Origin of the sequence: Paenibacillus rhizoplanae (assembly GCF_042684125.1) — a bacterium.
Lineage (GTDB): Bacteria > Bacillota > Bacilli > Paenibacillales > Paenibacillaceae > Paenibacillus_AQ > Paenibacillus_AQ rhizoplanae.
Window position 1 is genome coordinate 57,672 of sequence record NZ_JBHUKY010000064.1, and the last position, 57,671, is coordinate 115,342.

The following is a 57,671-nucleotide window of genomic DNA, read 5'->3' on the forward strand; positions in this document are numbered from 1 at the left end:
CAATCACCAGGCCGTTCAAGGAATCGGTAACCATCTCCCAGGACCCGCCCAGATTCTTCTGCACGAACCGTCTGGACAGGTTTCCTTCCTTGCCGACCACTCTCGCCACCGTCTGGACCTCGTTTACCAGGCTCTCCTGAATGTCCATAATCTCGTTGAACGTATCCGCTACCTTACCGGCGATCCCCGTCCGGTCATAAGGCATTCTGTGGGAGAAATTGCCCTTCTTCATCGCCATCAAGGCGCTCAGCAGTTCACCGGCGTCTATTCCATCGCCATGGTTTTCTTTGATTTGGTTGTCATCGCTCATAGTATCAACCCTGCCCCTTATTCAGCACGTATTTTTGCTCTCCAATCCAAGATGCTCACAAACGACAATTGTAAAAACAAACGTAGCCCCAGGTTCATTCGACGGCTCTACCCGGATGCTTCCGCCCATCAGCTCCACCAGAGCTTTGCTGATCGATAAGCCAAGCCCCGTGCCTTCGAATCTGCGTGTGGTAGAGGCGTCAAGCTGGGAGAAGGGCTGGAACAGCTCGCCGATTTTATCCGGGGGAATTCCGATTCCTGTGTCTCTGATTGTGAATTCAAGCGTAAGCTTATCCGCCGCTTCCCCCAGCTTGTTAACCATTATGTATACACTGCCTGCATGGGTGAATTTCACTGCGTTGCCTACCAGATTATTCAGCACCTGGCGGAGGCGGTTCACATCTCCCGACAGATAGGGCGGCACGGCGGGGTCAATCATCACCACCATATCAAGCTTCCGCTCACGGGTCCTAGCGGTGAACAGGGCAACCGTCTCGCTCAGGCAGTCTTGCAGCGAGAACGGCGCCTCTTCCACCTCCAGCTTGCCGGATTCAAGCTTGGAATAATCGAGGATCGGATTGATCACCGACAGAAGGGCATTGCTGCTCGTGTGGATAATTCCCGCCATCTCACAATATTCCTCCGGCAGATCCGAAGCCAGCAGCAGATCAGACATTCCGATGATCCCGTTCAGCGGCGTGCGGATTTCATGGCTCATCATGGCCAGGAATTCCGATTTCACCTTGGAGGCAATTTCTGCGGCTTCCTTCGCTTCCCTCAGCTCCTGATTCGTCTTCTCCAGCTGCCGGGCCTGCTGCTTCAGCATCTCACTCTGGAGCTGCAGCGTCTTATTCGCTTCATACATGCTGACGTAACCCTCAATCTTGGACTTGAACAGCTGTGGGACGAGGGGCTTCGTCATGTAATCCATAGCGCCGACGGAATAGCCAGCGAAGATATCCTCCATGGTAGTGCTGTTAGCGGTCATGAAAATAATCGGCACGAAATTGTTCTTCTCCCGCGTGCGGATGAGGCGGGCCGTCTCCAGCCCGTCCATTCCCGGCATTTGCACATCCATTACAATGACCGCAAATTCCTCTTCCAGCAAACAGCGCAAAGCCTCAATCCCGGAATAGGCCCGAAATAACCGGTAAGACTCTCCGCTAAGCACGGCCTCAATGGCAAGCAGGTTTTCGGGATGATCGTCTACGAGCAGGATGTTGATTGGATAATCCATGAGGACCTCACTTTCCAACCTGTGGCTTGCTTACGTTTATATTTCGAAAATATAGCTTATATACCCAAAATTTCAAATCCCGAAACCCGGTCATTCTTATAGCGAACTTCCCCTGAGCGCAGATAATCAAAAGAGCAGCGGGGTCTGGTCTGACCTCACTGCTCCGTTCGGATAACGCTTATGTATGTTGTAATTCATGAAGCAAAGGCAGCGTAATCTCAACTATTGTTCCCACCGGCTGGTTACTCTTGAACTGGAGAGTCCCCTTATGATTATGGATAATTTTCTTACTAATCATAACACCTAGTCCATTCCCTCCCGATTTGGTCGTGAAGAACGGAGCACCGATCTGGTGCAGAAGCTCTGCCGGTATGCCCGGCCCGGTGTCGATGATGCGAATAATGGCTGCATTCTCCTCAAGCTTCAGCTCCAGGGTAATTTCTGCTCCGTGCGGGCTTGCTTCTATCGCATTTTTCAGCACATTGATAAAAACCTGCTTCAGCTTGTTAACTGCGCACCGAATGAGCAGGCTGTCGAGATCCGAGTGCATTACAATCTCGTTGTCTGTCATATGCGCCTGGGCATTCAGCAGCACAACTACCTGTCCGAGCAGCCCGGCCAGATTACAGTCTGCCAGTTCGGACGGCATTTCCTTGCCCAGCAGCAACAGTTCACCAATTATTGAATTGATCCGGTCCACCTCTGACAGGATGATCTCGTGCAGCTCCCTGTTCATCTTAGAGCGGGAATACAACAGCTGGACGAACCCGCGGATGCTGGTCAGCGGATTACGAATTTCATGGGCGATGCCTGCAGACAGCTCACCGATCATAGACAGACTCTCGTTGTATCTCAGGAACTCTTCTGTTTTTTTTCGTTCAGTCATGTCGCGGGTAATCGAGATTATCATCTGGCGGCCATTCAGCCTGAACGGCTTCGCACTGATCTCCACCGGTATTTCCCTTCCGTCCTTCGTGACCTGAACCCATTCGACGAACCTTCCTTCTCCGCTGAGAATGGACCCGAACGTCTTATCCACCTCTCTCACCAGTGCTTCTGCGGTAACAGTACGGGGGGTCTTGTCCAGCAGCTCGTGACGTGTATAGCCCAGCATACGGCAGCCAGCTTCGTTCACATCCAGGAACTTCGAGGGCTTGCCCTCCTCATCCTGTTCATAAATGAAAATAGGATCATTCGCCTCATTAAATAGCTTATAATATTTCAGCTCTGAGAACTTGATCTCCGTTACATCCCTTAATGCACATACATAAGCCGTAATGCATCCTTCCAGATCTTTTACTGGGGATATCGTTATTTTGACACTGATCAACTCCCCGTCCCGCTTAATCCGGAAGGTATCGAGGACAAACAGACGCTTTCCCTGATTGATGAAGATATACATCTGATTCAGCTCGTCCCTAAGCTCCCGCGGAACATGGGGGAAATCATGGAGGTTCAATTCCTCCGTTGTCCAGCCGTACAGCTCAACGAAGCTGGAATTGGCGTAGCTCACCTTGTTGTCCATACCCAGAATGTACATCGGGTCCGGGCTGTGCTCGGCAAAAGAATACAGTGAATAATGCATCATCTGATGAACTGAGAAACAACTCATATAGCAGCTCCCGCAGCCAGTTTGTTTTTCATTCCATGGTAGCACTTTGCCCGTAACTTATCTGTGACAAAAGCGGCTCAGCTCTGCTGGTAATTCACCGCTGTAATCAGGCAATCCCCGCATAGAAAAGCATAATAGATTCCCTCGCTGTCTTCCGCCTGCTCCATATCCATCTGTGCGGTAAAGGTCATCGTCTGCGAGCAGCAGGGACATGCCGGATAATCCGTATCCTGAATCCAGGCTGGATGTCCCCCGATCTGCGATGCCGGCGCCTCAAGCGTCCAATGCGCACTTTCATAAGTGCCTGCAGGCTGTTCCGATAATTGCATCACATGCCATACGGGGGACGCTTGCCCTCCGTTATTGTCAGGCAGATATTCAGGAACAGTGTTATATGGACTCCATGAATAACCGCCTTCCAGATCAACGTTCATGAACACGGTGCCGTAGCAATTACAGTGCATACAGGCGGCAATCCTTAGACGCTTGCCGGGCAGCTTCATGAATTGAAGCAAAGGATGCTGCAAATCGTAATCGAATAAGACGGTCAATTCGCCGCCGCACCACGGACAGGACGCCGCCCCTGTCTGGAGCGCTGTCACCGCCGCAGGAGTGCGGGGAGCTTCCGCAATTTCTTCCTTATATACTTTGAATGGATAACACTCCGGGTGTATAAGCAGTCTCTTGCCGCCATCAGCATCAAGCTCCCAGCCCGCTTCACGGGCATACATCTCGGGAGATATATATAACGCCGACGTCCACACCGGCGGGGACTGCCGCCATGCCGCAAACAGCCTGACCACTTCTTCATCACCAATCCAGGCCAGTGCCAGCAGCAGGTGATTCCGGTTCACCTGATCAGTCTCCACCTGAGCAATGAGCCGATCCCGGATCACCGCGTCCGCATCCTTGTAGAGAATCGCCGGATAATAATTCTCTGTGCGGAGGAAGCTTTCGAGGCCCGGCCCGAGCCGTGTATCTGTGTAACAGACAAGGGACAACAGAATCGTCTCAGCCTGGTCAACCTCCTCTTCTTCCAATAATTGAACTGCGTAGCTCTCCATTCGCTCCCGTTCTTCCACGGTCAGCTCATGATACAGCTCCTGCTCAGTTTGGGGGTAGGGCACTTCCCGGATAAGCGGATCAGGCTTCTGCGGGCTGTGCATGATTGTCAGAATTTCAACCCGATCTTCCACACCTGCATATCTATTGATCTCTTTCCGGTTCTGCTCAATATAAGCCTGTCTCTCTTCTGCAAGCTTCCGCTGCTGGCAGGGCATACAGATACCCCCGGTCTTCAGTGCGGTTGCAGGAAGAATGCTTCCCGTGCAGCCCGGGGTCTGACAAGGCAGACGTTCGCTCATATGTTCTCTCTCCCTTCGTGATCAGTACGCAGACTATGATTTTATTAACATTATAAGATAGCGGACTTCCGGGATGCCAGCAGACGGATTCCGCCCTGGCCCTTGACTGTTCGCCCGCCATCTAAGATAATAACAACCTCTGCCGTATATCATGCAGGACAAGACTAACATTGACAGGAAAAGGGGCGGTCGTTATCAACTGGTTAAATGATCTCTACAAATTACAGAAGCAGGAGCCGGCCAAAAACGCCGAGCCTGCCCTGGTCAATGCCATCTTCCGCATGTATGACCGGTTCAAACGGCTTGGTCTCACCGAACGGCTCGGCCAGCAGGATATGTCGCTGGATATTGCCGACGCTTATGTCCATGGCCGAAATGCCATGATTGAAGCCGGAGTCGGTATCGGCAAATCCTTCGCCTACCTGATTCCCGGCCTGCTCATCAACCAGCTCTCCCGGCAGCCGGTCATTATCGCCACCTCGTCCATCCAGCTCTCTGAACAGATCCATAAGGATCTGCGGTTCATCGGCAGCCGGCTCGGCTTCTCCATGGTCCGCTCTGTAGTCGGCAAGGGCATGGGGCAATATGCATGCCGGTACCGGGCAGCGGACCTGTTCCCGTCCGGGGAGTCCGGCTCCCCGCTCACGGTAATGGCAGAACGTATCCTGAATGCAGAAATCAACGAACGGGCAGATCTGAAGGGCGGAGTCAGTGATGCCTTATGGTCTAACGTGTGTGTGACAGATTGCAAGTTCGAGCACTGCCACTACAAGCATACCTGCGCCTTCTACGACATGCGGGCCAAGATCAACGCCGGCCCGGGCGAGATGGATATCATCATCGTGAACCAGGACCTGCTGATCCGTGACCTGATCAAGAAAAAGGAAGGGACCAAGGGCCTGATCACAGAGCGGCCTGCGCTGATTATAATCGATGAAGCGCATAATCTTGAGGCCAAGGTCCGGGATGCCCAGACGATTGAATTCACCTTCCGGGGGATCTCACGGGTGCTGGAGGATGCCATGCAGCTGCTGTACAAGCAATCCGCAGACCGCAGCCTGATGAAGTCCTTCCAGTTCGTCCGGCGCTGTGCCAAAGAGCTGTTCAGACAGATAGAAGCAGACCTGCTGCACACCGCCAAGCAGGACACTGACCGGATTAAAGTATCGGAGATTACGGGCGTCCCGCTAGAGCAGGCCGTGCAAATTCTGCAAGAGTTCCGCCTCAGTCTCTCGGTCCTGACTTCCCGGCATGAGCGGGAGATCGATAATACCTTCGAAGCGGTTAACGGAATGATTGACCTCTTTCAGGTGCTTGCCGGGACGGAGGGTAACTATCTGCTCTGGGCAAGCCAGCCCCGGGGAGAAGCTACCGTCAGTATCTGCCCCAAGGGGATTAGCCAATTCCTGAAATACAGTCTTTTTAGCGGCAAGACCTCTGTCATCCTGACCTCCGCAACCCTCAGCCAGTCCGGCGACACGCTGGAGAAGCAATACGCTTATCTGTCCCGTTCGCTGGGCTACAGAGGGGAGTATATGGAGCGTCAGGCTTCACCGTTCGATTATGACAACCATACGATGATGTATATTGCCAAGGACGTCCCTTACTATAACCACAACAACCGGGAAGCTTATCTGGAAGCGGCATATAAGGAGCTGCTGCGGCTATGCAATGTAACGGACGGGCGGACGCTGGTGCTTTTTTCGGCCAAAGAGGATATGAAGTACATTCACAAAAAGCTGAGCGCAGAGAAGCTGAAGTGGGCGCTGCATATGCAGCGGGAAGGCTCGTCCCAGGACGGGGTGATCGCTGAGTTCCGGGCGAGCAAGGGCCTGCTGCTGAGTACCGGCGTGTTCTGGGAAGGCGTGAATATCGAGGGTGCAGATCTGTCGCATCTGATCGTCTTCCGGCTGCCGTTCCCGGTTCCGGCCGATCCCGTCTACGAATACAAGGCTGCGCAGGTGGCGAATCCGCTCATGGAGGTCTACGTACCGGACATGCTGCTCCGCCTGCGGCAAGGCACCGGGCGCCTGATCCGCAGCGAGACAGACCTCGGTGTACTCAGCATCCTGGATTCCCGCCTGTCGGCCGGAGCCCGCAACCCGTACCGGGAACAAGTCCTTGCCGCCCTGCCGTTCACCAAGGTGACGGAGGATTTCGGGGTGCTGGAGAAGTTTGTGCGTGCGAAGGGGATTCAGCGGGGTTGAGTCAGACGCGGGCGACGGGCGGGGAATCGGCGGGGTTGTGATGGACGCAGGCGGAATATCACCCTTAAGTATGCGCCTATTGTACTTTGTACATTAGATCGAGCTATAAAACTACCTTTCTAGCCATTCTACTGTATTATGTACAGCAGAATTTAGAGATTTTGCCCATATTGGGCCCTTCTCCAGCATTCTACTGTACTAAATACAATAGAGACTGTTTTTAGAGGTGTTTTATGAATTTCTATTGCACATAGTGCAATCACCACTGGACTACCCGCTCCATTTCTTCACTAGCCAGCCCACTTCCAGCCGATCCAAAGGGATTTCCCCTTTCATTTCAGCTCCCAGCCAGTCAGCCTGCTTTCCGTGCCAGCCAGCCCCCTACCCGCCAGCCTCAATCTGCCCGGATCACCACTTCATCAGCTTCCGGATTTCGGACGTCAGTCTGTCTGCTGCTTTGCGGTGGGTCACCCGGGAAGGGTGGAAGTCAACGGCGTAGCCGTCCTCTTCGCGCTGCACCTCGAATTTCATCACCGAGATTCTGCTGTCGCCGGTTTCCCGGGCATAGCGGTCCACCGTCTGCTCCAGGACAGGATACAGCCTGTCCCCCATGATCCCGAGCGTACATAGTATGGTCGAATCGGGATTATTACGCCTGACTTTTTGAAGAAAAGCAACATAGTTCTCTGCATAATCCGCCTGCTTGGCGGGGTCATCCTTGGTATAAGAATCGTCGTTGGTCCCCAGATTAATGACGATCAGCTCCGGCGTGAATCTGCTGAAATCCCAAGCTATCTCCTGAGGCAGCAGACTGCCGCCGAACCTCCCTTCAGACTTACCTACCTTCCCGTAGTAATCGGGCAGAAGATGCGTGGTCAGCTTCTGATCGTTTTCTGTATAGCCGGTAATAATGCCATATCCGCTGTAACACACCATACTGTACTCCGCACCAAGCTGCTCTGCGCTCAGGTAGGCATAAGCCTTCGTTACATCTTCTGTAGCCGTAGAAAAAGTATGCAGTGCCTCTTCATCATCAACGCCATACCCGCAGGTAATGGAATCGCCGATGAATTCAATCGTATGCTGCGGAGATGGAGTCGGCTTAATGCCTTCCTCAGCCTGCACCGCGATCTCTGCAATGCCAACCGTTGACATGGCTGCTTCAGACAGCTTCGTAATTCTTACAGTAATCTCTTGCTCGGTGTCGCTTTCGAACACTGTATACGTTTTGCGTAGCTGATCCACCTGATCGTCTATCACCTGCTGGCCGTTAACACTGATTCCAATCCGGGCCAGATTGTTGCAGGTTGCAGCGATATCATCGCCTTGCAGAGTGATCCGGGCCGCCCGGCCGTAGAATGAGAATTCCACCCCGCTCCCCGAAAGAGCCAGCCACAGCACCTCCCCCATCCAGTGGGTCCGTCCGATCAGTCTGACATGATTAGCTGCCGGTTGGTACGTTTGCATCTGGGACATTCCATAACCTTCCTTCTATCGTTTCTATTCGTAACAGTAGCAAAGGCGCTTTATATTTTCAATGATATGTTAAGATATTAAGTACTTGTCAAGTGGAAACATATAAATTCTATATTTTGAAAAAAGGAGGATATCCATGGACATCCCCAGAGGCACCTACGGGTTTCGTTTTGCCGAAGATAAGGAGCTGCAGCTGTGCGTGTTATTTGCGGCCGGTTATGATTCCATCTCCGATCCCGCTTACCGCTGGGACGGCCTGGAGCGCAATGACGGCCCGCTCCTGCTGTTCCAGTACACCCTCTCCGGCGAAGGCGTGTTCGAGTCGGAGAACCGGACTTACCGGGTCACGGCCGGACAGGCTATACTGGCGGAAATCCCCGGCTCCCACCGCTATTACTACCCGGCGGATGCGGCGCAGCCCTGGGAGTTCCTGTTCCTGTTGTTCCGCCCTGCCCTGATTCTGCCCCATTGGCGTAAGTTCCTGCGTGAAGCGGGGGAAGTGCCCCGGTTGCCCGCAGACTGTGCACCCGTCCGGCTGGCGCGGATGATTGTGGCGGATGCCGGGGCAGGAAGAATATCCGATCCGCTAATTGCCTCGTCCAGCGTCTATCAATTCGTGACGGAACTAACCCGAATACAGGCAGCTACCCTGCGGGACAGGGACAACTGGTCAGAGAATATCAGGCGCGCCGCCGAATTCATCGAGCAGCATTACTCACAGATGATCAGCATCGACCAGTTATCGGAGCATGTCTCTCTATCCAAATATCATCTGATCCGGCGCTTCTCGGCCAGCACGGGACTGACGCCCGGCGCTTATCTGACCCGGGTGCGGACAGAGAAGGCTATGGAGCTGCTCCGGGGGACAGGCTTAAGCATCGAAGCCATCGCTGCACAGATCGGCTACTCCAGCGGGAGTTACTTCATTAAGGCATTCCGCAGCCTGACCGGACTGACGCCGGGCGATTTCCGCAGCGGAGATGAGAGCCTAACTTACCGCCGGCTCTTTTTCGACTAAGCGCAATATAGTGCTATTCCGCTTGTAAGATTACTATAGATATCAGGATTCTCCTTGATTATGATGAACAAGACAAGAGCAATCATCATCTGTAAAGGAGAATTACAATGAATCATAAGCTGGCTGCACCTACACCGCCGCTGGGCTGGAATAGCTGGGACTGCTACGGCGCGGCCGTAACGGAAGCCGAAATCCGCGGCAATGCCGAATACATGGCCGAGCATCTCAAAGACTTCGGCTGGAGCTATATCACCGTTGACATCCAGTGGTATGAGCCTGGTGCCGTGTCCTCTCTGTACCGCCCCTTCGTCCCTCTAATCATGGATGAATACTCCCGGCTGATGCCTGCCGAGAACCGCTTCCCTTCGGCAGCGGGCGGGCAGGGATTCAAGCCGCTGGCCGACTATGTCCACAGCCTGGGGCTGAAGTTCGGTATTCATATTATGCGCGGCATTCCGCGCCAGGCGGCCCATGCAGGCACTGCTGTTCTGGGTACAGATGCAACCGCCCGCGAGATCGCGCACACGAACTCCATTTGTCCGTGGAATACAGATATGTACGGTGTCGATGCCTCCAAGGAGGGCGCTCAAGCCTACTACAATTCACTCTTTGAACTGTACGCGCAGTGGGGCGTCGATCTGGTCAAGGTGGATGACATCGCCGCTTCCAGACTATACGATACCCATCAGCCGGAGATTACCCTGATCTCCCGGGCGATCGAGAACTGCGGCCGGCCCATGGTGCTAAGCCTCTCGCCCGGCCCCGCTCCGGTAGAATATGCACAACATTTCACCGAACATGCCCACATGTGGCGCATAACGGATGATTTCTGGGACCGCTGGGAGCTGCTGCTGGACATGTTCAGCCGCTGCCGCAGCTGGCAGGGCGTCCCGCAGGCCGGCTCCTGGCCAGATTGCGACATGCTGCCGCTCGGCCACATCGGCGTCCGCTCCGTTGACGGCGGCGGGGATGACCGCTGGACCCGCTTCACCCGGGACGAGCAGCTGACGATGATGTCGCTCTGGAGTATTTTCCGTTCGCCACTGATCTTCGGCGGCGAGCTGCGGGACAATGACGACTGGACCCTGTCGCTGCTGACCAACCGCGAGGTGCTGCGCATGCAGCGCGAGAGCCATGACGCCAGGGAAGCCCTGTACCGCGATGAGCTGATCGTCTGGACCGCAGCTCATGACGACGGCACCCGGTATGCGGCCGTCTTCAACACCAGCAACAGTCCACTGCCGGTTGACCTGAGCCTCGAAGAGATCAGTCTCGGCGGCGTGGCCGCAGGCACAGAGCTGTGGAGCCAGACGCCTGCCGAGCTTACCGGCGGCGTGCTGCAGACCACCGTGCCTCCGCACGGGGTACGGTTATATAGCTTCTCGTAGGAGAAGCTAGGCAGAAATACCAACAGCCTGCGGGAATGGAGTAGTTCCATTCCCGCAGGCTGTTTTTCAAACAGTATAGATTAAGAATCTTGCTCCTCTAAATACTTATGCCTTCCCCATCGTGCTGATATCAATCACAAACCGGTAACGCACATCCGAGGCCAGCACACGCTCCCAGGCTTCGTCAATCTGGTCAGCCGAAATCACTTCGATCTCGGAAGCGATCTGATGTTCAGCGCAGAAATCAAGCATCTCCTGTGTCTCGCGGATTCCCCCGATCATCGAACCGGCAAAGGAACGGCGGTGTCCGATCAGCGAGAAGGCATTAACAGCCAAAGGATCAGCAGGTGCACCGACATTCACCAACGTCCCGTCCAGCGCCAGGAGTGACAGAAAGGCATTGATATTCACCTGCGCACTGACCGTATTAATAATCAAATCGAAGGAACCGGCCAGCTGCTTGAATGTCTCAGGATCAGTGGTGGCATAATAATGATCTGCGCCCAATTGCAGGCCGTCTTCCTTCTTCTTCAGGGATTGGGATAATACCGTAACCTCAGCCCCCATGGCATGAGCAATTTTTACTGCCATATGCCCCAGCCCGCCGAGACCCACTACAGCTACCTTTTTGCCGGGAGCAGCTCCCCAGTGGCGCAGTGGTGAGTAAGTGGTGATTCCGGCACACAACAGCGGTGCAGCAGCGTCAAGCGGAAGGCTGTCGGGAATCCGCACCACGAAGTCTTCAGTAACAACGATATGTGTGGAATAACCGCCTTGTGTATAGTGCCCGTGGCGGTCAGTCGCTCCATAGGTTCCTGTGTTCCCCTCCAGGCAATATTGCTCCTCGCCTTGCTGGCAGCTGCTGCACTCTCCGCAGGAATCGACCATACAGCCTACCCCGACACGGTCGCCAACAGCATATTTCGTCACTCCAGAACCGATCTGGCTGACAATACCTGCAATCTCATGCCCCGGAACCAGCGGATATTTCACCGGTCCCCACTCCCCGCGGACGGTATGAATATCGGAATGACAAATACCGGCGTATTTAATCTCGATCAGAACATCCTGCGGCAGCAGCTCCCGGCGTTCGATCGTAGTCAGCTTGAACGGGCCTTCCTGGCTGAATGCAGCGCGTGCGTTAACTTGTATCATAGTGAGACCTCTTTTCAATAGAATAGTAGACATCATTCCTTAAGCTTTACAAAGCCTATGATATTCCTTAAAGTTAACTCTAAGTCAAGCCCGAAATATCCAGGACAGGAGAACGATGATGAAGACCTATTCCATAAGCGAAGCCGCAGCGCATTTCAACATGACCCCGCATACCCTGCGTTATTATGACAAAGAGGGCCTGCTCCCTTCTATAGAGAGAACTCCCAGCGGCAAACGCGTATTCAAGCCCTCCGATATGGAGGCCCTGCGGATCATTGAATGCCTGAAGGCCTCCGGGATGCCCATCAAAGAGATTAAGCATTTCATTGAATGGTGCTCCGAAGGAGATTCCACCCTGCAGCGCCGATACGACATGTTCCTGGAGCGGAAGGCTTCTGTAGAAGCGCAGATGGAGGAATTAAGAAAAACGATGGAAGTCATAGACCATAAATGCCACTATTATAAGACTGCCCTGGAAAAGAGTATGGAAGTGGTCCACCAATCCTAACCAGCCGTATGGTTCATCAGCCTCCGCAGCGGTTATCGTTACATAGAACGGTTATCGCAGACACATCCTAAGACAGAACCTGCACTTAGAAGGGAGACTGACAGATGAAGGATGATAAAAAAGCTCCGCTTGACGGACGCACCGCAGGTGTCCACCCGATCCCGGAGGGCGAATCCAGTCCGGCAGACGGTCAATCGGAAACAGACAAGCTGGATGAGATCGTAGGCGCCGTGCTGGGGAATGACCCGGAGGTATCGGCTCCCGGCCTTGCACCAGATCAGGAAGAGAAGAGGAACGGAAAGAATCTGTAGCCTTTGACGATGCAGTGCACAGCCGGGCCGGACAAGAGTATCTCTTATCCGGCCCGGCTATTTGGTACGCTGATCTTGCAGCTAATCCTCCAACACCACACCACACCCGCGATTCAGCGCCTCCTGATAATATAGTGACCCGATGGCAATATCAAAGGCAGCCATGCCCATCGGATTGAACAGGATTGCTTCCTTCTTCGGATATTTCGCCAGAGCGTTGCCGCAGACCACCTCGACGATGGACGCCGTGTCTTCCTTCCGCAGCCCTCTTTGATTATGCATATGTTCAATATCCGTATTCGCGCGGCACACTTCATCCCAATCATCGACAATAATGGCAGAGGTGTAGCTTAAGATAGCCGGGGTGAAATCGCGCAGAGACACGTTCAGCAGCAGACTCTGTGCTTTGGGCTTGCGGTCAATATAACCGGAGCTAGAAATTGTACAGGTGATGAACAGATCAGCCCCTTCGTAGGCTTCCTCCCAGGAATCCACAGGCCGCACCCTTGTACCAAGCTCTTCCGGGATGGGTTGCAGTGTATCTTGATTCGGATCAAAGATCCGAACCTCCTCCAGCCGGTCCCCGAGCAGCTGATTCAGCATCGACAGATGGAGTTGACCGATCGGCCCGAACCCGACGATACCGGCAATAATTTTACCGGCAAAAGGGTGTACCTTCTCGTATTCCTGAATCATCAGCCCGCTGACCGATGCTGTGCGAATCCCGGAGATAAGCGGGCTGTTGATTATAGCCACAGGCTTCCCGCTGCCGGAATCATTCAGGATCGTAACCGAGTGGGCACGGGGAAGCTGCCTGGCATGGTTACCGGGAAAACTGGCGATCCACTTGATGCCTGCCATCCCGATCTCTCCGCCCACATAAGCGGGCATGGCAATAATCCGGCTGCTTGGATCTTTATCAAAGAGCAGATAGGGTTTAATAGGCTGGGAGAATTCGTGCGCTGCCATCACTTGGACAGCACTCCGTATCGTATCCATGCACAGTGCCCAGGGAAGATTCATCTGCTCCAGGTTTGTGGTATTCAGATATAACATGCTCAAGGCCTCCTCAGCTTATAGGTCTGGCTGCAATGTGCAAGCCGATCGTATTCTGGATTTCACTGCACTTCTGCTCCGCCTGCTCTGCATCGTCCCCTCCAACCATCACTCTGCCAATCCAGTCAAAATTAGATCTCGGAAAGGACACCTCGCGCCCGGCAGCAATGAAATGCGATCGCAGAATGTCCGCACGCCCCTCTAATTCCTTAAGCCCCGTAACCTCGATCAGCCTGCCGTCAACCGGCGAACAGAATTCCCGTGAAGCGGCACCGCGTGAGACGCTCGGCGTCAACTCCGGGGCCTCTCCCATATGCATACGAAGCACTTCGCGCGGCAGGTCAATGCCGGTTGCGTATTTAATCATCTCCGGAACAGGCCCGCCTACCATCCGCGGATTGAATTCAATAATTTTGGGACCTTCAGGAGTGAGAGCAACCTCTGTATGTGTGGGGCCAAAGTCAACCCCAAGCGCATGCAGTCCCCGGCGGACCACCTGAACGATCTCTGCCTCAATGCTTAGCCGAACCGGAAAGCTGGCGCCCGTCTCTACAAAATAGGGGAATCCAACCAGACGGCGGTCTGTAATCCCGATCAGATGATCCTGCCCTCGATAAGTGACCATCTCCACACTGACCAGAGGCCCTGCTGCATATTCCTCAATAAGCACATCCATACTTCCATAGAGATTACGCCCAAAATCCCTGTTGTTCACATAGCTGTCGTAAGCCTGGCGCAGCTCTCGCTCATTGTTAACAAAGACCACCCCAATACTCATAGCCCCGTCACACGGCTTAAGAATGCAGGGATAACCCATAGAATGGGCATGTCTGCACGCTTCCTCCACACTGCCTGCGAGCAGCGAACGGGGTACCGGAACGCCGCTCTGCACGCAGATTTCTCTGGATTTATATTTATTCCGGGCATTTTTGGCCGCTAGCGGGTGCATGGTCGGCACACCGATCGCATGCGCAGCAGCCGTTGCCTGAACCACGTAGAATTCCGCAAAAGACATCACTCCGGTCAAAGGGTTCGCTTGATGATACTCTTTTACAAAATCAACCACAGCTTCTTCATTAAAGGTGTCCACTTCATGGATGTAATCCACCAGGTGTAGCGGATGAGATTCCAACGGCTGGCCCTTCAGGTAATGCTGAATATTCTGGGTTAGCAACGTTACGGTGTACCCCATCTCCTTGCAGGCCTGGATACCTGCTATAGACTCATTGCTTTCTACTAATAACAGGTGTTTCATTGATTGTATCCTCCTTGTAAGCAGGCAGTATTTGCACTTCATGCTCCAGATACCGCAGCAATTCTGACAACCTGGCTTGCAGCGATGCCGAATTCTCGCCAACGATGATTACCGTCATCACAGCATCCACGCTGGAATGGGCAGCGTCCAATAGCTCCCCTGTCTTAACGCGGGGAACATATTCTGTCACCCAATCGAACGGCAGAGCCTCTGGGAGTTTCTTCACCGTCCCCGGACGTTTGGGCATTAGATATACTCCCGCTACACGCGGCGGACTTGACGTTGGCAGAGTCAGCGGTAGGCCACACTGCGCCCGAACCCACTCCCAGTTCAGATTAACACCATACATGGCACTGACGGATTCGCTGATTCGTCCGCCTGCGGTGCGGCTGGCAATTTCACACAACACCAGTTCATCCTCCCGGGTATGAAACAATTCACAATGAAAGGTGGATATTCCCGGTGAGGGCAAGGCTTCGATGACTCGTTGAACTTCCTGGACCAGCCGTTGAAAGATCGGGTCGGCGGGGCTTAACAGCTCCACAAAACATTCCTTCCCAAGGATCTCAAGCGGTTGGCAGGAGTATCTCCCCACAGAAGCGAAACGGATCTCCTGGCCCATCATCAGGCCGTCAATCTCATACATCTCTCCCTCCACATATGCTTCAACCATTAATCCGCTGCCAAGCCCGCGTTCCCACGCCTCGTTCAATTGCTCCGGGGTCCATATAATCTCCGTATTCATGGAGCCCATGCCGTCAACCGGTTTGACCACAACCGGCAATCCATGTTCCAGTACAAAATCATACAAGTGAAGCGGCGAATCCAGTCTGCGAAACGCCGGACATAACACAGACTGCCTTACCAGACTTTTCATCACCGCCTTATCCCTGTAAGCAGTTGCGCTGTCCAGCCGTTGTCCAGGCAGATGCAGCCGATCACGCAGCCGGGCTGCACGAATCAGATCGCTCTCATCGAGGGCTATAATCAGACGGTAAGGATGATCTTCATACAAACGTAGCGCATCAATCTCTACCCGGTCATTGGTCACCCAGTTGTCAAATACCTGTACAAGGGCATAGGGTTCCGTTGTCTCACCATATGCCGGAGAAGTATACAGGTATACCTCTTCATCCAGATCCTCCAGCCAGCTCAGATAAGGAGCGAAGGCCCGCCTCCTTTGATTCAGAATTAATATCGCCATAGTTTCCCCTCCTCCTTGTTATGAACAGGTGACCGATTTAACATTACATACAGTCCAAGGGACAGCCCCGACAGAACAGCTAATGATAACCAGAAGTAAGACAGCTCTCCGTAGATGCTCCACATATGTATGAATTGTAGCCCGGTATATACACCGATTCCTTCGCCAAGGGCTGTGGACAATCCGATGATACTGAAATACGTGATACGCAGATCCGGATGGGCAGCGTTAGAGACATACGCATCTATCGTGGGTATGAATAACATTTCTGCAAGGCTGAACAGCGCGACGAATACGTAATAACCCCAGATTGAGCCGATGATCGCATTCATAGAAAAAGAAACACTGAACAGCAGAAACGCCAGTATCAGCCGGTATCCCTCACGCTGGCCTGACAACGCGGTATTCATCCAGCGCCCGACAGGAATCTGCAGGAGCACCACAAGGATTCCGTTCAGCATCAGCAGACTTCCCAGCCTTTCCGGAGCGTTATAATAAGTGCCGATTAAATAAGGAAAGGAATTGAACAATTGGGTGAAGAAAAAGCAGCCGATCATATTGAACAGCAGCACCTTACGGAAGCTTTTATCGAGCAGAACGGTCTGATATCCTTTCCAGAAGCTTACCGGCTTCCGTTCCCGGTCCTGCAGGCTGCACCCGGGCGGGAAGATACTGAGCAGGATGGCACCCACAATATAAAACCCTCCAACGAAGGACAACGTGAAGCTCTTCAAGGAGCTTGTCAGCAGAAAGGAGCCGATTAAGGGCCCGGCAATGGCTGCACCGTTCGTATACATATTGGAATTCGCAAAATAAAACAGGGCATTGCCATCCTTACTCCCCACGAAGGATAAAGAAGCCTTGGAGGATAAGCCTCGGACAGAGTAGCCGATCCCTGCAATGATAAGCTGTATAGTAATCAACACCGGAGACTGCCAGAAATCTACCATAGCGATGGAGACCCCTGTTAGCAGGCAGCCGAACCACATGCATTTGAACGGGTCCATGTTGTCCAGCAGGGGTCCGGTAAGGAATCTCGCACTGCGGTAAGACACCGTGAAGATCATGGTAACTACAGCGGTAACCGACAGCGGCAGTCCTTTGACCTGAGACAGATAGACCGTTAATATCGCCGTCATGGCGTAGAAGCCAAGATGGGTAACCAGCGTGTTCAGACAAATGGAGAATATCGGCCGGGGCACCTTTAACTTTCGGAAAAGATTCATGTGACTGCCTTCCTTGCTATCGGCTCATCTAACTGTGTCTGTCTGTAGGCTGTCAGATCAGCGGTCATGCGGCCTATTAATTCCTCCGGCGAATGGCGCCGCTGTGATCCGCACACTTTGGCAGATTGGCTGCACAGATAACAGGGGCGAGGCGGGGCCCCGATCTCCCTCCTGCCCACTGCTATTCCCGAGGAACTGTAAATATCCATATCCCAATACGCGCTCAGCGGATGTCCCTGTTCGAATGACAAACAGAACCGTTTCAACGCTGTAGCCTCCCAGGATACCTGCGTATAGGCTACGGGACCAACATCTAAGTCGATCCGCTCCCAAGACAGCACCGTACAAGCTGCTGAAGCCAGCGCTTTCTGCAAAGCCCCGATACAGAACTCGAACAATTCATAGGTGAAATCCAGCCTTTTGCACGGTCCGGGAATATTCATCATGATCTGGATCAGCGAGCCTGCCGCCGGAACCCTCGCCTCTCTAAGCTCAGGGAGGCGCTCACGGTCACGAAGAATGGCAGACATAACGGAGTGGTTCTCCACATACTTCCCCCCCTTGATGCTCGTCCCACAAGTGCAGGGCAACTGTCATGGCCAGAAGATCGGCTGATCCCCCGGGCGACAAGGAACGAAGCTGGAAATCCTGCTCCAGCTTGCGGATATAGGCCCTGCCCTCAGAGGTGAACAGGCTCCCCCGGTCCAGAGCCTCCAGCGCACACGCTTGCGTATAACTTATCCGCGCCCTGTCAAAGTCACGGTTCAGAAGCGTTGTATCCTGAACCACGGACATCAGGGAGAACAAGCAATGAATAACCGCCGTTCGCATATCCGCCCCCTGATCAAGCGCAGAACGGAAGGAAGGCAGACCCTGCTGGAGAATGGAAGGAAATCCGTCGATCACTTCTCCCCGAATGCCTCTGATCCGCCATTCCCTGTACGCGCGTCCGCCTGTACTTGTAATCTGTGTCTCCTTCAGGATGTCCGTTAGCTGCTTACGAAGTGGACTCCCGGCGATCCCTCCGGCAAGCCGGCAGATGTCCTGTGGTTCTGCGCCGCCGGATGGCCCTTGGCTGGTTATTCCCGCAGCCGCACATAGAATCAGCCCCAGGAAGATCGTTCCCTTATGGGTATTCACTCCCCCCGTAGCCCTTAGCATGCCAGCCTCGGCACGCCGCCCGAGCTTCTGGAGCATTCTGAACAGATCTTCCCTGCCGGTTCTGTCCCCAGATTCTTCTATGCCCAAGCGGGCTGCGGCCTGGTAATACGGCTGAATGCGGAGTGCGCTTCTCAGAAAAGTGTAGATATCCATATCCCCGTGAGAACCCGTGCTGACGGCGGAGACCAATCCGGGAGAAGGCCAGCTCACCGCCTCCGCCAGAACACTGTAGGTCATCGCCTCTGCAAGCGAATAGGATGTATCCTGTTGCGAAGCTGTCATTGTGCGCTCTCCGGGATCGCCTCAGGCCAGTTGTCATGATCCAGGCCATACTGCTGGAGGAAACTCCAGACTACCCGCTCCAGTCCAAGCCCGATGCAGCCCGACCACGTTTCCGTATTGTCCCTCAGTCTAAAGTTAAAGGTTTTCGCAAAAAAATCGCCATGCGTATCATAGGAAGCAATCGAAATCGTATCGTTTTTATACGGAATATCCGCACGAACCTCGTATTTCACATGTTTGGGCACTTTGAAATTCTGCTTCACCTTACCCGGCAGGAAGAATGGATCATTGGCTAAGACGCACTCGCCTTTCAGCCCTACGGCTTCCATCCACTCGATGGTCCACCCTAATGTCAAGTCACGCATCCGGGTGACGTATTCGGGAGTACCCAGAAATACGAATTCCCGCATGGTGAAATTCAATAACCGTTCAAGCAGATATACACGTTTGCCTTCATTGCGGAAGGACTGGCCTTTGAGCACAAAAGCGGTATTGTCCTCAAACATCTGATCCTCCATTTCCATATAGACTTTATAGCAGGGGGCAGATTGCAGGATATAGGGAGGCGTCTCCAGATAAGGACCGCAGTCCTGCGGCAGCTTCCCGTTATTCACGGATACATCTGTAGCGAAGGATTTCATTGTCTCATGATCATGGCTTAAATGAGTGGCCAGCAGCAAATGCATCGGTGCGCTATGGAAGTAATTCATCTTCTCGGCGAACGCAGCAGGCAACAAGACTGAATACTGCCGTTCCTGACAATCCCCGATCCTCCGGCCGACATAATCCACATAACTCTGGTCAAAATACTCCAGCAGACGGATGATCGGGCGATGGTAGGCCAGCTCCTGATTCTTCAGCAGAGTGAGCCATCCCTGCTCCAGCAGGCCGTCCGAGATGTTCAGATCGTTGCCCGGCTTGCAGCAGGAACACAGATGCTCTAATGGAGGCTCAGGCAGTTCGACCACATTCAGTGCAGGCTCCTGTACTTCATCGGATGATAAGGAATCCTCCAGGTGCTTCGGGGCGAACCGTTCCAGAAAACCAGCGACTTCCTGTTCGATTTGCTCCCTGGGATAGGCGGATAAATAAGTGATGCTGATACGCTTGCCCTGGATGGGATCGACCTGGACTTTATGGGCGGATACCTGCTGAAGGAACATATGGGTGAAGACAGGGATCTGCAGCTTATTAAGGGTCACAGGATCTGGTAATTCTAATCGGTATGTTGTGAACATAACAGCCTCCTACGCTAATGAAGTTCCGTAAATCTCTTGGACAACGGCAACCTGGTCAGGATGGATGACTGAACGTCCGGTAAAGCCATATTCCCTGGACAGCAGACAATCCTCGCGGAACCCCTCCAGATCGCGGAAGGCCATATAAGTCGTGTCAAAACACTGAAGCTCCATACTCCGGCAGTAAGCTCCCAGCTTCTGCTTGGCGCTAAGCACCTCCCGGGCCGGGTCCAACAGCCCCTTAGCTACACAGTCATTGAAATAATCTGTTCCTCCAAAGGTAAAGGCATAAATATTGTCGCTGGCCTGGTGAATGTCGCCGATATTGGCAATAGCTTCACAGCATTCGATCATGACTTCATAGCTGGGAGTATAGTCCAGACCCAGGTCCCGCAACATCTCCTGCACCTTGCGTTCAATCTGACGCAGATCATCCGCCGTCTTGACCATTGGCAAGCGGATGCGGTCGGGGCGCTGCGGCACAACCTCCTCCAGATCCCGCTCCCAGTGCGGGGTATGAACACTGTTAATGCGGACAATGAGGGTATGCTCCGAGTCAGTGAACTCCTGAAGCGCATTCTTAACCACGTATCTGGCTTCCAGCTTCTTGTCTTCCGGCGTGCCGTCTTCCAGGCAGAGAATAATATTCATAGGATAGAAGGTCATGGCATACTCTATGTAATTCGGTTTGTATCCCGGAACATAGAAATAGACGAGTTGTTCGGCAGCTAGACTCATCCCGTTACCCCTTCCCGCTGATTCATAGGATTCAGAGAGTAGGCTAATGCTTCGCAGCGGCTGCGGACCACCCACTCATTGGCTCCATTGAACCAGATCTGAGGGGACCTGCCCGCCAGTCCATATTGCTCCAATAGAGGGACGACATAATCATAGACCTGCTGGTCCGGGAGCTCCGGCACCATATTGATGAATTGAATCGCAGGATGCCCCTCTTCGATAACGATTTTAATATCGCTAGATTCTATTGATCCGACACTGACATTCACTAAGAACCGACCTCCAATGCGTAATATAGAGCCTCCAGAAGAAAATAATCGCCCCAGATCTGGGATTCTCCTGCGGTTTGAACGATATGCAGGGGTGAACTGGCGTGCACCAGCACTCCCTCGTGGTCAGGACCCAAAGGAGCATATTCCGCAGAAGTCAAAGTATCCAGTATTCGCTCTGCGTGTTGCAGGATGGGCTGGCGCAAGGGATCTTGATTGCTTAAGGCTGCGGCGAATTGAAAAAATGCAGAGCAGGCAATGGCAGCGGCCGAAGCATCCTTCAAGGCTGTATCTTCGCCGGACAACATCAGATCCCATGCCGGAACACCATCTGTACAGACATGGGATAAGTAGAAGGCGGAGAGCTGCTGGACCTTGTGTCTCCACTCTTCTTCACGGTTCAGGACATATAGCTGTACAGCTCCATACAATGCCCATGTATGACCTCTGGCCCAGACCGATTCGGTGCCGAATCTTGCATTCTTGTTATAGGGCTGCTCTGCAGCTCCCGTAAAAGGATTCATTCGCATGTATTCGTAAGTAAAGCCGTCTTCCCTCATCATTGCTTCACTGGTAATACGAGCAGACTCCATGGCAGCGGTATGGTAGCGCTTCTCACCGGTTACCCGGCTGGCCCATAACCACAAACGGATATTCATCATACTGTCAATGCCGGCATAATGCTTCCCTTCGGGCAGCCAATTACACTCCAGATAACCGCCCGGAAGCTGAGAATCAAAGAGATGATCGGCAGCTTCAAGCGCGGTGGCCTTATAGGCTTCCTTACCGGTCAGCTCATACCCCAGCGCATAAGAATAATAGAACAGAAATCCAATATCCTGATAATCACCTTGATTCTTGTAGGGTTCGATCAGGCCGATCCAGTGGTCCGCCTCCTCCAGATAGATTGGATCGCCGGTCAGCTGGTAGAGCCGGTAGAGCAAGCCGATAAAAAATCCGGACGACCACTTATCCCCGAGAATATATTTTCCGTGATGCGTGACATAAGGAAGTCTGATCTCCTCTGAAGGCGGCAATGAGGCCAGCCTGGTAAGCTGCTGTCGGGCCTGTCTTACTGCACGGTCAACGACATTGCGGCGTAACGAAACAGAAATTGGGTCCACCCCCGGCTCAAATTTTGACAGCGTGTTTATCCAGTTCAATCGCGTTCTTCTCCAGCCATTCATCCGAGAAAATAGTATTGTAATAGCGGTCTCCCCGGTCAGGCAGAATCGCCAGCACTTTCTCAGTAGCGGGCAGGCGCTCTGCAAGCTTAAGCGCAGCGAACACCGCCGCACCTGCAGAACCGCCGACCAGCAGCCCTTCCTCCTTCACCAGTCTGCGGGTAGTAGCGAAGGCCTCCGCATCGGACACATGGGTAATCTCATCGTACAAATGTCTCCGCATATTGCCCGGTACAATGGCCGAACCAATGCCGATCTGATACCTGACACCCGGCGGCATTCCAAAGGTAACGGAGCCGACTGCATCCACAGCCATTATTTTGATCTGCGGAATATGTTCCTTAAGCCCCAAGCTGCAGCCGGTGATTAAGCCGCAGGTCCCTGCAGGAATCACCGCCCAGTGAAGCTCCATGCCGAAGGCTTCATAGATCTCCCGTGAGGTGGTTTGGATGTGCGCTTCCGGATTGCTGGGATTATTATACTGATTCGGCCAGAATGCCCCGAGCTGCTTAACGAGAGCCTGCACCTTGTCTATACGCGCCCTAAGAAAGTTTCCATACTCGTCAGCCTGCTCCACCATCACGGTCTCTGCGCCATAAGCCTGGATAATGCTGAGATTGACCGGGCTTATTTTGGGATCGACTACACAAATCAGCTTGTACCCTTTTTGCCGGGCCACAAGCGCAAGCCCGATCGCCAGATTCCCGGAGGAAGATTCAACAATCGTGCCGCCAGGTTGCAGCAGACCCGCTTCCTCCGCTTGGCTGATAATGTACAGCGCCGTGCGGTCCTTCATGCTGCCTCCGGGATTAAGTCCCTCCAGCTTAATGAATACCTGCGCCCCCAGCGGCTGCGGAAGATAATTCAATTTAACAATCGGTGTGTTCCCAATCAATTGCAGCACATTGTCGTAGATCAAATCTCTCACCTCCTAAGGCATATTCTCATATATTTTTCTAATTAAAGTAAAATAATTACATATCGAATCATACCTCTTTATCCTAATAAATGTAAATATATCAAACTTTTTTATCGTTTTGATTAAAATTTTATATATGTTGAGAGTAAGATCGACGGAGGCACTTGGGTGGACGCTCCACGAACGGACCGTTGCTCCAATCGCTGTTGTCCCCAGATTTTATTGATTCTCCTTAGCGGTGAAAATCCGGGGACAAAGGCGACCGCTGACGCTTTTACACAATCGTTCCGTCCTTTCCGCTGTTTAAGCGGGATACGAAAACACTTTTCAACATCTATAATCTATTGAATCAAGCAATCGACCAAAAACAAAAAACAGCGATTCTCCAATAATGGAAGAATCGCTGCGTTTTTAACGTTTGAAGCTTTTGAGAAATTCGAGAAAAAGACCAACCTGCTTCGTGTTCGGGCGATAGCTCTCGTTAACTTAATCAGCCCAATTATACCAATGAAGATCAAATCACAAAAGAAAAGACATGGCTGCTACAAAAAAAGCTAGAAGTGACGTTATCCCACACACAAACAACAACAGATCCAGTTTTTGTTCCCTCAGATGATTCGCAAATAGAAGTCCGGTTGCAGTCCATATTATCAGAATCGTAATGTAAAAGAATACAGAATCATAAAGAGTAACGAATAAACCGCCTACTAAAGATAATAATATCCTGATTATTAAATACCATATCCCAGCCCCCCAAGCTGCACTGCAAATAACAAAAAAAAGACTAATGACCATGAGTTACTCCTCTTATTCCTTCTCTAATCCTTCTAACAACTTATCGGTTCAATCTCCTAATTTATGTATGACCTCACTACTTAGATTTATAGAACTCATGATGAACTTGATCAGGTTATGGAAACAATATGATGTAAAAAAATAAACCAATCGCGATCGTTTCCGATTCGAATTGGTTTATTTTTACGTTTCCCCGAATCCACTCCACTGATAGTGCACCCACAAAATAAAAGAAGAGACCTTTCTACTAACAGTTCTCTCTCCTTAACGCTGCGTCCTTTCTTCCCCGCCTGTGTCTAGCCCGAAGCACCCCCACGACTTCCTTCTTTCGATCATTAAAAATATCCATATTAGGATATATATTGCTTTTATCAATCTTCAAATCCCCCTATTTAATCACACCAAACACCTCGACACTTACGAGCTGAGAATATTTCATACAAAATTAGATATTCATTTACTTTATATACCTATTTATGATATTATAAGTAAGTTAAATGGAATAATATATATAGTAAGGGAATAATAACTTTAAAGTTTTTAGACTGTTTTATTAAATTACACTGGAGGCAAATGAATGAAGAATACTATTAAAAAATCTTTATTATTGATGACCACTGCAACATTTCTAGCTGGAACAACAGGTCTTACTCAAGTAGGGGCGCAAAATTACCCTACTTCCACTTTTAATAGTCATATCTCAGATAATCAATTGACCAATTCCCAAGTTCAACAAAAATTATCAGACAATATTAATGAGATTGAAATATTTATGGAAACTCAAGGAACAACCGTTTTAAATGAGCTTGTTAAAGGCAAAGAAAGACTTGAAAAGGATTTTGAGAATGAAACTGACGAAACCGAAAAAAGTAAATTATCAGATTTAATTGCGGGTTATGATACGAATATCGCTGAATATGAAAATTATATTTCCCAACAAAATTCACTTAAAAGTGGATTTTCAACTTCTGGGGTATCTGACCCTGTGCTATCTCCTGCGGTAAGTTCAATAATTGCTTTTTTTAATGTACAAGGTTATCTATTGGCTTCTGAGTTACTAACTTATGCCAAACAATCTTCAAATGGTGGCTCATACACTCCATACTATAAAAGTCAGGCAAATGGAACTGCCGAATTAGCAAGACTTAGAACTACTCAATCCACTGTAGTAATGAATTTCTAGTCATTCTTAAATAATATGAATTTAAATTATGCCCGTATATTCCCAAATCCTACTCTCACTATTAAAATAGAGGATATGAAATGATGAAAAACACAAGAATAATTATTGGTGGATTCGTTATTTTAATAATCTTATTAGCAGTGTTGTATAAAGGTTATTTTGACAGTAGTAAAGAAATAGAATTTTTTAACGATACGTTCGGAATACAACTGCCCAAAAAAAGCGAAATTATACTGAGTAAGAAATCATATGGGGCAATGGGAGATGGGTATCGGGTGTATATCTATCAAGTCGATTCTGAGAGTATGAAAATACTAGCGGAAAAGGGCCGTGAGAATCATTGGTCCGAACTCCCGCTTCCTTCAGATTTTGCGGCTTCATTCTTCAAAAAGATCAGGGCGATAACAGATGAGACAACTTCTAAACTAATACCACTCAATGCTGACAAAGGATACTTTGTGATAAGAAATAACCAAACCAACGCTTCAATTTCAGGGACTGATGTATTTAACTCCAGCTTCGACAATGTAATGATTGGAATGATGAATCTTGATAAGAATAGAATTTACTTATTATCATATAACATGTGAGCAGGATCTTGATATTTGATACCGCCAAAATTAGCTCCAGCTTTAAGAAGAGGACCAGGAAACCTGGTCCTCTTCTTAATGTATAGTTTAAGTGGCGAAATGGGCTCGTGCAACAAAATTGCTCAATACGAGTAACACATGACATATAGTGTTATTTAACATATCTACTAATCACCATTAAAATTACATATTTTAATAAAAATAGTATTTAATCTCTATTAAAACCGCATAAATATATTAAATTTATAATATTTATTGACTGAATAGATTAACGATGTTATATTTCCTAACATACTAAATAATTTACATAAGAGAAAAGGAGATTTGCCTACATGAGTAAGCTAAAGCGTCTGCGTAAAACTAAAAAGCAGGTTATGGCCACTTCCATTGCGTTATCTGTGCTTGCGTCGGGAGTCATTCCGTTCCAAACTGCTGATGCTCTAACCCGGGTGACTTCAGCAAGCGGCACCGTATGGGAGATTCACGATGTTTTTGCCCCTAGCCTAGATACGGGAAGTTTGCGTACAGTTGGCACTACACAAGTACAAGGATTCGGCAATATCTTCGTTAAGGTATCCTCGCCTTCAGCCTCCCTGATGAATGGACAAATGATGCGCGGCTTTGACCTCAAATACGATGGCGTTAATAGATTCACTTCGACGCAATCTGTTAATCTGGGGAATGTAACCGTTACTCGTGATGTGTATATTGATACCATAAATAATAGAACGAGATTCTTTGATACTTTTACGAATAAGAATGATATGCCTGTAAAAGTTGATGTCTCTTTCGGCGGCTCTCTAGGCTATGGCACTGCGGCCAATGCTTCCGTAGTCAAGGCAACCTACTCCAATGATCTGGAGGTAACTACGGATGATTCATGGATTGTTGTAGACAGCAGCGCCAAAGACAATAAGCCGTTAGGCGTTGCAGTCGGGTCTCCACATCCATTTGCTAATGGATTAACCGGCCTGGGCAATCAGCAGCAGAATCCATTCACCACTCCCTTAGCCAAGTCGGGAAATGAGGCGAATTTCTACGGGTTCATTAATACACTGAATATGGAGCCGGGTCAGTCCAAGTCGCTTGTTCATTATGTACAAGTTGGAGAAGCTGGTGAACAAGGGCTGAACAATCTGGTTACCAAGCTAAATGGGCTGAACCATCAGCTCGATGTATCTGGACTAACCAACGCACAAATTCGTTCCATTAGTAACTGGGATATCTCTGCACTAGAGGGGCTTAATACTGGAGATAACCTGATTACTCCAGAGGCTCCAGCAGCGAAGGCATTCGTAACTTCTTCCCCATATGATGTTGTGAATAAATCCATTGCCGAGATGCAGCAGGATTTGATTAGTGGTACAACGACTTCTGTCCAAATTACGCAAGCATATCTGGACCGAATCAAGGTGTACGATGAAGGTCAACTCGGATTCCATGCCTTCCTGCATGTATCCGAAACCGCGCTGGCTCAAGCCAAAGCTGCGGACGATGCCCGTGCACAAGGCGCCTCAGGCGATCTGCTGGGGATTCCAATTGCGATCAAAGATATCTATGACACCAAGGATATGCCGACTACAGGCGGCAGTAAAGCACTTGAAGGCTGGCGGCCTGAATCGGATGCCTTCCAGGTGAATAAGCTGCGGGAAGCAGGCGCTATCATTATTGGTAAAGTAAATACTTCTGAGTTTGCAAATAGCGGAAGCTTTAGTGAGAGTGGCTGGCAGCAAACATGGAATGCACTCTATCCATCCAAAACCTCTTTTGGCTCCAGCGGCGGATCGGCCGTATCGGTTGCAGCTGATTTTGCAGCAGCAGCGATGGGATCGCAGACAGGCGTCTCCCTCTATGCACCTACGACAGGCGCCAGCTTAAAAAGCTTCCGTGGTACAGACGGCATGGCGAGTACAACTGGGGTGCTGCCACTCACTTGGGGACAGGATTATGCAGGTCCCATTGCCAAAACCGTAACGGACCTGGCCATTATGCTAAATGCTACAACGGGTACTGATCCGCAGGATATTTTCACAGTAACTGCTGATGCTGATCATAAACGTCCAGCGAACTGGAAAGAAGCTCTGGATACCAATGCATTGAAAGGAAAGAAGATTGGATATATCCCGGCATCCTTCATCTCTAGCTATGCGGATGATGATACCGGACAAGTCGTAAAGGATAAGTTCTCAGAGCTTCAAGCAGCGGGTGCATCAATGGTGGAAATGTCAAAAATGCCAGCAGCCCCTGCCCGTCCGTCAGGTATTAACGGATCTACTGAAGGCTGGGCGCGTTATATCGAGCTTCATAAGGACTTCCCTTACATTGATGGAGCAAGTGTACTCGCTTCCGATAAGGTGCTTATCTATAATCAGAGAGGATATACCAAGCCTACGCGGATGACGGAACAGGCAGTACAAGATTACATCAAGTACAGAACTGATTATAAGGAGGTCATTAAAGGCTGGATGGACGAGAATGGCGTGGATGCTGTTGTGTATGCAGGATTTATCAGTGACGTTTACAACAATGACGCCTCAGCCTCTCAATTAAGTTCGGACCGCAATACAGGCGTATTAACATCTAACGTGGGTCTCCCTACGGTAGTGGTTCCTGTAGGAACGAACGACAGCGGATATTCGGTCTCGATGCAGCTTGTGGGTAGAGCGTGGGACGATGCAAAAGTTCTAGGTATGGGCTATGCGCTTGAGCAACAAAGTCATGCCAGACTGCTTACAGCCTATGCACCGGCACTTCAGTACGTTTCTAACCCTACTACTCCTGATCCGGTAGATAATGAACCAAGCAATCCAGGTCCTGGTGGAGGTACCGTGACTCCCCCTGTAACAGCAACGCCTACACCAACACCGGCTCCTACAGCAACACCAGCACCAGCAGCAACCGCAACACCAACACCTAAGCCGGAAGTGGTAAGTTTCACAGATACACTGAATCATTGGGCAAAGGCAAGCATTGACCTGCTGATTTCAAAAGGATTACTAACCGGTTATGCCGATGGCTCCTTCCGTCCGGATGCAGGCTTGACCCGTGCCGAAGCCATTAAGGTCATTACAACGCACATGGGACTTGATGGACAAGCAAGCAACTTCACAGATGTATCTGGGGCGCATTGGGCCAACAAGTATATCGGCGCAGCGGCCAGTGCCGGCCTGATGAACGGATATAGTGATGGAAGCTTCCGTCCCAATGCGAAGATCAGCCGCAGTGAATTAGCAACACTAATCACCAGAGCCTTCAAGCTTACAGGTACAGGAAATACAACATTCAAAGATGTTAAAAAAGAGGCCTGGTATTATAACTCCATTGATGCACTGGCCTCCAATAAGATCATTACAGGATACGCAGACAGCACATTTAAGCCTGAAAAAGATATTACCAGAGCAGAGTTTGCAACAGTGGTTTCCAGATTACTGGAGACTGCGAATTAAGAGGTTCAATCCATAAAAGACAAGGCCATCCCGAAAAGGATGGTTTTTCTCCTGTTTTCAAGACATCCGGGCAAGCTTGCTCTGAGCGTATCTGGCGTTGAACGTCAGGGTTGCGGTATGATGAGGTTGGGAGGTGCAAAATGTCAAAAACGATATTAGTGGTAGACGATGATCAAGAAATCGTAAAACTCATCACCAAAAGTTTAAGGTACGAGCAATTTGAAGTCATCACAGCCAGTTCCGGAGAAGAAGCCTTATCTGTAGTGAATGATAATCACATTGATTTCATCGTTCTGGATATAGTGATGCCTGATATGAATGGGCTTGATGTCTGCCGGAATATCCGGACTTCCTATAATGTTCCCATCCTTTTTTTAAGTGCGCGTGATCAGGATATTGATAAAATCGTCGGTCTCGAAATAGGAGCTGACGATTACATGACCAAACCGTTCAGTATTCAGGAGCTGGCCTCCAGGATCAAGGCCCATTTCCGGAAAGTGGACAGGCTGCATAAAGAGTGGGATGAGCTTAGCCCCGGTAAAGAAAAGGCGGATGCTCCGCTTATTTTGAATGATAAAACGTTTGAAGCCTTCCTGCATAACCGGAAGCTCGACTTATCCGCGAAAGAATTTCAAATTCTGTCTATCCTTATGCGTCATCCCAATCAGGTACTCAGCCGTGAGCAGATCTATGAGAAGGTCTGGGGGGACGAGTACGGAGAAATCAATACCGTAACGGTCCATATCAAGAATATCCGCAAGAAGCTGGGTCCTGAACATAACTTCATTAAAACCATTTGGGGTATAGGCTATAAATATACGGAAAGAGAGCAATAGGATGAAACTGAAAATAAAACTTCCCCTCTTATTCCTGCTGATGCTTCTCATTCTTATGTTTTCCATTGGACTGTACTTGAAGTTTGTCTTCGCAGTATATTCCCCTATACGCACTACATTGCTGGACTCCCGATATATAGCCTTGCTGCTGCCCATCTTTGCCATCGCGGGTTGCATATTTCTCATTCTGATCATCTATATTTATAGAAGCATAGAGAAGCCCATCCGGCTTCTGAATACCCGGCTGGGAGAAGTCAATGTGGTCCATCCCCTGCCTCCGCTGGCTTCGAGGGGTAATGACGAGATCGGAGAGCTGTATAAGCACTTCAATAAGATGGAGCATAAGCTGCAGCTCGCCCACAGAGAACAAACCGATATGATTGCAGCCATCGCCCACGATTTGAAGACACCTCTTACCTCTATTAACGGCTTCACCGAACTTCTGGCTACACATGGGGACTTACCCGACACTGAAAAGCAGGAGTATTATGAACTGATTCAAAAGAAGTCCGCCTATATGGTTGAGCTCATCAATGATCTCTCCAGCTTCACCAAACAAAAACTGGAGCTGGAATCCATGATAGCCGGGCCTGTAAGGGCAACAGAGTTATTTGAAGACATTGCTTTTGAATATGAGGTTGAGCTGGCTGGACTTGACAACGAACTGAGTTGCCGCCATTCCTTCACGGACAGTATATGGCTAAGGGTCAATGAACCGATGATCCGCCGGGTGTTCGGCAACCTCTTCAGCAATGCTGTAAGATATGGGGGGAAGAATAAGCTGAACGTGTATATGACCGGATACCTGCGGGAGCATCATGCCTATTTCCAAATCGAGGACAACGGAATTGGCGTGCCGGATAAGGATCTCTCTTCTCTGTTCCTTAAATTCTTCACGGTGGATAAATCGCGGCAAATCCAAAAGGGCGGCCTTGGGCTGGGTCTGGCAAGCTGTAAATCTATTATTGAGCATCACGGGGGAGAGATTATGGCCTTCCCTTCCGAATATGGCGGTTTGGGGATAAGATTCAGCCTCCCCCTGGCTTCACTTCACTGATTGTAGGTAAGCACTTCTTCTTCAACAACCAAAGATTACAGGCTGCTGCCGGGTGTGACACCCAGGCAACAGCCTGTTTGTTTTTTAGCAGTTTATAGTTTTTTATATTCTCTTTATAAACCTTTATTTTTCTTTTACCGAAGCTTCATCTCTACATGTGAAAATGACTTGTATATCTTAGGGATTGTCATAGGAGGAGTTAACAGCTATGCGAATTTTATCAGAGAAAAAAAGCGGCAGCACGCCCGCTATACAGATTGACGGTGTGCACAAAAAGTTTGGCGACTATACCATATTAAACAATCTTTCGCTGGAGGTGAGCCGCGGTGAGATTTTTGGATTCCTGGGACTGAATGGCGCCGGGAAGACAACGACGATCAAGATGCTCCTGGCGATGCTGAAGCCAACCTCCGGCAAGCTCTATATGTTAGGTGAAAAGGTCGATGCCGGAAACTCTACATTATGGAGTAAGGTCGGATATTTGGAGGAGGCTACTTTTTATCCCGATCTCACGGTAACTGAGAATCTTGACATCGCACGGCGTATGCAAGGGGTGGCTGACAAGGATGCCGTACATCAGGTGATCTATAAGCTGGGACTTGAGCCGCACCAAAAGAAAAAAGCAAAACATCTCTCACTCGGTAACAAGCAGCGCCTGGGACTTGCCAAAGCGATGATTCACAATCCGGAAATTCTAATCCTGGACGAGCCGATCAACGGCCTTGATCCCGCAGGCGTGGCGGAGATCCGCAATATGTTATATAATCTGGCGAACAATTTCGGCATAACTGTTTTTATATCCAGCCATCTGTTAGAGGAGCTCTCGAAGGTGTCCACACGGATTGGAATTATTCACGGCGGCCGGCTGGTGCAAGAAGTCGCAATGGATAAACTGGAGCAATCCTTACAGAAAAACCTGGTGGTGAACGGACTGAACAAACCTGCCTTAAAGAAGGTGCTGGAAGAGCATGGCTATACCTTTGAGGATACCTCGGACGGCTATATCAAACTAACCAACGAGCACGCGGCAGACCATCCTGAACGGCTGGCTGAACTGCTCGTACAACGCAATCAGCCGCCAACATCGCTCCGGGTGGTTACGGAGGATTTGGAAGGATATTTTCTCCGCACCATTGGGATGACCAGGGGGATTAAATAATGAATATTCTATCTGTGTTACATTGTGAGGTTCGCAAGATTATCCGCTCCAATGTGTTCTGGATCATGTTTCTTGTGTTAGGCTTCGGGCCCATCATGATGGGCGTCGGAAATGTATTATCCAGTGCCGCCGGCGGTGTCAGCTGGGAGCAGTATTTAACCGGATTGCTGGATACACTTGCCCCGCTGGGGCTTATCGGATATACCTTTGTTGCGGCATGGGTATTCGGACGGGAGTTTGCGGATAGAACCATCAAGGATTTGCTGGCAAAGCCCGTGTCCAGAGCGAAAATTGTATTGTCCAAATTCCTTGTCATTTTAGCATGGTGCCTGTTGCTTACCGTCTATATGTTTGCCGTAGGTTTTGCCGTAGGGGCAATCATGGGCGTCCAAGGCGGGTCCACCTCCTTCATTTCGGGCTTGTTCTTTAAGTTCCTGATCACCTCGCTAATGTACATTTTGGTGACCGCACCAACCATTCTTTTGGCCAATGTGACCAAAGGCTATCTGGCACCCCTGGGACTCATCCTGATCATCGTCATTCTGTCCAATGTGCTCGCCTCATTTGGATTTGCACCCTATTTCCCATGGACCATCCCGTCGGTATTTCAAAGCACCGGTTCCTTACAGCTCAGCAGTATATTGATACTTGCGTATACAGGGATAGTCGGAATAGCCGGAACCTTTGCCTGGTGGAGATATGCGGAGCAGCCGTAAACAGACCGGATGGAATAACGGTCCGTTCGCGGAGCGTCCATCCAAGTGCTCACGTTGATCCTGCTCAAAAGCGGTCACTCCTCATCACTCACAGTGCTCTTCATCGCCTCCTGTTCGCGGAACGCCGAAGGGGTCAGCCCGTACTTTTTCTTGAACAGGGTGGAGAAGTAAGTGATGTTGTATATCCCTACCGCTTCACTGATCCTGGCCGCAGTCTCCGAGGTAGAAGCAAGCAGATCCTTTGCCTTTTCCAGCCGGGTGTTGTTCAAGTATTCACTGAAGGATTGCCGGGTCGCCCCTTTGAACAGTTTCCCCAGATAGCTGGGCGACAGTCCGGCGATGCTCGACACCAGATCGAGGGAGATGTTAGGCTCGGCATAATGTTCATGAATGTAATTCTGTGCTTTTTCAATGAGGATATTATGCTTTTGAGCATTCAGCCAGTGATTCTTGTCTTCAATTAATGTGCAGATGGTGCTGCAATAACGGTTGAACAGGTTACGGATCTCTGTCAGATCTTCAGCCCGTTCAATATCGGTTACTGCTTGCAGATAATCATTGAAATTAGAATCCGGCACATGCTGTAAATAGTCAAAATGTTTAAGCAAAGACAACATGAGTTGAGTGCTAAAGGTGATGACCTGATGAACGGAACCGCCGGATATTTTATCTATAAATTCTTCGATTGCACTAACCATTGCTTCCGGCTTGCCGTCCTGCACAGCATCAATCAGCTTCTTCTCGTAGGCGCTGGGGTAACTGAGGGCCGTCAACACATGATGGCGTGTCGCTATAGCATCCAGAATTGCTTCCTTCCCATAGATGAGCCGGTATTTCACATACTGCTGCGCAGAAGTGTACGAGGACGGAATATTCCCCTTGCCACAGGATATATCTCCTATCCCTATAGATACTGTCATCTTGAAGTAGCGGTTCAGGAAGCTTTGAATATTGCGCAAGGCTGGCCCCAGCTCCTCCGGAAGCTGATTGTCCGTGTATTGAAGGATAGCCACGGCTTCACTTCCTCCTATAATGAGCACATCACATGGGCCGATCGGCTCCAGCATCTCTTTGGCGATATTCCCGAGTGCGAAGCGCAGCAAAGACTGCTGTTTCCCCTCCATCCTCTCCCCTAGTGGTTCAAGCTCATTGATTCTGAACACCAGCACGCCAAAGTACGGCCCCGCCACCTCCTCGCCGATATCCTTAAGAATTTCGCTCGAAACATAGTGCTCCAGGGAATGACCACGCAGCAAGGCATGCAGGTAATGCTCACGGACGGTCCGGGAGGAGTGGTTAATTACAAACTGCATCGACTTCTCACGTTCATGATAGGAATGGAACACCTCGGTCATCAGCTTGTATTCATCAATAGATGCCAACCCGGAGGCCGGATGGGCCGGGTTAGGCATGACTTTTTCGAGCAGCGCCGATAAGGGTCTATTCATGTTGGAGGTCAATAGGACAGATAGCAACAGACCTGCGAGTACAATTCCGGCGGTAACCAGCAGCGTAATCCCCCGGAGCTGGTCGATGTTAGAGATGAGCTCGGAATACGGTGAAACGCTTACAAAATACCAGTCCAGTTCCTCTGACTTCACATAAGTGACCAGATTCCTTTGGTCTGAAATCGTTGTGGTGAAGCTGCTCTCATTCTTGTTCTCGATTAATATCTTCCGCACATACTCTTCTTCGGATAAATCTTCCAGAAACAGATTGGAATCGGTATGCGACAGCACTTTCCCTTCCTTATTGATTACAAAAACATTTTTAGCGGCGTCCGCTTTGCTGATCTTGCGGATGGTCGTCAGAATGGACTGCTCCTCCACATTGATATAGATCAGCGGATTGCCTGCGGTCCGGGGTGAGAAATTAGGGTACAGCAAGAAGGTCAGGAACTGTAATGACTTCCCGTTGTTGCGGCCCGGAACCTTCAGACTGCGCGGATGGAACTCCATATACTGCTTCGCGCTGAGGGTGGTAAGCGAAGCATCAAACGGAAGCCCGGCTGTATCAATGGTAGTTCCTGTGGAAGGCCGGTGTATCCCGATACTGTGTATATATGGGTTCACATTTGTAATTTGTTCGATCTGTTGAAAAATATGATAATTGCTGACCTTGTCCTCCACCGTCTCATTGAGAAAGGACAGGATTTCCGGTTGAATCAGCAGTGTATTTCCTATAGTAACGACCTGATTATAGACTACATCTGAGGCGTAGGTGATCTGGGATAACATCGCCCGGGAATTACGTTCGATCTCCTTAATAGCACTTCTGGAGAATAGTGAGAAAAGCACACCGGATAGCAGGCTTACGGTCAGAAGAACGAGAAGGAAATATGAGATGGTGAGCTTTTGAAATGCCTTGTATCGAACAAGCCGGTTGATGGTTGTCCGCATGTTGAATTCCTCCCAACACTGCTCGTTATCATTTCTAAACTATAGTACATTTTGGGCCGAAAAGGTACTGAATCAGGCGAAAGTGAAAGCCATTCCGTTTTTTTGAAAGCCTTTTGAGCCGAATTGAAAGCGTTTTCCAGCTTTTAAAATAGACACTTTGTGATACGATGGCTAATCTGGAGTCAAGGCAATCGTCATTTATAACAAATGGGAGGAACAGGAAATTGACAAAAAAACGGCGTCCAAGACTCAGCATACTTTCTGACATCCGCAGGAATGGAACATCCTATTTGTTGGTTTTGCCGGCAATGGCCTACACTTTTATTTTCGGCTATATGACGTATCCTTATATGGTCATTGCTTTCCAGCGTTTCAATTATACCAAGGGAATCTTCCATAGCGAATGGGTGGGATTCAAGAACTTCGAGTTCTTCTTCCGGTCCAACAAAGCGCTTACGGTCACCTTCAACACCATTTACCTCAATTTACTCTTTATTATTTTCGGTACGCTGATGGCGCTGGCTATTTCACTGGTTCTAAACGAGCTGCGCAAGAAGCTATTTGTTAAGATCAGTCAATCCCTGATGTTATTCCCGAATTTCATCTCATGGATCGTCATTAGCTATGTGCTGTATGCGCTATTCTCAATGGATATGGGAATTGTGAACAAAACGCTGAACCAGCTCGGCATGTCCTCTGTGAACTGGTATACCGAGGCGCAGTCCTGGCCGGCGATTCTCACGGTTATGCATGTGTGGAAGGGAGCCGGAATGAGTGCCATTATCTACTTGGCGACCATTACCGGTATCGACGAGACGTTGTATGAAGCAGCCGAGATTGACGGGGCTAACCGCCTGCAGATGTGCTTCCGGATTACGCTTCCGCTAATGATGCCCACGGTTATTATCCTGACGATGCTCTCGGTCGGCAAAATTATGTACGGCGATTTCGGAATGATCTATGCGCTCATCGGTGACAACGGCACCCTATATTCGACCACGGATATCATTGATACGTATGTATTCCGGTCCTTGCGTCAGATTGGCGACCCCTCCGAAGCCATGGCGGTTGGACTTTTCCAGTCGGTCATCGGATTCATCCTAGTCTTTGGTACCAATGCCATTACCCGCAGGTTCTTCAAGGATGGCGCATTATATTAAATCCGGAGGAGTAACTATGAAAAAAATGTCAATCAGTAAGACGGTCATGTATACGCTGACTGCGGTGTATTCGGCGCTTTGCCTGCTTCCGATGCTGCTCGTGCTGATGATCTCTATCACGGATGAGGATGCTATTCTTAAGAACGGCTACAGCCTCTTTCCGGAGAAATTCTCTCTATATGCCTATAAGCTGATCTTCACGGGCGGCTCCCAAGTCATTCAGAGTTATGGAATTTCTATCTTTGTCACGATCGTCGGTACCACGCTGGCTATTCTGATTACTTCTATGGCAGGCTATACTCTAGCGAACAAAAATGTGAAGAACCGCAATCTGCTGGCTCTTTACTTCTTCATCACCATGATCTTCACAGCCGGGATTGTGCCCTGGTATCTGATGAACCGGTCGCTCGGATTAACCAATAATATCTTGGCTCTGATTATTCCGTCGCTCCTGTTTAGCCCGTTCAACCTCTTCCTAGTACGCAATTTCATGAACGGAATTCCCGACTCGCTGCGGGAATCAGCTACCATAGACGGAGCGAGTGATATTGTGATTGCTTTTAAGATTTACCTTCCGTTATGTAAGCCGGTACTCGCGACCATCGCCCTCTTCTATGGACTGGATTACTGGAATAACTGGTGGAATGCGATCATGCTGATTGACACCAAAGATTTGTATCCGCTGCAATTCATGCTGCTGCAGATGCAATCGGAGATCAGTATGCTGAACGATATGGCTATGCTGGCCGGAACAAGCGACGTTACGCTTCCTTCGGAGTCGGTCAAGATGGCGACAGCCATCGTGACGATCGGGCCGATCGTCCTCCTCTATCCGTATCTGCAAAAGTACTTCGTGAAAGGGCTGGTTATAGGTTCAGTTAAAGGCTGATGTCATCCCTAAGGGGTTAACATAAATAGGCATAAGCAGAGGAGGTCTATATTATTCATGAAAAAACATTACGCCATTCTATGTGCTGTGGTGCTTGCCCTGTCTACCCTGGTTGGGTGCGGCAAGGCGTCCGACAGCCCTGCCGCAAACGGGGAAAATAACGCTTCATCCCCGAAGTCGGACAATATCGTCCGGATCAAATACGTGGTTCCCGGCACCGAGCCCAAAGACTACCAAAAGGTGTATGAAAAAGTCAATGAGAAGCTGGCTGCAGATGGTGTCGGCGTTGAAGTGGAGAAAATCTTCATCCCCTGGGATGCGTGGGACCAGAAGCTGAACCTGATGCTCTCCACCGGTGAAGAGTTCGATCTGTTCCATGTCATGCAGGACCGCACTCCGTTCTCCAACTACTATACCCGGGGGGCGCTGGCAGATATCTCAGAGGAAATTGATAAATATGGAGCAAACCTGAAAAAGCATATCCCGGAGGATATCTTTAGCGGCGCAACCATCGGCGGGAAATATTATATCGTCCCCTCCTACTGGGTTGAAATGGCGAGCGAGGGGCAATTCAATATCCGCCGCGATATTCTCCGCGAGAACAATCTGAAAGAGCCGGCAACTCCGGCTGAATTGATTAGCGCCTGGGAGATTGTGATGAAGAACTGGAAGGGCAAAAACAAGCCTTATCTCGGCACCCGGGCCGATTTTGACCCGATATCCCTGCATACCTCTATCTTACACCGGAGTTATGACAGCTTCCCGTTCACCGTTAAGGATAAGTTCTTTTATGTCAATCAGAACGGTGAGGTCAAATCCTGGATTGAGACGGAAGAATTCAAGAAGGATGCCGCCTTCATGCGCGAGCTGTACACCAAGGAAATTACGAATCCTGATATCTTAGTCATGAAGCAGGAACAGGTAGATGCTCAGCTTGACAGCGGGGAGTGGTTCGTACGCCTGGGAACGGGCGGAAGCTTGAACGGGCTCCAGAAATACAATCCCAAAGCTACAGTAGACGATATCGGAGTGGTGTGGTTTAACCCGGAGAAAGAATATCTGCGTCCCCTCTCCTTCAAGAACGGAAATGCCGTACCGGCGAACAGCAAACATCCGGAGGCAGCCGTTAAATTCATGGATTGGATGCTGGCCAGTCAGGACAATTATGATCTGGTTCAATATGGCATAGAGGGTGAGCACTACACCAAAGATGGCGAAAAGGGCCTAAAGCCGATCAAAGATCCGAATAACAATAACAATCCAAGGTACAGGGGCTCCGATTCGCAGAACGGGAATGTGAACTTTATGCGCTTTGACCTGGAGAATAGTATTCCTGACAATAACAAAGTCTTATTTGAGCCCAATCCCAAAGCGGTCAATAGTATTGCAGCCAACTTTATTTTTGATCCAACGAATGTAAGAACCGAATATACCAATATTCTCTCAGAAGCTTCAGCCAGCATCACTCCGATCTATATGGGTGTGCTGGACTACGATAAGGCATTCCCGGAAGCGCTGGACAAAATGAAGAAGGCGGGTCTGGACAAGGTCGTTGCCGAATACCAAAAGCAGTTCAAGGAATATCAAGCTTCTCTTCAATAAAATGAGCTGTTACAAAAAGGAGCGGAGAAATTGTGAGCCTGCATCAGCAAAAAACAGACTTTGAAGTGACCAAAACCATTTATGAAAGCGCAACCTTATCATTTAAAAACGTGGACGGGTTTGATGTCTATAATATTTCGATTCCTTTTGAACGGGATGGCAATCGTTACTTGTTCGGCCGGGTAGAACGCCGTGAAGAATGGGCCCGCTCCTGGGTCCGCCTCTTCGAGGAGACCGGTCAGGATGAGTGGACCGTGGTAGATAATAGTATGATCTATACGCTGGAGGACCCGTTTATCAGTGAAATCGGTGATGAGCTAGTCCTGGGCGGAACGCATGTGCAATATCAAAGCGGCAAATACAGCACGTTTTTCGGATATTTTTACCGGGGGACTGACCTCCACGATTTGTACTACTTCACTACCGGTCCTAACAAAATGAAAGATATCCGCCTTGTTGCTCTGGCAGACGGCAGGATTGGCGTCTTCTCACGCCCGCGGGGCAGCGAGGTGAAGGGCCAATACGGCAGCGAATCCATGATCGGCTTCACAGTTATTGACAAGCTGGAGGATTTGACTGCAGACGTCATTGAGAATGCGCCTTACCTTCATGGTATTTTGGGTGCAGGCGAATGGGGAGGCGTTAATCAGGCTTATCTGCTGGACAGCGGCAAGATCGGGATTATCGGCCATATTTGTTATCAGGATAAGGATGTGGATGGCAAGCTTCTAAAGGTATATTTGAATATGGCCTTTATCTTCGATCCCATCACCAGGGAATCCCATGACCTGCATTTGATTGGAAGCCGTTCCTGCTACCCGCCGGGGCCCGCCAAGTTCCCATATTTGACGGACTGCGTCTTTTCTTCGGGGATCGTGATGCGGGGGGACGGCAAGGCTGATCTGTACAGCGGTGTTGGTGATTGCCAGGCCGGGCGTATTACGATCGACTATCCGTTCGCACCCTATGGAAGCATTGTCTAGCACGCAGTTCAACATTCAAGGAGGATATTCTACGATGACTAATACAAATACACCCATCATAGGAGCTTTGACATCCAGCACGCTCATCCGCCGTCACCCGGCCAATCCTGTGCTGGAAGCGGCCCGGGTCCCTTATCCCACCGCACTTGTGTTCAATGCAGGAGTGGTTAAGTTCGGCGGCGGGTATGTGATGGTATTCCGCAACGACTATGGCTCACTCGGCAAGCAGACCCTTGAACCGACTAATACAACGGATCTGGGCATCGCCTTCAGTGAAGACGGAATTCACTGGACGGCCGGGCCTAGGCCGGTGTTCAAGCTGCATGACGAAGAGGTCGTGCGCGCTTACGATCCGCGTCTGACGGTGATTGACGGCCGCTGCTACATGTGCTTCGCTGTAGATACACGGCATGGTATCCGGGGAGGGGTCGCAGTCACGGATGACTTCGAATCCTTTGAAATATTGAGCCTGTCTACGCCGGACCTGCGGAATATGGTACTGTTCCCGGAGAAGATCAACGGCAACTATGTGCGGCTGGAACGCCCGTTCACCGTATACAGCCGCGGAGGCAAGGACCGGTTCGACACCTGGATCTCGGAGTCGCCGGATCTGGTCTATTGGGGACGTTCGGATCTGCTGCTGGCGGTGGAGCAGGTACCGTTCGCCAATGATAAGATCGGTCCGGCAGCGCCGCCAGTGAAGACGGATAAGGGCTGGCTCACCACCTTCCATGCGGTGGATATCGACTCCGCCAGAGGGAAGCACGGCTGGGAGCCGTCCTGGAAGAAACGGTATACCGCAGGTATTATGCTGCTTGACCTGGACAATCCGAAGAAGATTCTCGGGATGAGTGCATCGCCGCTGCTTGCCCCTGAAGCCCCCTACGAAATAGACGGAGGCTTCCGCAATAATGTCATCTTCCCCGGCGGCATGATCCTGGAGGACGACGGCGAAGTCAAAATCTATTACGGCGCCGCCGACACCGTAGAATGTCTGGCTACCGCCCATGTAGATGATTTGATCCGGCTTTGTTTGGGACAGTGAGACTGGCCTTCTAACTAACAGAAAGCGGGTATCATCCTTGAATGAGGAGGATTCCCGCTTTTTACTTTGTAAAACTCATGATACAGCTTCAAGAGCTTGCGGTAACGTTCGTTCGTATTCCTTATGTAACACATAACGTTGGACGCCTCTCGAAGCGCTTACTGCTTCCCTCGCATGAGTGATAGCAGTTTCACTGTTACCTGCTTTGAGTTCAATTTCTGCGAGCAGAGCTGATCTCATCCATTGCTTCTTAATTGACTCAAGATGTTCCCGCGCCTGAACACTTTCCCCTTCCTCCAACAGCAGAACCATTTCGTAGTACCTCCGGTAATCAGCATGGCGGATATGCGGCACGGCTTCCCGAACAGCAGCCATGTCATTGCGGTACAGTCCGTAAGCCGCCTTGAATGTTGCCTGTACCGCTGCCTGCTTATGTTTGCTCATTAGCTTCTCCATAACCGTTCTTGATTCATCGTCAAGTCTATTCGCAAGAACATACTGAATATACAGGGCAGGATTGTTTTTCTGGCTGCGTAAAAAGGACTCCACGCGGTCTACCCGCTTCTCCAAAATAGCAGGATAATAGAATTGGGCTATTAAAGCAATGATACAAGCCACCACAGCCCCAACTACTATCAGGATTGGTGAATAGTCGTTGAATAATACGAATAAGACAAACACGAACAGCGCGAAATAAACAGCAATGCTCCAGCGAAAACGTTTCATTATAAATCTCCTTTGAATATCATTATTAACAAGCACAGCTTCCATTAAAAATATTGTATCACAAGTGGAAAGACATGATATTTAACATAGGTTGAGCATGTTTACAGTCACATCCGGGAAAGACTTAACTGTGTTACGATATGTCAATAACTTGCGAAAGAGGTGTGTAATTGAAACTTCCAACAATCCAATTCGGACAGATTACATCGAGAGTTCCTGTTATTCAAGGTGGAATGGGTGTAGGCATATCCTTAAGCGGACTAGCCGCTGCTGTAGCCAATGCAGGCGGGATCGGCACCATCTCTGGTACAGGAATCACTGCAGAAGAGCTGAGAATACATATTCGCAAAACAAGAGAACTCTCTAATGGAATTGGCTATGTCGGTGTGAATGTACTCTTCGCAGTGAAGGATTTTGCCGAGAAAATGAAGGTTGCTTTAGAAGAAAAGGTTGACTTTATTATTTCCGGAGCCGGAATTTCTAGAGATATTTATGCATGGGGCAGAGAATATGATACTCCGGTCGTAACTATTGTTTCATCCGCCAAATTAGCCCGAATCTCCCAAAAACTTGGTGCCTCCGCAATCGTTGTGGAAGGGTTCGAGGCCGGGGGACATTTAGGTACAGACAGACCCATGTTTGATATCCTTCCTGAAGTCTTAGAGGCCGTTTCGATTCCGGTTATTGCTGCGGGTGGAATTCTGACAGGGGATGATATCGCCAAAGCCCTTCGGATGGGCGCATCCGGTGTTCAAATGGGTACCCGTTTTGTAGCAAGCCATGAGTGTGATGCTCCCTTGGCCTTCAAGCAAAAGTATGTAGATGCTCAGCAAGGAGATACGGTCCTGATCAAGTCTACTGTGGGTCTGGAAGGCAGAGCGATTCGAAATGAATTTACAGACCGGATCAGTAACGATGCCAAATTAAAGATAGCCAAATGCTATGATTGTCTAAAGGTGTGTTCACATCGTTTCTGTACAATGGAGTCCCTGCTCACTTCCCTTAGAGGGGATGTTAAGAACGGCTTGGTTTTTGCCGGGTCCAGAGTCCATGAGATTACAGAGATTTTGTCCGTCCAGCAGATTATCGACAATTTAATGAGTGAGTATCAAAGGGCATTGAGAAACACAAATAGCCTGCAGGGATGAGACGTTATTCTCTCATCCCTACAGGCCATTACCCCTATTAGTTTTTCTTAAGAAATGATTTCTATAGTTACCGTGTAAACATAGACACCTTTCTTAATTTTATAGGGATCGTGAATGTTTTTAGTCCAGCCGGTATCTCCGCCAAGACCTGCATGTTTGTAATCAATATTAAGATAAACAGAATCTGAATTTCCCAGCTCGTCTTCATAGGCGGCGTTGTCATATTGCTCAATACTGTGCCCATGAACATCAAAATGGAAATGTCCCGCTGCCGATACTTTTACTGCTTGTTCTTCGGATGACAAATATAAATACCGGACATCCTCCTTACCACCGCATTCTACCGGTAAGATATAGGGAACGTGCTGCTGTTCTACAGTGCTCTCATAGACTCCAACGAATGCGGCAGATTTACGATCCGCGTAGTTTTCCCATGGCCCGCGGCCATACCATTTCATCTTCTTCCAGGCATCAGAGAACTTAAAGCTTAGTCCAATTCTCGGGAGAGTGTCGACCTTGGCATTGTTCACAACTGTATTTGTGATTTCTATCCCTTTGCCGCCGACGGTATAATTGGTTTTGGTTTCAATGCATCCATGATATATACCATGAACTTGAATGATAACAGCAGCCGGTGCTGCAAATACCCGAATATTCTTGATTTCTTTCTCATTGGAATGGAGCCCGAGAGCTTGCCATTCATCTGCATAATTGGACGATTCAAGATGAATACCTCCATCAATGCCTGTTGGAGGGCGATAGAAGTTATTGGTTCCTCCCGTGAAATAATTCTTATGATTGTATTTTACAGAAATGAACTCTGCCGTTTCTTTCGAGAAAAGAACCGTTGTATTTTCATTATAGATACGAATTTCATTTGTCGTTTCATCATACTTCAAGCTATCCTTTTCAATATCTCCGGTATGCACTTGATTAACAGAATCCTTAATCTCTATCTGGCAGGCATAAATACAGGTTCCCTTCTTAGAATAAAAGGTGTCCTCGTCCAAATAAGCATAGAAATTAAGAAAAGCTTCCCCGGAGACTTTAGACGAATCGTATGGCGCTTGAAGCTTATCAACGGAACCGGGTGCTGTGTGATATTTAGGCAAACTACCGCTTTCCATCACATTGCCATCGCAAACCAGCTCCCAAGTCATATTCAAATGGCTTAAATCCCGGTGCGTGTAATGATTATAAATTCGATAGCCATCATTCCCGGGCATGTAATCCATTTGGATAGGAGATTGTACATTTTTGATTTCATTCGCAGCCGGCTTGAGCGTGAGATCTGGGAAAACAATACCATTCAGGCACATATCAGGTGCAGGATCAGTAACTTCTTCCTGGAATGCCCCGCCATAGACATACTTTTTATTTCCGTCTTTATCATGCTTAACCAGCGCTTTATCCTGAAAATCCCAAATAAATCCTCCTTGAAACCGCGGGAATTTATGAATGAGATCCCAAAATTCCTTAAAGTTTCCGTTACTGTTACTTTTCGCGTATGCATATTCACACATAATAAAAGGACGCAAATCCTCGCTTTCAGCCATGACATCCAGGATCCAATCTTTCTGAGGATACATAGGCGCCATAATATCGGAGATGTTTGCCGGAGGATTCAGAGACTCATACTGAACGTACCTTGTTTTGTCATACTCCTTAATCCAGCCGTACATCGCAGCATGATTCGCTCCATAACCGGATTCATTACCCAGAGACCAGAGAATAATGGATGGATGATTTTTATCTCTCAGAACCATCCGTGTAGCCCGGTCCATATACGCATTTGTCCATTCGGGGGATGCGCTTAACTGGCCGCCAAGACCGTGTGTTTCAATATTGGCTTCATCCACCAAGTAAATGCCCAGTTCATCACACAAGTCATACCATTCGATTGCGTGCGGATAGTGACTTGTTCTTACCGCATTGATATTCAGCGATTTCATGACCTTGATCTGCTCGCGCATATATTCTGTTGTTACGGCTCGTCCTGTTTCAGGACAAAAGGCGTGAAGATTGGTTCCCCGTATAATGAGACGCTTCCCGTTAATTCTCAGGATCCCTTTTCGATCGATATTCACTTCACGGAAGCCGACATTCGCGCTCTCAATATCAACTACATTTCCAGACAAATCAATCAGTTCTAACACCAATTTATAGAGATAAGGGCTCTCGTCGCTCCACAAGTGAGGATTTGAAATGGTTTTCGTAACCTTTGCTACATATTTTTCCCGCAGGTAGAAATCACAATTCGCAAACTTTGGCGTTTCAAACTCAGTAACCAATTGCAGTTCGCTATCATACAGGGACAACCGCACATGAGCCTCACCATAACCATTCACTTGATTATTAGGTGCAACCGTTACTTTTAATTCGGCATTGTTGTAATTCCCTGAAAAGAGGGTTTCGATCTTATAATCATGAATGCGCATACGTGGTTTTGCATAAATGAGAACATCCCGGTAGATCCCCGAGAGATGCCAGTAATCCTGATCCTCCAGATAAGTACCAGCTCCAAACCGCATCACCTGAACCGCTATACGGTTTTGTCCCTTTTGAATGTAATCCGTGATATCAAAAGAAGCGTTAAGCTTACTGTCCTGAGAATAACCAACCATTTTACCGTTTAACCAAAGATAAAAACACGATTCTACACCTCCAAAATCGATAAATATATCCCTTTCGTTAAAATGTTCGTCCACTTCAAACGTTCGGACGTAACAACCGGTAAGGTTACTCTCTGGCACATGAGGCGGATTCAAAATGTATTCATTATTCCTGAGTTGAATTTCGTGATGTGAACCCTCCCCTTTTTGAACAAAGGGATACAACATATTGGTGTATACAGGTTTTCCATACCCCGAAAGCTCCCAATTGGAAGGGACCTGAATATTATCCCAATGGGAAACATCATATTCAGGACTATAGAATTCATCCGTTACTTCATCGGGAGACCCGAACATTTTAAACTTCCACATTCCATTCAGGCTATTTACGTATTTAGACTTTCTCCGGTCTCCGCTTAAAGCCTGTTCAACGGTTTCGTATACTCCGTAGGGCTCATGCATGGGATAACGGTTTTTTTGAGTGACATATTGATTTTCCCAATCTCTGCTTAGCTTCATTGGCTTAAATAACACTCCCATCCATTGTTCTAATTGGTTGATCTTTCAATGTAGATACCCCTATAATATAAGGAAAATCCCTTGTATTAAATGTTGAGTATGGTATTTCATTTATCCATTTTGGTAGGAGTGTGAATACATGAATTTTGCAGACATTAATGAAAATGATGTAATCTACCGCTGTATCGGCAATGATTTTAATCAGGGGATTGTATCTTGCGGCTTTATGCGAAAAAGATCAGCAGAGCGTTCTCAATATGATTTTAAGATAGGCTATTACAGCTGTTTTGTAGTATTGCAAGGCAGTGGAACGTTTATTTCGACGGACGGTACCGTTACTCCTATGCAAGCAGGTGATCTGGTTCAACGTTTACCAGAACGTTTGCACTCTACTGCAATTGAACCAGATGGGAATTGGATCGAATTTTATATCAGTGTCGGGTATCCTGTCTATTCCTACTTAAAGACACTTGGAATTATTAATTCCGATAAGGAAGTCCAATCGACACTGCATACGAATGATTTTTTCTTTGATTTTGTTTCCTTGCTGAAAGCCTTGAAAAGTGCAACAGATGAAAGTCTTCCCTCCCTGCTGATGAAGTCTCAGGATTTGATTATCCGATTACACAGTAGCATTCATAATGCTCATAGCAATGAAAATGATAGTAAAATAACAAAAGCCTGCGAGCTGATTAGTGTCTCCAATGATATTCACTTTGATATTCAGGAAGTGGCTGCTGCCGTGAATATGGGCTACGAGAACTTTCGAAAATTTTTCAAAGAGACTACGGGGATTTCCCCTAAACGATACCACACTGAGCATTTAATGAGACAGGCCAAAATGATGCTGCTCTCCGGACTTCCCATCAAACACGTAGCCGTTAGTCTTGGTTACGGGGATATATATTCATTCACCAAACAATTTACAAAGTCAGAAGGGGTATCTCCAGGACGATATATCCGTAAAACAAAACCTGTTCAAAATTAAATCTGAACAACAAAAAGCAACTCATCCGCAGACAAGTTGCTTTATAAATGCTCTATTGTTAACGGATATTACCTTGTGATTATGAGCTCACCGCTTCACCTTATAAAACTCATGATACAGCTTCATCAGCGCCCGCTTCTCAATCCGTGACACATAGCTCCGCGAGATCCCCAGGTCCTTCGCAATCTCCCGTTGCGTCCGCTCTTCCCCGCCTGTATCCAGTCCGAAGCGGCCAACGACGACTTCCTTCTCCCGCTCATCCAGAATATCAAGATTTCGATAGATTTTACTCTTCTCGATTTTAAGGTCCACTTCCTTGATCACATCATCCGCCTCAGAACCGAGGATATCAATCAGCGTGATCTCATTGCCTTCCTTATCTGTCCCGATCGGATCGTGCAGGGACACGTCTTTACGGGTCTTTTTCAACGAACGAAGGTGCATCAATATCTCATTCTCTATACAACGAGCCGCAAAAGTAGCCAGCTTCGTGCCCTTGTTCGGGCGGTAGCTCTCGATAGCCTTAATCAGCCCGATGGTGCCGATGGAGATGAGGTCCTCCATGTCTTCGCCGGTGTCGCCCGAATTTCTTGAGGTTGTGGACACGATACGATGTCGTTTTAACATTTAAAAACGTTCAAGTTAAATTGAAGTTTTCTTTGTTGCAACCCAATGCGTCAACCACTGAAATTTTGGGAGGTATGGCAATCAGCATGCATGTGATCTGGCATCATGTGTCCTTCTAAAATTTCTACTCCCTTATACTTACATAGACGTTTGACGATTTCGATTAAGTCTTTCCTCTCTTGATTATAAATCTCTTTCTGTCTATACTTCGGGGTGAATACAATGTGGTATTTGCACATCCATTTTGTGTGCGCCAAACTATAGCTCTTGTTTGCCATCTAAGACCATTCCTTTCTTTGAGCCTGAATATCTCAATTTTATGGGACTGCTCTTGGTAATCTAACCCTAGATCCTTCCACCAGCATAGCGGGTGTTTTTTTGTTTCGCGCGTTTCACTCACTCAACTGGCTAAAGCCGTAATCAAAAAATCCAACAGAAGTTGGATTTTTTGATTTGCTTATTAGGATACAGTAATGTTAACGATTCTACCCTTTTGCCGTTTGTTCTCGGCCGGATACCCCAAGGCATTATTGACGAACAGGCATCCGTTGCTCATATACGAATGATTGAGATGGACATGCCCTGAGCACCATACCTTGCCCCCAATATGGCCGAGATACCCGGAGCCGTCAAAATAATAACAGCGGCTTATTGGATCATGGGTTTGCTCATCTGAGATATGCGACCAATCCGGACTCACATGCGTGATGATTACATCACTGTCATGAATGATCCGGTCCAGCTTTTCTTTCTGCTCCCAAAAGAATTCCACCGGACGGCGCGGTGAACCGATGGTGTAATTGCGGTCATTCATTTGGTTCGCCCAGATGTCCAGCATATACGATAGACTATGACCCAGCACCTGGATGCCGTAGGCGAAATCATACCATATCCCTATTCCTCCATACCACACGCCATCCCATTCGAAGCAGTCTCCTTCCAGGAAGTGTACCCCTTCGATACTGCCGCCTAATGCCTTCATCTCCGACCAGCGGTTCATTGACGTCTGCAGCTTATAGCGTTCCTTACTGTTCACCAGATAGTAATCATGATTCCCGGCTACAACTAGGATATGGGCATAGTAGCGTTTGAAAGCAAGCAGCAACTCATAGTTCTGCTTATTCAGATGTCCCAGATCTCCGGCAATGACCAGCACCTGAGAAATCTGCAGGGGAAGCAGACTCTCCGCAAACTGCTCAATTTCCCGCAGATTATCCTCTGCCGTAGGACCCTTGCGCTTCAGCCAAAAATCAAGGTGGATGTCAGAAATGAGATCGAATTGGATCATGGTGACTCCTTTGCTAATTGACTTCATTTATTCTTCTGTGAGCTAACCCCCTACTATTCTACGGTTATCCTCGAACCACTTCACTGCCATGAGTGGAGTCAATACAATTCTATGAAGCTCAAATTCAGCTTTTTGGGAATCATCCTCATAGTTATCAAAGGAAAAAGCTTTGTAGGTACTCTTCTTAATGATTTCAATCTCACACTTGAGCATATGAGCTTTAATCCGATTAAGCTCTGCAATGCTTGTTATCCAATCCTCCATTGAAATCGTATATTCTTTCTGAGCGTCTCTAAATCTCACCTTGGAAATGCTCCAGCCTTCAGCTTCGAAATAAGCACATAAGTAGAACGTTAGGTTGTACTTCTGATACATCTTCGATTTCACTTGAAAGGCATTCAATATATTGGATTGATAATTGCAGACAGAGCAAGAGGTAGAATAACCGTACAGCCGATTATTCAAATCCTTGGCGAAGAACATTTTATTGCTGACATCAATTTTTTTCAGATATTGCCGTAGTGTTTCGATCTCATCCTGATGTACGGTCAAAATCCGCTTCAGCTTGAAGTCGAATTGATCAATCATTTTAACTATCGGAAGCTTTACCGGTTTATATAGTCTTTGGACCGTATCTCCGGTTGCAAGCAGACCGTCTACAAATTTCGAAACCTTCGCTATATTAATTTTGGCATGCTTACCATCCCTGTTCTTATGGGGAATTACAGCGATGAAATCACTGGCGACTGCAAAGTCTCTGCCTATTGCTTGGTCTAATTGAACGATTCTCATAATCCTGTTATTTTCAACAAAAGCTACTAAATCCTTATCTCCTAAATTCAATGGTGTCGAGCACATCATGATTTTATTAAATATATTAACGGTATCTGCATGGATCAAGGGATTATCGAACGCCTTCATGATTATTTCAATATCAAAATTATATTTGTCCGCTATGCTCTGCTCCAATACAAAGCTGTCAAACCACTTGTTATTCAGAAGATTATAATTCGTTAGCCCCGTAATCGCTACCAGCTCGGAATAATCAATGTCCGCTATATCTATGCTTTTTTCAATAGGAACCTTGGGATAAGTATATTTGTCCGGCAAATAGACATTCAGCGAACTGTCAGCTTCGAACTCGAACGAACAGCCAGCACTTCTATATTGTCTTATGCGATCTGGTCCCGATAATTCATCACCGTTTCTCCTCATCATTGAAGCTATGTACAAACTACGAATGTAATGAAATAACGGCCCTAATTTGTTCACTCGGTAGCAATCATACACATTTTCACGATTATTGATTTCAAATTGACCGGGAAAGTGATAAGTTCTATCTCCAACCGTCAGAACTACGCGAACAAAAAGATTCTCCCAGGCCGAAAGCTTTAACTCTTTTTGTTCACGCTTGGTGAACAATTGACGACCATAATATAACTCTAACAATTCAAGCAGAGAAATCGAGTAACCTGCTTCTATGGCCGCTTTTTCAAAGTCTGCTGCTGGAAAACGAGTTCCCTTGTATCGAACGCCAAGAAACCCCCGTAGAGTCTTTTCCTCTTCTTTGGTGTGCAGCATTTTCACGGTGCCGAATGCCCCATAGCTTTCAAACTTCTTACGATACAAATCGAAAAGGCGGCTAAATCCACCGCGACGCCGAAAAATCTCGATAAGCTTCCAATTATCCTGCATCGCGGGAGTACTCCTCGATATTTTGCTCTAGCGATAGATGATGTTTTTCTTAGCCGTCCCAATAGTAACGTGCAACAGCGAGTACAGGTGAATCTACAGAGCGAAGAATTTGAGCAATGGAGAGTTCATCTACCGTTTCGTAACAACCCCACAACACCTGGGAGTTCATAATATAATCGAATTCAAAGTCGTGTACAAGTTGGAACATCTGTGCAATATTTTCGCTGTCAATGCCAGCAAACGCCTCATTTAGAGAAATTACACGAGGGGCATCAGGTGCAGCATAAGAATATTTGGCAGCTATCGCTGCAAACAGCGGCGAGTAAATACTCATCGCCTTTTCCCCTCCGCTGAGCTCCCCGAACACCTTGTTCGTAAAGCGCTCCTCTGGAATACCCTTACGCGTGATGAACATATCAAATCGGAACCACTTGCGGTAATCTAGTGCCTTTTTCATCTCTTCAAACACGCCTGTTGATTACCCAAAATAAGGAATAAAAATTGAAAAAAGGCCGTTCTTTCGGTACAATCGATTCCACCACAGAACTCGATTCGAAAGAGGCGACCTCATGAAAAATTCTAGCACGTTAACCCGCTTAGTTCAAACCTTATTGACGGAAGAAGATGTGACTGAAATATTGCAAGCACTGGACTATAAGGACACTGCTACGAAATTCACGGCGAGCCAGCTGCTGCTTTTTTTCATGCATTCGGCTTTAGGGCAGTGGGACAGCTATCGTTCTGGCATAGGAAAAGCAGTGAAGAGTGGCTTAATGCCCGTTTATTACTCTACCTTCTCTTCCAAAGCTGGTGAGGTGCCGTATGAGTTGTTCAAGCAACTCTTTCATCGACTTCTTTCGAAATGCAATCGAGTCACCAAGCGTCATCTGGGCATTCCGAAGAACCTGTTGCTGGTAGACTCTACGACCATTACAGTGGGGAAAACCCGACTGCCCTGGGCCTTGTTTCATGGAGAACGTGCAGGGATTAAACTACATATGGCCTTGTCGGCAGGCACGGAGCAGCCGGTTCAGGTGATTGAAACCATCGGCTCTGCTCACGACGGACCTATTGGAGAACAGCTCGCGAACAAAGACTATATTTTAGTCAATGATCGTGCATACGGAAAAATCAAGCGCTTTGATCAATATGTACGAGAATAACAATGTTTCGTGACTCGGATTAAAGAAAATGTAACTCTGGTTTCCTCTCATTCCCTAAAGAGAGCAGAGAAATCCAACTCCAACGTCGTCAAGGACATCACCTGTTATTTGGGAACGCCCCAATGTCAATCGAAGCTTCGGCACCGTGTTGTCATCTTCACGGATGATTAGGGTCATGACATTCGAGTAGCCACCAATCTCAGGCATCTGGCAGCAGAACAGATCGCAGAGATGTACAAGGCTAGATGGGGAATTGAAGTGTTCTTCCGGTGGATCAAACAAAATTTGAATGTCCCTATTCTGTTTGGGACGACAGAAAATGCCGTATTCAATCAATTGTTTGCTGCACTCATGACTTATGTGATCTTGAAATGGCTCTACGTTCGGTCCACATCTCTTGTTATTGCGTGCAAATCCATTCCTCTTATTCGATTTAAAGAATGTATGCAAACGAACCAATGGCAAGTAGAATGGTTCATCGCCATCGCTAAGATTCTGGATAAGTATGTTTATTTGTCGCGCCTACAAATTCCAGAAACTAGATAATCAACAGGCATGAAAGAATGTATATCAATAATTTCAATATTCTTGACGTCAAAGGGTGTTGTAGAACAAACTGAAATAAAGTAGTTAGTATCATGCCGAAAAGTTTTGAGATACCTAAGATTCTCTTCAACACGGATGCTTGTTGCTTCCTCATTGTTGATTATCGTTGAAAAACTATCAAGTGGTATATCTAATCCCCTTCCCACCCTTTTTATATAACTTTCTTTCATTGTCCAAATTCTGAAAAATTGCTCATTCTTCTGTTCTTGTGAACTTTGTTTTGCTATATACTTATATTCTTCTTGTGCAAAAAAACGTTCAGCTATTTCTAAATTCATTGTAATAATTTGCTCTATATCAATACCTATTTCCATACTATCAATAGCAACAACAACCCAATCCCCTGAATGTGAAATGTTAAACTTTAGATTAATCGGGGGACTCAGCAAAAAAGGCTTTCCATACTCATCCCTGCTAATTTCTATTTCCTCAAGTGGAACGTAAAATAATGTGGTTATCTCTTAAGCCCCCTAATCAAAGTGGAGACCTTGACATGTAAGAGGTACACTAAGAAGAGGGAGTGGAGCCGATGAGAAGCAACAAGTTGTATGACGAACAGCGGATCAAAGTAGCCCAGGAAGCGATCAATGGAACCAAGGTTTCCTTCCTGGCCCGAAAGTACTCCGTCTCTCCCAGCACCATTGCCAATTGGGTGAAGTTCTACAAAGAACGATTTGGAGAAGAGGCCACTCCGTCCGTCCAAGAACGGATTGAAGATGCGGAGCGTGTCCAAGATCTGGAGACGAAGATGGAGACGGCCATTAAGTTATTGGGTGAAAAGGATCTGGAAATCGAACTGCTGCGTGAACTCTTAAAAAAAGCCAACCCCGCTTACAAGACAAACTCGAACTGGCCGACGAAGCGATAAAGCGGGGTTATTCGGCTACACTGGTTCTACGTATCGTGGAGGTTCAACCTTCCACCTATTATGCGCATAAAAAACATTTCCTGGGGCTTTGGAGTGCCCCGGATGCGGTAGTGACTTCGGGTCGTCCGATCCCCGCCTATTCCCTCACTACCGGCGGTCTGCGGGTCAGTGACCTACAGATCGAGGAGTGGCTGAGTGAGCTGGTAGAGGGCGAGGAGAACGGCTATGGCTACCGGAACCTGGCGTATGCCCTATCGGTCCAGCAGGGCTTAATCCTCAACCACAAGAAGGCGTACCGGCTGTGCAAGAAGCTCGGATTGCTTCAGAAAAAGCCGGTGAGGAACCTAAAATACCCTCGGCGTTTAGCGCGAAATCGAGTGGTCACCGGCCCCAACCAACTCTGGCAGATTGACATTAAATATGGATACATTCATGGCTACGACCGCTTCTTTTTTATCTTTGACATGATTGATGTGTTTGACCGCTGTATCGTCGGCTACCACGTAGGAGCGAACTGTACAGCGAAGCAAGTCTGTGCCACGTTGAGGGAGGCCCTAGGCCGACGTTTACAGCCTGGAGATCCCTCACCGGTGATCCGTTCCGATAACGGCCCGCAATTCCTAAGCGACGTCTTTGGCGAGTTGTGTGCGGAAACGCAGCGTCCACTGGAGCATGAGCGGATTCCTCCAAAAACGCCGAATATGAACGCCTACATTGAGTCGTTTCACAGCATTTTGGAGAAAGATTTGTATACGAAAAGGTACTTTGAAACGTTTGAAGAAGCCTATGAAGCGGTCGCAGTCTATATTAATTTTTACAACGAGCGCCGTTTTCATGGCAGTTTGCAGCGCATGAGCCCCAAGCAATACCACGCCGCATGGAAAGCAGGCAAGCTAAAACCGATAGAAATAAAGCTGTAAACAAGATCCTGCGAAAACACGAGTGTTTAGCAGAATGTCTCCATAATTAGGGGGCCGAACCGGTTATCATCTTTTTTATAAGTAGTTCTCCGACTAAGCTCCTTATTTTATCCTTATTAAAATGAAATTTTAATATTTTTCCTTTATTATTGATAAAATTTAGTAAGGGCTCAACCAAAGAAGGCGGAAAATCCGAAATACAAATCCCATATACGGCACATTTTGAGAAAACCATTTTCTATTAAAGGAAGTTTGAATTAGAATCATATCATTCAAATTATAACACTAAATTTCAAATGTTATACATATAAATCCTGCTTTTTTACATAATTGTTTTGAACTATGCGTTTGAATTTCAACATCAAAAACCAGCTAATGCTATGTCAGGCATCTGATGCGTCCGTTTTGACTTTACGCAAACCGGTTCTTCTTGCTCTCTTTGCCTGCTTGAATTGACGAGAATGACTTCATATCCAGCTTGTTGCAAATAGAGCACCAGGATACGGTGATAATGCCAGGCAGGTTCTAAAATAACGGCAGGCTTGCGGGTCGTCTTCTGCTCTAATTCCTACAAGAGTTATTTTAACTTTTTTAACCCTTTAGTAGTTTGCAGAATTTCTTGGACTCGCCCGAACTGTTTTTAGTACGGGGTATACATGCCCAGGGGCTGTCACGTTCTCCCGCTACCTCCATCATAAAATGGCTATTAAAAAGGCCAACCAGTAATCTCTGATTGACCTAATAATACGAAAAAGGCTGTCTAACGATAGACTGAGAATATCGGATTCCGGTAGATTTTGCTCTTCTCGACCTTAAGATACGCTTCCTTAATCACATCGCCGAAGATATCGATCATGTTGATCTCGTTACCTTCCTTATCCGTTCTGAACAACATGTTGCTGCTTGCAAATCCATCCTCCTGCTCACTTGAAGGATGAGGCCGAAGTAATAATCGGGGAGATGATGCAAGGTGGTCATAGTCGAAGTCAGTCGTTCACGTGTTCCTTGTTATCGTCGGCAAATAAATCCCCCTCACATAATGAGTAAAAAAAGCGGCTGAGCAGTGGCGGCAATGGTTGGTATGTTTTTAACGATTATAAAATTGAGAAAGCCTCGCGATGTTTTTATTGTCCGGAGTCAACGCTTCAACTTATTCAGCGCAGTATTCGTCCCGGTCATCCTTAAAAAAGCTATGCTTCATCAATATTTTGACAGTTTGAATATTGGCCTCGTAATCGTGCGAAGCCAATAAGAAAATACGGTCACTGCGGTCCATGAGCTGCGCATATTCTGGCTGAATTGATCGTTGATAATATAAGTCCGAGTGGAAGTAGGACTCTTCAGACCGAACTTTCCCCACTCCGCCGGATCATTTGAACCTCCGAGCCTTACAAGCATATTCGCCGACGCACTATTTATTTTAGCCGAAATTTGCTCGTATGCTTGGGTAATTTGCGTATGAAATTCGTCGATCGGATTGCGGCTGGCAAGGCTCTCCAAATGGATACCTTCGCGAAGGTAAGAAACGTATGCCAGATGTTCAGCCCAGAACTCATCGATATAAAAAAGCCGTACCCTCTGCTCCGAAGGGCTCATACTCTGCTCGCCTTTCAAAATTTCGAGCCGCTCCTTGTATAAAATTCGCCTCTGATCCTCCACCATATCCGAATAACGGTTCAGTTCCTGGTGGATATCGAAGTTTTGGCCCATAATAACGCGCTGAATATGCACGATTTTGCTCCGTAGCATCGGCTCTTCGAGAGCCTCATCCTGCTTATGAGCGCGAATCACTTTATTGATGCCAAGCCGAAGCAGCAACTCGTCCTCCAAACTTACGAAAAATACGGAATCTCCCGGGTCACCTTGGCGGCCAGAACGCCCGCGAAGTTGGTCGTCGATTCGCATGCTTTCGTTCACATGTGTACCAATCACGTACAACCCGCCCAGTTTAGCGACAACTTCTGCTTGCGTGGGGTTGCCGCCGCCGAGCCGAATGTCGACACCACGTCCCGCCATATTCGTGGACACCGTCACGGCGCCAACTTCTCCCGCTTTGGCAATGATCTCGGCTTCTTTTGCGTCGTTCTTCGCATTCAGAACATGGCAAGGTACGCCGGCAAACGCTATCGCCTCCGCCAGCATGTCAGACTCCTCAACGCTTGACGTACCAATGAGAATTGGACGTCCCGTGGCATGAACAGACGAGATTTCTTGCATAAGTGCCTTAAGTTTGGCTTCTTTATGAGTATAAATCCGGTGCGGATGGTCGATCCGTATGTTTGGCCGGTTGGGCGGAATTTGCACGACCTGCAGCACATAAATAGCTTCGAATTCCATTGCGGAAGCGTGCGCGGTAGCCGTCATTCCGCAAATCTGCGGATACAGGCTAATAAAGTGTTGAAGGGTAATTGTCCCGAGAATTTTCCCGCCAGCTATAGGCTGTAGCCCTTCTTTGGCCGCAAGCGCCGCTTGCAGCCCGTCCGGCAAATACCGGTTCTCGGCCACACGTCCAGTATATTCTTCGATCAGCTCGATTTCACCGTTCCGTACGATATAATCGACGTCTTCTTTTAGTAACGCTTCCACATGCAGCGCGCAATTCAATGAAGTTAACAGATGACTATTATGGCTTTCGTACAAATTGCCGCAGCCCAACAGAGCCTCCGCTTTCGCCGAGCCTGATTCATTCAAGTAAACGTTCCGCTCGAACTCGTCGAAGTCGTAATGCTCTACTGGCTGTAGCTGCCGAGCCACTTCTGCGAAACGAATACCGTCGCTCCTGGAAGTGCCGGTCTCGCCGGTGATGACTAGCGGCACCCGTGCTTCGTCGAGAAGCAGTGAATCCGCTTCATCCACGATGACGTAATGGAAAGGTCGGTGCACGGTATCGGCTTCGCTCAGTGCAATCGAGTCGCGCAAATAATCGAATCCCGCTTCTTTAGCCGTAACATAGGTTATATCCGCGGTGTATGCTTCCCGTTTCTCGAACAGGCTCATACCCGTTTGAACCGAGTTTACTGTTAATCCTAGGAAACGGTAAATCGGGCCCATCCACTCCGCATCCCGCTTGGACAAATATTCGTTAAAAGTCAGCACGTGCACGCCTTCGCCGGTTAGCGCATTTAGATAAGCAGGCATAACAGCAGAGAGCGTTTTTCCTTCACCGGTATGCTGCTCGATCAACATTCTCTCGTGCAGTGCGATAGCAGCCATGATCTGGACATCATAAGGCTGTAATCCGAGCTGCCTCTTCGCTGCCTCGCAGACTAACGCATAAGCATCCACAAGCAGTTCGTCCAAAGGTGTACCCGACCGCGCTTCTTTTTGCAGACGGAGGGATTCCGCTTGAAGCTGCCCATCGTCCCATGCTTCCAAGTTCCGTTTCTTGATGAGCTCCGTTTTGTCCTGATAGACTTTCAGCTTATTCTGGTTATCATAGTTTTTGAATTTTTGCATCAGCTTGACGACTAAATTCATCGCAATTTGATCCCTCCTCGGTAGAAATACACGATTCTATAGTGGCTAAAGTATAAT

General features: G+C 48.4%; 49 protein-coding genes and 2 pseudogenes (1 of these 51 only partly in view). 23 read left to right on the plus strand and 28 right to left on the minus strand.

The genetic code is table 11. The features are described from left to right. From ACFSX3_RS25965 to ACFSX3_RS25980, 4 genes are all read right to left on the minus strand, one after another. Positions 1–310, minus strand: partial view of a HAMP domain-containing protein gene (locus ACFSX3_RS25965; protein WP_209993627.1) — the 5' portion only. Its footprint begins 5,399 nt before the window's first position; only the first 310 of its 5,709 coding nucleotides appear in the window; its start codon is at positions 308–310; its stop codon lies beyond the left edge, outside the window. Between the two features lie 21 nt (positions 311–331). Continuing rightward, on the minus strand, positions 332–1,546 hold the full coding sequence (locus ACFSX3_RS25970; RefSeq protein WP_209993628.1) for an ATP-binding protein: 1,215 nt from the start codon (positions 1,544–1,546) through the stop codon (positions 332–334). Positions 1,547–1,724: 178 nt separating this feature from the next. Continuing rightward, positions 1,725–3,158: a PAS domain S-box protein gene (locus ACFSX3_RS25975; RefSeq protein ID WP_379257352.1), complete on the minus strand. Its 1,434-nt coding sequence runs from the start codon at positions 3,156–3,158 to the stop codon at positions 1,725–1,727. A gap of 77 nt (positions 3,159–3,235) precedes the next feature. Next, complete coding sequence (locus tag ACFSX3_RS25980) at positions 3,236–4,522, minus strand: DUF1963 domain-containing protein (protein WP_209993630.1); 1,287 nt, start codon at positions 4,520–4,522, stop codon at positions 3,236–3,238. Positions 4,523–4,692: 170 nt separating this feature from the next. Here ACFSX3_RS25980 and ACFSX3_RS25985 point away from each other — a divergent pair, with 170 nt between their 5' ends. Continuing rightward, positions 4,693–6,729 (plus strand): ATP-dependent DNA helicase, encoded by a 2,037-nt coding sequence (locus tag ACFSX3_RS25985; protein WP_379313423.1) that lies wholly within the window; start codon positions 4,693–4,695, stop codon positions 6,727–6,729. Positions 6,730–7,137: 408 nt separating this feature from the next. Here the strand turns inward: ACFSX3_RS25985 and ACFSX3_RS25990 are convergent, their stop codons facing one another. Next, positions 7,138–8,205 (minus strand): SGNH/GDSL hydrolase family protein, encoded by a 1,068-nt coding sequence (locus ACFSX3_RS25990; protein ID WP_379313425.1) that lies wholly within the window; start codon positions 8,203–8,205, stop codon positions 7,138–7,140. Between the two features lie 136 nt (positions 8,206–8,341). On the opposite strand from ACFSX3_RS25990, the gene ACFSX3_RS25995 reads away from it, so the two are divergent. Together ACFSX3_RS25995 and ACFSX3_RS26000 are read left to right on the plus strand one after the other, a co-directional pair. Continuing rightward, positions 8,342–9,223 carry a helix-turn-helix domain-containing protein gene (locus ACFSX3_RS25995; protein WP_209993631.1) on the plus strand — a complete coding sequence of 294 codons (882 nt, stop codon included), beginning with the start codon at positions 8,342–8,344 and terminating at the stop codon, positions 9,221–9,223. Between the two features lie 107 nt (positions 9,224–9,330). Beyond that, positions 9,331–10,611 carry a glycoside hydrolase family 27 protein gene (locus tag ACFSX3_RS26000; RefSeq protein WP_209993632.1) on the plus strand — a complete coding sequence of 427 codons (1,281 nt, stop codon included), beginning with the start codon at positions 9,331–9,333 and terminating at the stop codon, positions 10,609–10,611. Positions 10,612–10,716: 105 nt separating this feature from the next. Here ACFSX3_RS26000 and ACFSX3_RS26005 read toward each other — a convergent pair whose 3' ends face one another. After that, entirely contained in the window at positions 10,717–11,766 is a 1,050-nt protein-coding gene (locus ACFSX3_RS26005) for an NAD(P)-dependent alcohol dehydrogenase (RefSeq protein ID WP_209993633.1), read from the minus strand. A gap of 118 nt (positions 11,767–11,884) precedes the next feature. On the opposite strand from ACFSX3_RS26005, the gene ACFSX3_RS26010 reads away from it, so the two are divergent. Continuing rightward, positions 11,885–12,274, plus strand: coding sequence for a MerR family transcriptional regulator (locus ACFSX3_RS26010; RefSeq protein WP_036723871.1), 390 nt, complete (start codon positions 11,885–11,887; stop codon positions 12,272–12,274). A gap of 104 nt (positions 12,275–12,378) precedes the next feature. Further along, on the plus strand, positions 12,379–12,585 hold the full coding sequence (locus ACFSX3_RS26015; RefSeq protein ID WP_209993634.1) for a hypothetical protein: 207 nt from the start codon (positions 12,379–12,381) through the stop codon (positions 12,583–12,585). A gap of 81 nt (positions 12,586–12,666) precedes the next feature. Here ACFSX3_RS26015 and ACFSX3_RS26020 read toward each other — a convergent pair whose 3' ends face one another. From ACFSX3_RS26020 to sbnA, 11 genes are read right to left on the minus strand one after another with little or no spacing between them, the layout of a single operon-like run. After that, a complete protein-coding gene (locus ACFSX3_RS26020) occupies positions 12,667–13,641 on the minus strand; it encodes a 2,3-diaminopropionate biosynthesis protein SbnB (RefSeq protein WP_209993635.1) in 975 nt (324 codons plus the stop codon). A gap of 13 nt (positions 13,642–13,654) precedes the next feature. Continuing rightward, positions 13,655–14,896 (minus strand): ATP-grasp domain-containing protein, encoded by a 1,242-nt coding sequence (locus tag ACFSX3_RS26025; RefSeq protein ID WP_209993636.1) that lies wholly within the window; start codon positions 14,894–14,896, stop codon positions 13,655–13,657. Then, on the minus strand, positions 14,865–16,100 hold the full coding sequence (locus ACFSX3_RS26030; protein WP_209993637.1) for an ATP-grasp domain-containing protein: 1,236 nt from the start codon (positions 16,098–16,100) through the stop codon (positions 14,865–14,867). Before ACFSX3_RS26030 ends, ACFSX3_RS26025 begins: the two co-directional genes overlap by 32 nt. Further along, complete coding sequence (locus ACFSX3_RS26035; RefSeq protein WP_209993638.1) at positions 16,088–17,326, minus strand: MFS transporter; 1,239 nt, start codon at positions 17,324–17,326, stop codon at positions 16,088–16,090. Before ACFSX3_RS26035 ends, ACFSX3_RS26030 begins: the two co-directional genes overlap by 13 nt. Continuing rightward, positions 17,323–17,874, minus strand: a complete 552-nt coding sequence (gene citX / locus ACFSX3_RS26040) for a citrate lyase holo-[acyl-carrier protein] synthase (RefSeq protein WP_379313429.1) — start codon at positions 17,872–17,874, stop codon at positions 17,323–17,325. The genes ACFSX3_RS26035 and citX overlap by 4 nt, the downstream gene beginning before the upstream one ends. Next, the gene (locus tag ACFSX3_RS26045; protein ID WP_209993640.1) at positions 17,837–18,769 is read right to left on the minus strand and encodes a triphosphoribosyl-dephospho-CoA synthase; all 933 of its coding nucleotides are present in this window, start codon (positions 18,767–18,769) and stop codon (positions 17,837–17,839) included. The genes citX and ACFSX3_RS26045 overlap by 38 nt, the downstream gene beginning before the upstream one ends. Next, a complete protein-coding gene (locus ACFSX3_RS26050; RefSeq protein ID WP_209993641.1) occupies positions 18,766–20,007 on the minus strand; it encodes a hypothetical protein in 1,242 nt (413 codons plus the stop codon). The genes ACFSX3_RS26045 and ACFSX3_RS26050 overlap by 4 nt, the downstream gene beginning before the upstream one ends. Positions 20,008–20,016: 9 nt before the next feature. Further along, the gene (locus ACFSX3_RS26055; RefSeq protein WP_209993642.1) at positions 20,017–20,745 is read right to left on the minus strand and encodes an HpcH/HpaI aldolase/citrate lyase family protein; all 729 of its coding nucleotides are present in this window, start codon (positions 20,743–20,745) and stop codon (positions 20,017–20,019) included. Continuing rightward, positions 20,742–21,014, minus strand: coding sequence for a hypothetical protein (locus ACFSX3_RS26060; RefSeq protein ID WP_209993643.1), 273 nt, complete (start codon positions 21,012–21,014; stop codon positions 20,742–20,744). The genes ACFSX3_RS26055 and ACFSX3_RS26060 overlap by 4 nt, the downstream gene beginning before the upstream one ends. After that, positions 21,014–22,177: a glycoside hydrolase family 88 protein gene (locus ACFSX3_RS26065; protein WP_209993644.1), complete on the minus strand. Its 1,164-nt coding sequence runs from the start codon at positions 22,175–22,177 to the stop codon at positions 21,014–21,016. The genes ACFSX3_RS26060 and ACFSX3_RS26065 overlap by 1 nt, the downstream gene beginning before the upstream one ends. Beyond that, on the minus strand, positions 22,146–23,117 hold the full coding sequence (sbnA, locus tag ACFSX3_RS26070) for a 2,3-diaminopropionate biosynthesis protein SbnA (protein ID WP_209993645.1): 972 nt from the start codon (positions 23,115–23,117) through the stop codon (positions 22,146–22,148). Before sbnA ends, ACFSX3_RS26065 begins: the two co-directional genes overlap by 32 nt. Before the next feature lie 1,372 nt (positions 23,118–24,489). On the opposite strand from sbnA, the gene ACFSX3_RS26075 reads away from it, so the two are divergent. The 7 genes from ACFSX3_RS26075 (at position 24,490) to ACFSX3_RS26105 (ending at position 32,899) form a co-directional block, all read left to right on the plus strand. Next, positions 24,490–25,095, plus strand: coding sequence for a hypothetical protein (locus tag ACFSX3_RS26075; RefSeq protein ID WP_209993646.1), 606 nt, complete (start codon positions 24,490–24,492; stop codon positions 25,093–25,095). Between the two features lie 80 nt (positions 25,096–25,175). Then, a complete protein-coding gene (locus ACFSX3_RS26080; RefSeq protein WP_209993647.1) occupies positions 25,176–25,685 on the plus strand; it encodes a hypothetical protein in 510 nt (169 codons plus the stop codon). Positions 25,686–26,017: 332 nt separating this feature from the next. Then, on the plus strand, positions 26,018–29,131 hold the full coding sequence (locus ACFSX3_RS26085) for an amidase family protein (RefSeq protein WP_379313432.1): 3,114 nt from the start codon (positions 26,018–26,020) through the stop codon (positions 29,129–29,131). Between the two features lie 140 nt (positions 29,132–29,271). After that, positions 29,272–29,967: a response regulator transcription factor gene (locus ACFSX3_RS26090; protein ID WP_209993648.1), complete on the plus strand. Its 696-nt coding sequence runs from the start codon at positions 29,272–29,274 to the stop codon at positions 29,965–29,967. A 1-nt stretch (position 29,968) separates the two neighbouring features. Further along, positions 29,969–31,024, plus strand: a complete 1,056-nt coding sequence (locus tag ACFSX3_RS26095) for a HAMP domain-containing sensor histidine kinase (RefSeq protein ID WP_209993649.1) — start codon at positions 29,969–29,971, stop codon at positions 31,022–31,024. Between the two features lie 208 nt (positions 31,025–31,232). Continuing rightward, complete coding sequence (locus ACFSX3_RS26100) at positions 31,233–32,183, plus strand: ABC transporter ATP-binding protein (protein ID WP_209993650.1); 951 nt, start codon at positions 31,233–31,235, stop codon at positions 32,181–32,183. Next, positions 32,183–32,899, plus strand: a complete 717-nt coding sequence (locus ACFSX3_RS26105) for an ABC transporter permease (RefSeq protein WP_209993651.1) — start codon at positions 32,183–32,185, stop codon at positions 32,897–32,899. Before ACFSX3_RS26100 ends, ACFSX3_RS26105 begins: the two co-directional genes overlap by 1 nt. A 74-nt stretch (positions 32,900–32,973) precedes the next feature. Here ACFSX3_RS26105 and ACFSX3_RS26110 read toward each other — a convergent pair whose 3' ends face one another. Then, entirely contained in the window at positions 32,974–35,298 is a 2,325-nt protein-coding gene (locus tag ACFSX3_RS26110) for a helix-turn-helix domain-containing protein (protein ID WP_209993652.1), read from the minus strand. Between the two features lie 224 nt (positions 35,299–35,522). Between ACFSX3_RS26110 and ACFSX3_RS26115 the strand changes: the two genes are divergently transcribed. From ACFSX3_RS26115 to ACFSX3_RS26135, 5 genes are read left to right on the plus strand one after another with little or no spacing between them, the layout of a single operon-like run. Then, entirely contained in the window at positions 35,523–36,458 is a 936-nt protein-coding gene (locus ACFSX3_RS26115) for an ABC transporter permease (RefSeq protein WP_379257385.1), read from the plus strand. A gap of 16 nt (positions 36,459–36,474) precedes the next feature. Continuing rightward, entirely contained in the window at positions 36,475–37,347 is an 873-nt protein-coding gene (locus tag ACFSX3_RS26120; protein ID WP_209993654.1) for a carbohydrate ABC transporter permease, read from the plus strand. Positions 37,348–37,404: 57 nt separating this feature from the next. Beyond that, positions 37,405–38,949 (plus strand): extracellular solute-binding protein, encoded by a 1,545-nt coding sequence (locus ACFSX3_RS26125; protein WP_209993655.1) that lies wholly within the window; start codon positions 37,405–37,407, stop codon positions 38,947–38,949. 32 nt (positions 38,950–38,981) lie between these two features. Then, entirely contained in the window at positions 38,982–39,932 is a 951-nt protein-coding gene (locus ACFSX3_RS26130; protein ID WP_209993656.1) for a DUF1861 family protein, read from the plus strand. A gap of 34 nt (positions 39,933–39,966) precedes the next feature. Further along, complete coding sequence (locus ACFSX3_RS26135; protein WP_209993657.1) at positions 39,967–40,977, plus strand: glycoside hydrolase family 130 protein; 1,011 nt, start codon at positions 39,967–39,969, stop codon at positions 40,975–40,977. Between the two features lie 75 nt (positions 40,978–41,052). Here ACFSX3_RS26135 and ACFSX3_RS26140 read toward each other — a convergent pair whose 3' ends face one another. Continuing rightward, entirely contained in the window at positions 41,053–41,703 is a 651-nt protein-coding gene (locus ACFSX3_RS26140; protein ID WP_209993658.1) for a hypothetical protein, read from the minus strand. A gap of 170 nt (positions 41,704–41,873) precedes the next feature. Here ACFSX3_RS26140 and ACFSX3_RS26145 point away from each other — a divergent pair, with 170 nt between their 5' ends. Then, the gene (locus tag ACFSX3_RS26145; protein ID WP_379313435.1) at positions 41,874–42,851 is read left to right on the plus strand and encodes an NAD(P)H-dependent flavin oxidoreductase; all 978 of its coding nucleotides are present in this window, start codon (positions 41,874–41,876) and stop codon (positions 42,849–42,851) included. A 47-nt stretch (positions 42,852–42,898) separates the two neighbouring features. Here the strand turns inward: ACFSX3_RS26145 and ACFSX3_RS26150 are convergent, their stop codons facing one another. Further along, the gene (locus ACFSX3_RS26150) at positions 42,899–45,982 is read right to left on the minus strand and encodes a glycoside hydrolase family 2 TIM barrel-domain containing protein (protein WP_209993659.1); all 3,084 of its coding nucleotides are present in this window, start codon (positions 45,980–45,982) and stop codon (positions 42,899–42,901) included. 139 nt (positions 45,983–46,121) lie between these two features. Here ACFSX3_RS26150 and ACFSX3_RS26155 point away from each other — a divergent pair, with 139 nt between their 5' ends. Then, a complete protein-coding gene (locus ACFSX3_RS26155; RefSeq protein ID WP_209993660.1) occupies positions 46,122–46,970 on the plus strand; it encodes a helix-turn-helix domain-containing protein in 849 nt (282 codons plus the stop codon). Between the two features lie 87 nt (positions 46,971–47,057). On the opposite strand, the gene sigK is transcribed toward ACFSX3_RS26155, so the two are convergent. The 5 genes and pseudogenes from sigK to ACFSX3_RS26180 all read right to left on the minus strand — a co-directional run bounded on the left by sigK (position 47,058) and on the right by ACFSX3_RS26180 (position 51,037). Then, the gene (gene sigK, locus ACFSX3_RS26160) at positions 47,058–47,597 is read right to left on the minus strand and encodes an RNA polymerase sporulation sigma factor SigK (protein ID WP_379257395.1); all 540 of its coding nucleotides are present in this window, start codon (positions 47,595–47,597) and stop codon (positions 47,058–47,060) included. Positions 47,598–47,637: 40 nt separating this feature from the next. Continuing rightward, a pseudogene (gene tnpA / locus ACFSX3_RS26165) lies at positions 47,638–47,875 on the minus strand (IS200/IS605 family transposase); the annotation flags it as partial. A 182-nt stretch (positions 47,876–48,057) separates the two neighbouring features. Then, entirely contained in the window at positions 48,058–48,885 is an 828-nt protein-coding gene (locus tag ACFSX3_RS26170) for a metallophosphoesterase family protein (RefSeq protein ID WP_379313438.1), read from the minus strand. 42 nt (positions 48,886–48,927) lie between these two features. Beyond that, complete coding sequence (locus ACFSX3_RS26175; RefSeq protein WP_379313440.1) at positions 48,928–50,580, minus strand: TIGR02679 domain-containing protein; 1,653 nt, start codon at positions 50,578–50,580, stop codon at positions 48,928–48,930. A gap of 49 nt (positions 50,581–50,629) precedes the next feature. After that, a complete protein-coding gene (locus ACFSX3_RS26180; protein WP_379313442.1) occupies positions 50,630–51,037 on the minus strand; it encodes an SbcC/MukB-like Walker B domain-containing protein in 408 nt (135 codons plus the stop codon). Positions 51,038–51,149: 112 nt separating this feature from the next. On the opposite strand from ACFSX3_RS26180, the gene ACFSX3_RS26185 reads away from it, so the two are divergent. Together ACFSX3_RS26185 and ACFSX3_RS26190 are read left to right on the plus strand one after the other, a co-directional pair. Beyond that, a complete protein-coding gene (locus ACFSX3_RS26185; protein ID WP_379313443.1) occupies positions 51,150–51,743 on the plus strand; it encodes a transposase in 594 nt (197 codons plus the stop codon). A 180-nt stretch (positions 51,744–51,923) separates the two neighbouring features. Beyond that, positions 51,924–52,289, plus strand: a complete 366-nt coding sequence (locus ACFSX3_RS26190) for a transposase (protein ID WP_379313450.1) — start codon at positions 51,924–51,926, stop codon at positions 52,287–52,289. Here ACFSX3_RS26190 and ACFSX3_RS26195 read toward each other — a convergent pair. Further along, the gene (locus tag ACFSX3_RS26195; RefSeq protein ID WP_379258913.1) at positions 52,253–52,807 is read right to left on the minus strand and encodes a 4'-phosphopantetheinyl transferase family protein; all 555 of its coding nucleotides are present in this window, start codon (positions 52,805–52,807) and stop codon (positions 52,253–52,255) included. The two genes, ACFSX3_RS26190 and ACFSX3_RS26195, sit on opposite strands and share 37 nt — an antisense overlap. Positions 52,808–52,878: 71 nt before the next feature. Between ACFSX3_RS26195 and ACFSX3_RS26200 the strand changes: the two genes are divergently transcribed. Both ACFSX3_RS26200 and ACFSX3_RS26205 read left to right on the plus strand, forming a co-directional pair. Continuing rightward, positions 52,879–53,217, plus strand: a complete 339-nt coding sequence (locus tag ACFSX3_RS26200) for a transposase (protein ID WP_039310863.1) — start codon at positions 52,879–52,881, stop codon at positions 53,215–53,217. A gap of 20 nt (positions 53,218–53,237) precedes the next feature. After that, on the plus strand, positions 53,238–54,137 hold the full coding sequence (locus tag ACFSX3_RS26205) for an IS3 family transposase (RefSeq protein WP_379313452.1): 900 nt from the start codon (positions 53,238–53,240) through the stop codon (positions 54,135–54,137). A gap of 784 nt (positions 54,138–54,921) precedes the next feature. Here the strand turns inward: ACFSX3_RS26205 and ACFSX3_RS26210 are convergent. After that, positions 54,922–55,020 (minus strand): annotated as a pseudogene (locus ACFSX3_RS26210) (RNA polymerase subunit sigma-70); the annotation flags it as partial. Between the two features lie 317 nt (positions 55,021–55,337). Then, on the minus strand, positions 55,338–57,614 hold the full coding sequence (locus ACFSX3_RS26215; RefSeq protein ID WP_209993663.1) for a preprotein translocase subunit SecA: 2,277 nt from the start codon (positions 57,612–57,614) through the stop codon (positions 55,338–55,340). Positions 57,615–57,671: the final 57 nt, after the last annotated feature.

What these genes read in the sequence shown, in the direction of transcription:
- ACFSX3_RS26100 (WP_209993650.1), top strand. Translation starts at nt 31,233, where the DNA reads ATGCGAATTTTATCAGAGAAAAAAAGCGGCAGCACGCCCGCTATACAG.
- ACFSX3_RS26155 (WP_209993660.1), top strand. Translation starts at nt 46,122, where the DNA reads ATGAATTTTGCAGACATTAATGAAAATGATGTAATCTACCGCTGTATC.
- ACFSX3_RS26110 (WP_209993652.1), bottom strand. Translation starts at nt 35,298, where the DNA reads ATGCGGACAACCATCAACCGGCTTGTTCGATACAAGGCATTTCAAAAG.
- ACFSX3_RS26170 (WP_379313438.1), bottom strand. Translation starts at nt 48,885, where the DNA reads ATGATCCAATTCGATCTCATTTCTGACATCCACCTTGATTTTTGGCTG.
- ACFSX3_RS26180 (WP_379313442.1), bottom strand. Translation starts at nt 51,037, where the DNA reads ATGAAAAAGGCACTAGATTACCGCAAGTGGTTCCGATTTGATATGTTC.
- ACFSX3_RS26045 (WP_209993640.1), bottom strand. Translation starts at nt 18,769, where the DNA reads ATGACAGCTTCGCAACAGGATACATCCTATTCGCTTGCAGAGGCGATG.
- ACFSX3_RS26025 (WP_209993636.1), bottom strand. Translation starts at nt 14,896, where the DNA reads ATGAAACACCTGTTATTAGTAGAAAGCAATGAGTCTATAGCAGGTATC.
- ACFSX3_RS26120 (WP_209993654.1), top strand. Translation starts at nt 36,475, where the DNA reads ATGAAAAAAATGTCAATCAGTAAGACGGTCATGTATACGCTGACTGCG.
- ACFSX3_RS26015 (WP_209993634.1), top strand. Translation starts at nt 12,379, where the DNA reads ATGAAGGATGATAAAAAAGCTCCGCTTGACGGACGCACCGCAGGTGTC.
- ACFSX3_RS26140 (WP_209993658.1), bottom strand. Translation starts at nt 41,703, where the DNA reads ATGAAACGTTTTCGCTGGAGCATTGCTGTTTATTTCGCGCTGTTCGTG.
- ACFSX3_RS26050 (WP_209993641.1), bottom strand. Translation starts at nt 20,007, where the DNA reads ATGTTCACAACATACCGATTAGAATTACCAGATCCTGTGACCCTTAAT.
- sigK (WP_379257395.1), bottom strand. Translation starts at nt 47,597, where the DNA reads ATGTTAAAACGACATCGTATCGTGTCCACAACCTCAAGAAATTCGGGC.
- ACFSX3_RS26105 (WP_209993651.1), top strand. Translation starts at nt 32,183, where the DNA reads ATGAATATTCTATCTGTGTTACATTGTGAGGTTCGCAAGATTATCCGC.
- ACFSX3_RS26135 (WP_209993657.1), top strand. Translation starts at nt 39,967, where the DNA reads ATGACTAATACAAATACACCCATCATAGGAGCTTTGACATCCAGCACG.
- ACFSX3_RS25980 (WP_209993630.1), bottom strand. Translation starts at nt 4,522, where the DNA reads ATGAGCGAACGTCTGCCTTGTCAGACCCCGGGCTGCACGGGAAGCATT.
- ACFSX3_RS26020 (WP_209993635.1), bottom strand. Translation starts at nt 13,641, where the DNA reads ATGTTATATCTGAATACCACAAACCTGGAGCAGATGAATCTTCCCTGG.
- ACFSX3_RS26080 (WP_209993647.1), top strand. Translation starts at nt 25,176, where the DNA reads ATGATGAAAAACACAAGAATAATTATTGGTGGATTCGTTATTTTAATA.
- ACFSX3_RS26215 (WP_209993663.1), bottom strand. Translation starts at nt 57,614, where the DNA reads ATGAATTTAGTCGTCAAGCTGATGCAAAAATTCAAAAACTATGATAAC.
- ACFSX3_RS26010 (WP_036723871.1), top strand. Translation starts at nt 11,885, where the DNA reads ATGAAGACCTATTCCATAAGCGAAGCCGCAGCGCATTTCAACATGACC.
- ACFSX3_RS26095 (WP_209993649.1), top strand. Translation starts at nt 29,969, where the DNA reads ATGAAACTGAAAATAAAACTTCCCCTCTTATTCCTGCTGATGCTTCTC.
- ACFSX3_RS25970 (WP_209993628.1), bottom strand. Translation starts at nt 1,546, where the DNA reads ATGGATTATCCAATCAACATCCTGCTCGTAGACGATCATCCCGAAAAC.
- ACFSX3_RS26005 (WP_209993633.1), bottom strand. Translation starts at nt 11,766, where the DNA reads ATGATACAAGTTAACGCACGCGCTGCATTCAGCCAGGAAGGCCCGTTC.
- ACFSX3_RS25990 (WP_379313425.1), bottom strand. Translation starts at nt 8,205, where the DNA reads ATGTCCCAGATGCAAACGTACCAACCGGCAGCTAATCATGTCAGACTG.
- ACFSX3_RS26000 (WP_209993632.1), top strand. Translation starts at nt 9,331, where the DNA reads ATGAATCATAAGCTGGCTGCACCTACACCGCCGCTGGGCTGGAATAGC.
- ACFSX3_RS26035 (WP_209993638.1), bottom strand. Translation starts at nt 17,326, where the DNA reads ATGAATCTTTTCCGAAAGTTAAAGGTGCCCCGGCCGATATTCTCCATT.
- ACFSX3_RS26150 (WP_209993659.1), bottom strand. Translation starts at nt 45,982, where the DNA reads ATGAAGCTAAGCAGAGATTGGGAAAATCAATATGTCACTCAAAAAAAC.
- ACFSX3_RS26200 (WP_039310863.1), top strand. Translation starts at nt 52,879, where the DNA reads ATGAGAAGCAACAAGTTGTATGACGAACAGCGGATCAAAGTAGCCCAG.
- ACFSX3_RS26185 (WP_379313443.1), top strand. Translation starts at nt 51,150, where the DNA reads ATGAAAAATTCTAGCACGTTAACCCGCTTAGTTCAAACCTTATTGACG.
- ACFSX3_RS26085 (WP_379313432.1), top strand. Translation starts at nt 26,018, where the DNA reads ATGAGTAAGCTAAAGCGTCTGCGTAAAACTAAAAAGCAGGTTATGGCC.
- ACFSX3_RS26030 (WP_209993637.1), bottom strand. Translation starts at nt 16,100, where the DNA reads ATGGCGATATTAATTCTGAATCAAAGGAGGCGGGCCTTCGCTCCTTAT.
- ACFSX3_RS26090 (WP_209993648.1), top strand. Translation starts at nt 29,272, where the DNA reads ATGTCAAAAACGATATTAGTGGTAGACGATGATCAAGAAATCGTAAAA.
- ACFSX3_RS26125 (WP_209993655.1), top strand. Translation starts at nt 37,405, where the DNA reads ATGAAAAAACATTACGCCATTCTATGTGCTGTGGTGCTTGCCCTGTCT.
- ACFSX3_RS25975 (WP_379257352.1), bottom strand. Translation starts at nt 3,158, where the DNA reads ATGAGTTGTTTCTCAGTTCATCAGATGATGCATTATTCACTGTATTCT.
- ACFSX3_RS26055 (WP_209993642.1), bottom strand. Translation starts at nt 20,745, where the DNA reads ATGAGTCTAGCTGCCGAACAACTCGTCTATTTCTATGTTCCGGGATAC.
- ACFSX3_RS26175 (WP_379313440.1), bottom strand. Translation starts at nt 50,580, where the DNA reads ATGCAGGATAATTGGAAGCTTATCGAGATTTTTCGGCGTCGCGGTGGA.
- ACFSX3_RS26075 (WP_209993646.1), top strand. Translation starts at nt 24,490, where the DNA reads ATGAAGAATACTATTAAAAAATCTTTATTATTGATGACCACTGCAACA.
- ACFSX3_RS25995 (WP_209993631.1), top strand. Translation starts at nt 8,342, where the DNA reads ATGGACATCCCCAGAGGCACCTACGGGTTTCGTTTTGCCGAAGATAAG.